Source organism: Mesorhizobium sp. BH1-1-5 (assembly GCF_020165615.1).
Taxonomy (GTDB): Bacteria; Pseudomonadota; Alphaproteobacteria; order Rhizobiales; family Rhizobiaceae; genus Mesorhizobium.
The window spans coordinates 223,862-277,691 of the sequence record NZ_JAIUIM010000001.1 but is presented as its reverse complement, the minus strand read 5'-3'; the positions used below and the strand labels follow the sequence as shown (position 1 = coordinate 277,691).

Here is a 53,830-nt window from a genome sequence, read left to right as displayed (position 1 = left end):
TTGCCGCGCATGAGGATTTCTTCAACGCCGCGACGGTCCGCTTCTGCAAGCGCCACATCCGCCACGTTCAGGCACTTGCCGGCAACCTTCCTGTCCATTCGCGCAGCTGGCTGGACAGGCCCGATGTCGCGAAATGGTTCCAGGTGATCGGCTATGTCGACTTGGGCCGAGAGAACGGCGCCACCTTGTTCGAGCTGCCGCCGGCCGCCAACGGCTGAAGGCGGCGCAGGCCGCCTTCGGATTGTCGGTGAGCGATCTCTTCTCGACGGCCGGCCCGGTCACGCCCGTCGCTCCGTTTATCGGCTGCTCACGAGCCGAACCAACGCAACCGGCGACTCGAGCCGAACTTTTCCTTGTCGGCGCGCAGCGCCACCGAAGGCTCATAGTAATTGCCGGTCGGCGCCGGGCCTGAAAAGAAATCGACCTCGACCTTGCCGATGCGGCCGCCGCCGAATTCGATGTAGCAGGTGCCGAAGCCGTCGGGGCCGACTGGCGACGCGACCGCGCCGCCGCGCTGGTCAAGCTGCTGGCGCTGAAGCCAGCGCATCGCATGCACCGCGAGCAGGCGATGGAGACCTTCTGGCCGGACGCCGACCCGGAGGCGGCAGGAGCCAGCCTGCGCAAAGCCGTGCATTTCGCGCGCCGCGCGCTCGGTGCCCACGACCTCATCGCGATCAGCAACGACATCATCGCGCTTGCACCCAATGCCGAGCTCGAGATCGATATCGAAGGCTTCGAGGCCGCCGCCAAGACAGCGCTGCGGGGCAGCGAAAAGAGCGCTTTCGAACACGCCGCGGATCTTTATGGCGGCAGGCTTTTGCCAGACGACATTTTTGTTGAATGGCTCGACGCTCCGCGCGCAGATCCAGCAGCGCTACAGCGACCTGTTGCGCGCCGGCGGCCTGTGGCAGCGGCTGATCGCGCTCGACCCGGCGGACGAGCAGGCGCAATGCGCACTGATGCAGATGGCACTCGACGCCCGCAACCGGGTCGAAGCGATCCGCCAGTTCAACCAGCTGCGCGACAATCTGCATGCCGAGATCGGTGTCGGGCCGAGCGCGGCGACCATCGCGCTTTACGAGAAGGCGCTGGCGCTTTCCAGCGCGGAGACAGTCAACCCCTCAGAACGCATCCGCACCTCGCTGGCCTGGGGCTTGGTGCACCTGCAGAGCGGCGAGTTCGACAAGGCAAGCGAGATCGCACGGCAGACGCGCGATCTGGCGCTGGGCGCCGACCTGCCGCGCGAGGTCGGCGAGGCGAGCGCGCTGCTGGGGCTTGCCTCGATGATGCAGGCGCGATGGCCACAATTATTCCGGTCCGAATTCATCGAATGGGTGCGCGCCAAGCCGGCCTTCGTGCAACATGTCTTCGATGGGCATCTGTGCCTGTCCGAGTTCTGTCTGTGCAGCGCCAAGGGTCATGCCGAAGTCGCGGGACTGGCCGAGGAGCTGCTCGCTGTCGCTGAGCAAGCGGAATCGAACGCCGGGCGAGGTCTCGCCTGCCTGCTTCTCGGCGAGGCGGCGCTTTTTTCGGGTGAGCTCGACAGGGCCGAGCAATTCCTCACCGAAGCAGAGCGGCTGCTGCTCGCGGCGGATGCGGTCGCCGGCCGCGTGCTGGCCATCGAGCGGCTGGCCGAGATCGCCCTGGAGCGCGGCCAGAAATGGCGCGCCAGCCGGCTGATCCAGCGCGGCCTCAGCGATGCCGAACGTTCATGGCTTTCGCCGCACCTCATCATGCGCATGCAGGCGTTGGCCGTGCGAGCGGCATCGACGCCGAAGATGGTGGCCGAAGAAATCCTCGCAGGCGACCGGCTGTTAACACCGGGCGCCTGCCAGCCCTGCTCGATGGCGCTGCGCACCGCCTCGGCGATCGCGCTTGCCGAAGCAGGCGAGTTGGAACAGGTCGACCGCCGCCTGAACGACGCCGAACGCATCGCCGGCATGTGGCAAGGCGGTCCTTGGGCGGCAGCCCTTTGGGAAGCGCGCGGCGTGCAGCGGCGGGCACAGGACAAGGAAGTGCGCGCGCTCGCCGCCTTCGAAGAGGCGGCCGGCCGCTACGAAGAGCTTGGGCGGCCCCGCGACCAGGCCCGATGCCTGGCGCGGATGGGAAGCCACGGCTGATCTTGCGCCGGAGGCCAATCGGCGAGATGGTAAGGCAGGCAGCCGGGGGCGCTGGCACGCCCGGATATGCATGGCTGCTGGAAATCGAGATGTCGCGCGCTTGCCTGGCCTTTGTCGCCCTGGTTGCCCTGATGGGGCCGACAGAGGCAGACACGCGCATGTCCCATCTATTCGACCGCTCCGACCTGGCGACGACTTATTCAGGTGAGTCCGATCTCGTGACCGCCTACACGACCGGAATGGCGCGCTACCGTCTGTTGCTCGCCGGTGCCATTGGCACAGCCGATCTCGCCGCCCCGCTCGAACCGCTGGCATTGCGGCCAGAATTCCAGCAACGGACATGGCGCTCGGCGGACGGCAGCCTGCTGCAGGGCTTTGCCGGCAAAGGCGGCTTCCGGCTGACCATGGGGAACTGCGTGGCCCGCATCTGCGTGGCCAGCGAATGCAGCGAAGCCGGCTGGCCACTTTATGCCTGCAGCGACGGGCGCAAGCGCAAGATGTCGGTCAAGAGCTTCGTGACGGCAACATTCGACGGCGTCTCGTACCGGCGGCTGAGCGCGCCACAGGAATGACATTGGCGGCCCGGACCGGGCGACGGAACCGCTTGCGCCCATCTCGCCAAGCATGGCATCGGTTGCGGCGTTTTGAGACGTTCGAAGACAAAGACAGTGGCACGCCAACCGGACCGACGATCCGCAATCCCAAAGGTCAGCCTCGCCCGAGCGCTGTCCAAGCTTGGCTTCTGCTCACGCACGCAGGCCGAGAACCTGGTCGCCGAGGGGCGAGTGCAAGTCGGCGGCAAGACGGTGCGCGATGCCTTGCTGCGCATCGATCCCGACCACGACCGCATCACCGTCGACGGCGAGCGCGTGGTTGCCGAGCGCAAGGTCTATCTGATGCTCAACAAGCCGCGCGGGCTGGTCACGACCCGCGACGATCCTGAAGGCCGCGGCACGGTCTATGACTGCCTGGAAGGGCTCGACCTGCCGTTCGTGTCGCCCGTCGGCCGCCTCGACAAAGCGAGCGAAGGGCTGCTTTTGATGAGCAACGACACGCGCTGGGCGAACGGCCTGCTCGACCCCGCCTCGCATGTCGCCAAGACCTATCATGTGCAGATCGCTCCCGCGCCCGACGAGGAAATGCTCGAGCGCGTTCGCCAAGGGACCATTGTCGACGGCGAGTTGCTCACCGCAAGCTCGATCACGCCGTTGCGCAGCGGCGGGCGGACGGCCTGGCTGGAGATCGTGCTCGACGAAGGCCGCAACCGACAGATCCGCAGGCTGCTCGGCGCTTTCGATATCGAGGTGCTGAGGTTGATCAGGGTGGCGATCGGGGATCTGAAGTTGGGCGAGCTTGCCAAAGGCACGGCGCGGCATTTAACGGCCGAGGAACTGGCGATGCCTTCAGCTTAAGCCGCGAGGCATTCCCCCTCACCCGGACTGCCAACCGAATTGCAAGAGCAACTCGGGGCAATCCGACCTCTCCCCGAGGGGAGAGGAGTTGATCAGCGCCGGCGCCGACCTCTTCTCCCCTCGACCGCGAAACGGCCGGATGAGGGGGAGTCGCGCTCGCTACTTCTGGTTCCACCTGCGGAAGACCGGCTCGGTCAGGTCGTGCTCGTAGCCGAGGACGCTGAGGCTGGCGGTATCGAGCACGAAGTGCTCGCCGCCTTCGGGCGGCAGGCCGACCCAGCGCGCGGCGAAGACGCGCAGGAAATGCGAGCTGGAGAAGATGAGCACATTGCCGGCAACCGCGCGCAGCCCGGCGATGACAGCATCGGCGCGGGCGCCGACATCGGCCGCCGTCTCGCCTTCCGGGCAACCGTCGCGAAACAACTGCCAGCCTGGGCGCTTGGACAGGATCTCCTTGGTCGTCACGCCTTCATAGGCGCCGTAGTCCCATTCCTGCAGGTCGGATTTCCTGACCGCACGCTCGCCGAAGCCGGCAAGCCGGCAGGTGTCGAAAGCGCGCTGCGAGGGGCTCGACCAGACCGCTTGGAATGTCAGGCCCTTGAGCCTCTCGGCGATGCCGCGCGCGGCCTCTTCGCCCTTGGCGGTCAAGGGGATGTCGGTGCGGCCGGTGTGCCTGCCTGAGGCGCTCCACTCCGTCTCGCCATGGCGAACGACGTAGATCTCGGGATACGCGCTGCTCATCGACCGCCCTCTCGGCTGAATGTCTTGCCGAGAATCCGGCTCGTGCAGCCTATGCGGCGGCTGACAAAAAGAACAGGCCGCGGCGGAGCCACGGCCTGTCCGGCATCGGGAGGATGCCGTTTGTCTTCCGCAATTCCAGACGGTGATCAGGCGGGCTGCAGCCCGCCCGACAGCGCGAGGTCGGCCTCCTCAGGCAACTGACCGGCCATGGCGGCGGCGAATTGCTTCTGGTCGAGCTCGCCTTCCCAGCGCGCCACGACGATGGTCGCCACCGCGTTGCCGACGAAGTTGGTGAGCGCGCGGCATTCCGACATGAAGCGGTCGACGCCGAGGATCAGCGCCATGCCGGCGACCGGCACCGAAGGCACGACCGAGAGCGTGGCGGCCAAGGTGATGAAGCCGGCGCCGGTGATGCCGGCCGCACCTTTCGAGCTCAGCATGGCGACGAGCAGGAGCAGGATCTGGTCGCCGAAGGTGAGCGGCGTGTCGGTCGCCTGGGCGATGAACAGGGCGGCAAGCGTCATATAGATGTTGGTGCCGTCCAGGTTGAAGGAATAGCCGGTCGGGATCACCAGGCCGACGACCGAGCGGTTGCAGCCGGCGCGCTCCATCTTGGCCATCAGGCCTGGAAGTGCTGCTTCCGACGATGAGGTGCCGAGCACCAGGAGCAGTTCTTCCTTGATGTAGCGGATCAGCGCCAGGATGGAGAAGCCGTTATACCATGCGACAGTGCCGAGAACGACGAGCACGAAGAGCAGCGACGTCAGATAGAAGGTGCCGATCAGCATGGCGAGGTTGGCGATCGAGCCGATGCCGTATTTGCCGACGGTGAAGGCCATGGCGCCGAAGGCCCCGATGGGCGCCGCCTTCATCAGGATGGCGACGAGGCGGAACACCGGCGAGGTCAGTGCCTGCAGGAAATCGACCACCGGACGGCCACGCTCGCCGACCAGCGCCAGCGCGATGCCGAACAGCACCGAGAAGAACAGCACCTGAAGGATGTCGCCCTGCGCGAACGCGCCGGTGATGGTGTCGGGGATGATGTTCATCAGGAAGCCGACAATGGAAGTGTCATGCGCCTTCTCGGTGAAGGTCGCCACCTTTGAGGGATCGAGGGTCGCTGGATTGATGTGCATGCCGGCGCCGGGCTGGATGACGTTCGACACGATGAGGCCGACGACGAGTGCCAATGTCGAGAAGACGAGGAAATAGATCATCGCCTTGCCGGCGACGCGGCCGACCTTGTGCAGGTCGGAAACACCGGCAATGCCGGTCGCCACGGTGAGGAAGATCACCGGCGCGATGACCATCTTGACCAGCTTGATGAAGGCATCGCCAAGCGGTTTCAGCGAGGCGCCCAGGTCGGGATAGAAATGGCCAAGCAGGATGCCGGCGGCGATCGCCACCAGGACCTGCACATAGAGATGCCGGTAAAAGGGAACCTTGCCGCGCGGTTCGGCGGCAGCGATTGCTGTCTGCATGATGTCCTCCGTTCGACCCCCGATCGAGACGCTCGACCTCCCTGGGGGCTGTTGACCTCCACAGCCTCGCGGCTGCTGCCGATGTGTTTGCAATGCGCGTGCCAGATTGCGCGCAGCGTTTCGCTTCATTGATTTTACTAGCGTTTTAACCTTTCGGCATGCCTCTTCGGCGACACCAGTGCGGTTATCCGCATAGGTTGAATTGCGCTTTGTGCGAAAACATGCACAGATGCGACATGCTGCAACGCCCTGCCGCTGCCCTCGCCCCGACGCCGGAACTGCTTGCCGGGCGGGCGCGGCGCGCCTGGCTGCTGTTCGCGGCGGTGGCGCTGGCGATCATCGCGGCAGCGCTCTACGGGGCCGGCCTCTATGGCCGCTCGACCGAGATCGAGGCTTTGGCCTCGCAAGGGCGCACGGACGCCAACCTCAAGGTCGCGCTGCTGCGCGCGGTGCTGGAGAACCCGCGCGCGCTGCCGCTGCTTTTGTCGGAGGACCAGCAGGTGCATGACGCGCTGAGCGAGCGCAGCCCTGCCTCTATCGACGTGCTCAACCGCAAGCTCGAAGGACTGGTCTCGGGCACCAAGGCCTCGGTGCTCTATGTCACCGGCACGGATGGCCTGGCGATCGCTTCCAGCAACTGGCGCGAGCCGGTGAGCTTCGTCGGCAACGACTATGGCTTTCGCGCCTATTTCTCGGGCGCGATGGAAACCGGCACGGCCGAATATTTCGCGCTCGGCAATGTCAGCAAACGTCCCGGTCTCTACATCTCGCGCCGGGTCGACGGCGCTTCGGGGCCGCTCGGCGTCGTCGTGGTCAAGATGGAGTTCGACCAGCTCGAGTCCGACTGGCGCGAGGCGAACCGGCCGGCCTATGTCAGCGATGCGCATGGCGTGGTGCTGATCACCAGCGTCCCCTCCTGGCGTTTCATGGCGATTGCGCCGCTGGCCGCTCCGGTCACGGCCGAGATCCGGGCCAGCCAGCAGTTCGGCGAGGCGCCGCTGGTGCCGTTGCCGATCACGAGGCCACGACCGCTCAGCTCCGACGTCGCGCTGGTCCATGCCATCACGCCCGGCGGCAGCGATGCGGAGTATCTGCGGCTCTCGACCGCTGTGCCGTCGACACCCTGGCGCCTCGACTATCTCGTTCCCGCTGAAGCACCGGTCGCTGCGGCGCAGCGCGAAATGCGGCTCCTGGCGCTCGGTGTCCTTGTCCCGCTTGTCGCCTTTGCCGCCTATCTTTTGTGGCGGCGGCAATCCGGCCAGATGCGGATTGCCGCCGAACAGGCCGCGCGCGCCGAGCTCGAGCGCCGGGTCGTCGAGCGCACGCAGGATCTCAGCCTGGCGCGCGACCGGCTGCAGGCCGAGATCGCCGACCATCGCAGCACCGAGGCGAAGCTGCAGGTGATGCAGCAGGAGCTGGTGCAGGCCAACCGGCTTGCCACGCTCGGCCAGGTCGCCGCCGGCGTCGCGCATGAGATCAACCAGCCGGTGGCGACGATCCGCGCCTATGCCGACAATGCGCGCGTCTTCCTCGAACGCAAGCAAAGCGCCTCGGCCGAGGAGAACCTTGGCGCCATCTCGGCGCTGACCGAGCGTATCGGCTCCATCACCGAAGAGCTGAAAGCCTTCGCCCGCAAGGGCCGCACGGCGGCCGAGCCGGTCGAATTGCGCGGCGTGATCGAGGGTGCCGTCGTGCTGCTCAGGAGCCGCTTTGCCGGCCGGCTGGATGCGCTGGCGATCACACTGCCGCCGCCAGCGCTGAAGGTTATGGGCAACCGGCTGCGGCTGGAGCAGGTGCTGATCAACCTGTTCCAGAACGCGCTGGAGGCGCTTGAAGGCCGTGACGACGCGAAGGTCGAGGTTTCGGCGGCCGAGACCGGCGATGACGTCACGCTCACAGTCTCGGACAACGGCCCGGGCATCCCGCCCGCGATCCTGAAATCGCTGTTCACGCCCTTCAACACTTCGAAGGAGAAAGGCCTGGGCCTCGGCCTCGTCATCTCCAAGGACATCGTTGCCGACTATGGCGGGCGCATCGAGGTGGCGAACAGCAGCCAGGGCACACGCTTCACCATCCATCTGTCGAAAGCCGGCGCAGCATGACCAAGGACGACCCGGCACCAGTCATCCTGATCGATGACGACAGCGATCTGCTCAAGGCGACACGGCAGACGCTGGAGCTCGCGGGCTTCGCCGTGTCGGCCCACCCGGTGGCGAGCGAAGCGCTGGCGACGCTCGGCCGGAATTTCGCCGGCGTCGTGGTGTCGGACATCCGCATGCCGGAGATCGACGGGCTGCAGCTCTTCGACCGCGTGTTGCGGCTCGATCCGGACATTCCCGTCATCCTGGTCACCGGTCACGGCGATATCGCCATGGCGGTCAAGGCGATCAAGGACGGCGCCTATGATTTCATCACCAAGCCTTTCGCCGCTGAGCGGTTGGCGCAGAGCGTTGCCCGCGCCGCCGAAAAACGCCGGCTGGTGATGGAAAACCGCGCCCTGCGCGAGGCGGCCGAACAGGCGCAGGAAGGGCTGCCGCTGATCGGCCAGACGCCGGCCATGGAGCGGCTGCGCAGGACGCTGCGGCAGATCGCCGACACCGATGTCGACGTTCTGGTGACCGGCGAGACCGGTTCGGGCAAGGAGGTGGTGGCGGGCCTGCTGCACCGCTGGAGCCGCCGCGCCAAGGGCAATTTCGTCGCACTCAACTGCGGCACGTTGCCGGAGACGGTGATCGAAAGCGAATTGTTCGGCCACGAGGCCGGCGCCTTCACTGGGGCGCAGAAGAAGCGGGTCGGCCGTATCGAGCATTCGAGCGGCGGCACGCTGTTCCTCGACGAGATCGAGAGCATGCCGGCCTCGACGCAAGTGCAGATGCTGCGCGTGCTCGAAATGCGCGAGGTTACGCCGCTCGGCACCAATGAGGTGCGGCCGGTCGACCTGCGCGTCGTCGCCGCCGCCAAGGTCGATCTCGGCGACGCCGGCCAGCGCGGCAATTTCCGCGAGGATCTCTATTACCGGCTCAATGTGGTGACGCTTTCGATCCCGCCTCTGCGCGAACGGCGGGACGACGTGCCTTTATTGTTCGGCTACTTCGCCGAGCGCGCCGCATCCCGTTTCCGGCGCGCCGTGCCGGCAATCTCCGCCTCGGTCCAGCGCCATCTCGGCGACCATGACTGGCCGGGCAATGTGCGCGAGCTCGCCCATTTCGCCGAACGCTTCGTGCTCGGGCTGGACGACATTGCCGCTGCGTCTTCTCCTGCGGCAACGGAGATCGACACCTCAATGCCCTTGCCGGAACGGCTCGATCGTTACGAAGCCGAAATCATCCGCGAGACACTTGGTCGCAATGACGGCGACGTCCGCCGCACCATCGAGGCGCTCGGCATTCCGCGCAAGACCTTCTACGACAAACTGCAACGGCACGGCATCGTGCGCAGCGATTTTTCCCGGTAGATCAAGGCTTGAGATGGTGCATGATGCAGCCCGAAAACCGCTTCACACTTTTCGGCATCATGCTCTGGAACCGCAACGCCGCTACCTCGTTGAAACCAACCGGGAAACCGTGGCACGTTGGCACCAGCCGGGCGGCGAACGCATCGCCGCGACGGCGTTGCCGGGTTGCGCTCGGCAAGCGTTGATGGTTTGTTGCCGCCCAGCGGAGAACGAATAATGCGCGAATCCCTCGGTCAAGACGAATACGGCTCGACCAGCCCTTTCGACCCGGACGACCTGCCCAATCTCAATGCGATGGGGCCGGCGATGGGCGGCGGCAATGATTTCGAGAAATACGCCGTCGCCGTCATCATCGTGTTCGGCGCGCTGATCATCGGCGGCCTGATGGCCGCCTCCATGTCCTTCGGCCACCGCAACGGCTTCCTATTCGCGCTCGGCGGCGCCACGGCGGCCTGGATTTCCGGCAATGCGCTGTTGCTCGACCGGCCGCGCATCTATGCGCTGTTCGTCGCCATCGCCGCCGTGATGCTGATCGCTTCGACGATCACGCTGGTTGTGTAATCCATCAATATCCGAGTGCTTCGCCGGCCGCCGCGCGGCTGTCGATGGCGCCGTTGTAGCGCGCGCCGCCGCCCTTCTCGATTTCGCTCAGGCTCTTGCCGCCGACCAGAATGCCGGCCGCCTGGCCCCAGGTCTCGTCGCTGAGGTCGAGATGGTAGCCCATGCCGGCAAGTAGCTTCTCTGTGTCCGGCGAAAGGCCGAACGGCTCGACATAGACCGTGTCCGGCAGCCATTGATGATGGATGCGCGGTGTGTCGATCGCCTGCTGAATGTTCATGCCATGATCGATGACGTTGACGATCGCCTCCAGCGTGATGGTGATGATGCGCGAACCGCCCGGGCTGCCGATGACCATGAACGGCTTGCCATCCTTCGTCACGATCGTCGGGCTCATCGAGGATAAAGGTGTCTTCTTCGGCTGGATGGCGTTCGCCTCGCCCTGCACCAGCCCGTAGAGGTTCGGCACGCCGGGTTTCTGGGTGAAATCGTCCATCTCGTTGTTGAGCAGGATGCCGGTGCCGTCGGCGACGACCCCGGCGCCGAAGGAGCCGTTCAGCGTGTAGGTGACCGCAACCGCGTTGCCGTCATTGTCGATGATCGAATAGTGGGTGGTTTCCTTCGACTCGCCGAAGCCTTTCGGCATCAGGTCCTTCGAAACGCCGGCACGGAACGGATCTATCTTGTCGCGGATGTCTTTCGCATAGGTCTTGTCGAGCAGCTTCGAGATCGGATTGTCGACGAAATCCGGGTCGCCGAGCGCCGAGTTGCGGTCGACATAGGCATGGCGCATGGCTTCGACCATGACATGGACCGTCTCGGCGGAGCCCGAGCCGAGATAGGAGAGCGGGTAGCCTTCGAGCACGTTGAGTATCTCGCAGATGATGACGCCGCCCGAGCTTGGCGGCGGCGAGGAGATGATTTCGTAACCGCGATAGGAGCAGGTCACCGGCTTCAATTCGCGCACGGCATATTGCTCGAAATCGCCCTTGGCGAGGATGCCGCCCTTGGCGCCGCTCGCCTTGACGATTTCATCGGCGATGGCGCCCTTGTAGAAGGCGTCCGGCCCCTTTTCCGAGATCGCCGACAGCGAGGCGGCAAGGTCCGGCTGAACGAGCGTCTCGCCAATGCCATAGGGCTTGCCGTCCTTTTTCAGGAAGATGGCGGCCGCCGCCGGGTCCTTGGCCAGCCGGTCGGCGCTGCCGGCGAAAGAAGCCGCGTCGCCCTGGTTGAGCACGAAGCCATCCTTGGCGTAGGCGATTGCCGGCGCCATCAGGGCCTGCCGCGACTGCGTGCCGTATTTCTCGCGCGCCATCTCGAAACCGGCGACCGAGCCCGGCACGCCGACCGCGAGATAACCGTCGAGGCTGGCGCCCTTGACCGGATTGCCGTCCTTATCGAGATACATGGTCTTCGTCGCGGCGAGCGGCGCGCGCTCGCGGAAATCGAGGAAGGTCGTGCGGCCATCCTTCATGCGCACGGTCATGAAACCGCCGCCGCCTATATTGCCGGCGTTGGGATAGACCACGGCGAGCGCGTAGCCGACGGCAACGGCGGCATCGACGGCGTTGCCGCCTTTCTTCAGCACCTCGACGCCGACTTCGGTGGCAAGATGCTGGGCCGTCACCACCATGCCGTGCTCGCCCTTGGCGGGAGCAGGCGACGCGGCGAAGGCGACGATCGACGGCGTGAGGACAATTGCGAGCGAGAGGGTGACGCCGATCAGCGTCCGACGGGTCAAGGGCATGGCGGTGCTCCTGGCGTTGGGGACGCCTAGGAAAGACCCTCAGGGCGAATTAGTCCAATAACAATTGAAGCAGCGCGCAAGAGACCCCCCTCACCCGGATTGCCAAATCGAATTGCAAGGGCAATTCGGGCAATCCGACCTCTCCCCTGGGGGAGAGGAGCTTGCGCTGACCTCTCTTCTCCCCTCGGGGAGAAGGTGGCCGCGCAGCGGCCGGATGAGGGGGAGTGGCTCGGCTTCAGACGATGCCGCCGCCGCCACCGGCAACCGCCGGCCTCTCCGCAGCGACCTTCGCGCGGTAGCCGGCTTCGCGATAGGCCGCGACCGGATCGACGGCGCCGCCGGTCCTCAGCCGCGCCATGGCGAGGATCGGCTCGACATCGGTGCGGTAGGCGCTTTTCAGCGTCTGCGTCGCCATCAGCGCGTCATTGGCCTCCTGGAAGCCCTCGAGCGCCTTGCGGTCGACCAGCAGCGCCTGCACATAGGCGCGCTGCACCTCGACCGCCGACAGCATCAGGCTTTCGATCGGATCGGTGACGTTGTGGCTCTGGTCGAGCATATGCGCGGGATGGAAGCCCTTGGCGCCGGAAAGCTCGGCATCGACCAGCTCGTTGAAAACGAGGAACAGCCGATAGGGATCGATCGAGCCGGCATCGAGATCGTCGTCGCCATATTTGGAATCGTTGAAGTGGAAGCCGCCGAGCTTGCCGAACTGGATCAGCCGCGACACGATCATCTCGATGTTGACGTTGGGCGCATGGTGGCCGAGGTCGACCAGGCAGAAGGCTTTGTCGCCGAGTTCCCTGGCGATGATGTAGTTGGTGCCCCAGTCCTGCACGACGGTCGAATAGAAGGCCGGCTCGTACATCTTGTGCTCGGTGAACAGCCGCCAGTCGTCCGGCAGGCCGGCATAGATCTCCCGCATCGCATCGAGATAGCGCTCGAAGGCTTTTGCGAAATTGACCTGGCCGGGGAAGTTCGAGCCGTCGCCAATCCACACCGTCAGCGCCTTGGAGCCAATCGTCCTGCCGATCTCGATGCATTCGAGATTGTGCTCGACCGCCTGGCGACGCGTGCCGGCATCGGCATGGGAGAGCGAGCCGAACTTGTAGGAGCGCTGCTGGTCCTTCGCGTCGGAGAAGGTGTTCGAATTCATAGCGTCGAAGCCGAGGCCGAAGCGCGAGGCCGCCTGCTTCAACCGGTTCGGATCGGCCTTGTCCCACGGGATGTGCAGCGACACGGTGGGAGTGGCCTGCGTCAACTGGCTGATGACGGCGCAGTCCTCGATCTTGTCGAAGATGTCGCGCGGCTCGCCGGCGCCAGGGAAACGGGCGAAGCGCGTGCCGCCGGTGCCGACGCCCCAGGACGGGATCGCCACGCCGAATTTCTCGACCTTGTCGCGGATCGCGTCGATGGCGATGCCGCGGCGGTCGAGGCGCTCGCCGAGCGAGGCGTAGTCGCGCTCGAGGTCGGTTTTGCGCGCGGCGTTGTGGCTGGCGACCAGATCGGCGCGGATAATCGTTTCGGACACTGCAATTCCTCCCAGAACTCGTTTGGCTGGCGCTGCCCTCATCCGCCCTTCAGGCACCTTCTCCCCGTGAACGGGGAGAAGGGAAAGGGAGCCTAGCGCGTGAAGCTTTGCGCGTTGCCGGCGTCGACGTTGACGATGTTGCCAGTCGACTTGGCCGACATGTCGGAGGCGAAGAAGTAGATCGCCTCAGCGATGTCCTCCGGGAAGACCGAGCGCTTCAGCATCGAGCGCGAGCGGTAATGCTCCTCGAGATCGTCGGTCGACATCTTGTAGGCGGCGGCGCGCTGTTCCTTCCACTCGCCGGTCCAGATCTTGGAGCCGCGCAGCACGGCGTCCGGATTGACGACGTTGACCCTGATCTGCGCTTCCGCGCCTTCCAGCGCGAGGCAGCGTGCCAGATGGATCTCGGCGGCCTTGGCCGTGCAATAGGCGGACGCGTTCGGCGAGGCGGCTAGGCCGTTCTTGGAGGCGACGAAGACGACGTTGCCGCCGATCTTCTGGGCGCGGAACAGGCGGAAGGCTTCACGCGAGACGAGGAAATAGCCGGTGGACAGGATATCCATGTTCTTGTTCCACAAGGCTAGCGTCGTTTCCTCGATCGGCGCGGAAGACGCCAGACCGGCGTTGGAGACCAGGATGTCGATGCCGCCGAACTCGACCGACGTTTCGGCGAAGCCGGAAAGCACCTGCTCCTCGGAGGTTACATCGATGCGAACCGGACGGACGAAGTCTTTTCCGAACGCCTTCGACAACTCCTCATTGGCGCTGGCCAAAGCCGTCTCGTCGATATCGGCGAGCACCACGCAAGCGCCTTCGCGCAGCAGCCGGTTGGCGGTGGCGCGGCCGATGCCGCCGGCGCCGCCGGTGACCAGCGCGATCTGGCCGGCCAGCACCTTCGGCTTCGGCAGGCGCTGGAGCTTTGCTTCCTCGAGCTGCCAGTATTCGATGTCGAAGGCTTCCTGCGCCGGCAGGCCGACATAGGACGAGACGGTCGAGGCGCCGCGCATGACGTTGATGGCGTTGACGTAGAACTCACCCGAGATGCGGGCCGTCGCCTTGTCGCCGGCGAAGGTGAACATGCCGACGCCGGGCATCAGATAGACCACCGCATTCGGATCGCGGATGGCCGGCGAGTCCGGATGCTTGCAGCTGTCATAGTAGGCCTGATAGCCGACACGATAGGCGGCGATGTCGTCAGCGAGGCGCGCGATGACGGCGTCGACGTCCGGGTTGGCCGGGTCGAATTCGATCACCAGCGGCCGGATCTTGGTGCGCAGGAAATGGTCCGGGCATGAGGTGCCAAGCGCCGCCAGCGGCCGCAAATCCTTCGAATTGACGAATTCAAGCACGGCCGGCTGGTCGTCGAAATGGCCGAGCTTGTGGCTCTTTTCGGAAATCAGGCCCCTGATCCTCGGCATCAGCTTGGCGGCGATGGCGCGGCGCGCCGGCGCGTCGAGCGCCTGCACCACTTCGCCGCCGAAGATCGCCTTGCCCTGCGACTTACGTTCGAACCATTCGATTGCCTGGTTGATCACCGAGATCGTCGTCTCGTAGCATTCCTTGGGCGTGTCGCCCCAGGTGAACAGGCCATGGCTTTCGAGCACAACGCCCCTGGCGTCGGGGTTTTCGAGGCAGAATTTCTCCAGCCACAGGCCCAACTCGAAGCCCGGCCGTTTCCAGGGCAGCCAGCCGATGGCGTCGCCGAAAATCTCCTTGGTGATCGCCTTGGAATCCTTGGCAGCGGCGACCGCGATGATGGCGTCGGGATGCATATGGTCGACGCAAGCCTTCGGCAGGTAAGCGTGCAGCGGCGTGTCGATGGAGGCCGCGCGCGGATTGAGGTTGAAGGTGCAGTGGGGCAGGTAGCCCACCATCTCATCCTCGTGCTCGACGCCGCGATAGAGAGCTTTGATGGCGCGCAGCTTGTCCATGTAGAGGGTCGCGAAACCGTCAAGCTTGATCGAGGCGCTGTCGCCCCCCGAGCCCTTGACCCACAGCACCTCCACCTCCTCGCCGGTCAGCGGGTCCTTCTGCCGGACCTTGGACGAGGTGTTGCCACCGCCATAATTGGTGACGCGCTTGTCGGACCCCAGCGTGTTCGAGCGATAGACCAGGAGCTCGGGACCGCTCATCCCTGCGGCTTTTGCATCGTCCCAAAGATTGGCGAGGCGCGAGCCGGAGCGCTTGTCGAGCATAGGTATCCTCCCTTGGAACGCGAACGCCGCGCCCCTCATTTCTCGCCGGGGAATGTCTACGCAAGCGCTGCGCTTGTCAATCATAAACGATCAAGATCGATCATATTGCACTGAACAATGAAAATATTTGATCGGAAATGATTGACACTGCGCGTTTTCTAAGGCCTGATGCTTGGGCAGGGAGGAACCATGCACGAAAAAGAGCGCCACAGGATCATTCTGTCCGCCGTCCAGGAAAAGCCTGTGGTGACGGTGCAGGAGATGGTCGAACTGACGGACTCCTCCGAGGCGACGATCCGGCGCGACATCGCGGCCCTGCATGTGCAGAAACGCCTGCGCCGGGTGCGCGGCGGCGCCGAGGCGATCTCGCCACCGCAATTCATCGGCCTTGCCGGCCGGCCCTTCTCCGTCAACGAGACGCTGAACGCCGCGCAGAAGCGGGCGATCGCGCGGGAGGCGGTCAACCTTTGCACCGACGGCGAGCCGATCATCATCAATGGGGGCACCACCACCTTCCAGATGGTGCATTTCCTGACCGGACGCCGGATGCCGATCTTCACCAATTCCTTCCCGATCGCCGAGCATCTGCTCAAGCACTCCAAGAACACGGTGATGCTGTCGGGCGGCACGATCTACCGCGAGCAGAACATCATCCTGTCGCCCTTCGACAATGACGTGACGCGCAACTTCTATGCGCGACGCATGTTCATGGGCGCGCAAGGGCTGGGGCCGCTCGGGCTGATGGAAGGCGATCCGCTGCTGATCCAGGCGGAGCAGAAGCTGATCGACCAGGCCGACGAGTTGGTGGTGCTGGTCGATTCCTCGAAATTCCGCATGCGCTCCAGCCTGATCCTGTGCGGGCTGTCGCGCATCGCGACCGTGGTCACCGACGACGGCATCGAGGACCGCGAGGCCAAGATGCTCGAAACCGCGGGCGTGGCGCTGATCGTCGCCCGCAAACAGTCAAGCGACAAGGAAGAATCTTCACTGCAGGCCTGAGGGAAACTCACGCCCGCAGCGGCGATGGAATGCAACGCTCAAGGGAGGATATTCGATGAGCCTTTTGAAGAAACTGCTGGTTACGGCGGCGTTTTCCGCCGCCATGTTCGTGAATGCCGCCTATGCCGAGAACGTCAAGATCGCGCTGGTGGTGAAGTCGCTCGGCAACGGCTTCTTCGACGCCGCCAACAAGGGCGCCGAGGAAGCGGCCAAGGAACTGGGCGACGTCGACGTCATCTACACCGGCCCGACCAAGGCGACCGCCGAAGCGCAGATCGAGGTGATCAATTCGCTGATCGCGCAGAAGGTCAACGCGATCGCCGTTTCGGCCAATGACGCTGACGCTCTTGTTCCCGTGCTGAAGAAGGCGATGGAACGCGGCATCACCGTGATCTCGTGGGACTCGGGCGTCGCCAAGGAAGGCCGTCAGCTCCACCTCAACCCGTCCGACACCGGTCTGATCGGCGAGACGATCATCAAGCTTGCCGCCGACTACCTGCCGGAAGGCGGCGACGTCGCGATCCTCTCGGCATCCTCGACGGCGACCAACCAGAACGCCTGGATCGAAGCGGCCAAGAAGGTGCTGCCGGAGAAGTTCCCGAAGATCAAGCTGGTCGCCACCGTCTATGGCGATGACGACTCGGCCAAGAGTACCGACGAAGCCAAGGGCCTCTTGAAGTCCTATCCGAACCTCAAGGCGATCATCGCGCCGACCACCGTCGGCGTCGTTGCCGCCGCGCAGGTCGTCACCGACGAGAACCTGATCGGCAAGGTCAATGTCACCGGCCTCGCCCTGCCGTCGGAATTCAAGAAGTTCATCGACAATGGCGCATCCCAAGCGGTTGCGCTGTGGAACCCGATCGACCTCGGCTACTCGGCGATCTACCTCGCCCATGACCTGGCTGTGAAGAAGGAAGAAGCCAAGCCGGGCGCCACGCTGTCGATCGGCCGCGTCGGCAAGGTGACGCTCGACGACACCAACTCAGCCGCGATGGCTCCGCCCTTCCAGTTCGACAAGACCAACATCGAGAAGTTCTCCAAGATCTACTGATCCCCGGACTGACGGCGCTGCCCCCTCATCCGGCCGCTTCGCGGCCACCTTCTCCCCAGTGGGGAGAAGAGCCCGGAGCCAAGCTCGCAAGCCTCCTCTCCCCTCGGGGAGAGGTCGACCGAGCGAAGCGGAGGTCGGATGAGGGGGAGTCAACACTGAATATAGACGGGCTTGATACGATTATGGATACGACGGCCCATCACGGCAAAGTAGAGGCGCGGCCCCCAGCCTCGGCCCCGCGCCTGACGCTTTCAGGCATCTCGAAAAGTTTCCCAGGCGTGCGCGCCCTGTACAATGTCAGCCTGGCGCTTTATCCGGGCCAAGTCACCGCGCTGATCGGCGAGAACGGCGCCGGCAAGTCGACCCTGGTCAAGATCATGACCGGCATCTACCAGCCCGATTCAGGCGAGATCGGCATCGACGGCCAGGCGACGACGCTGCCCAGCGCGCATGCCGCCTTCGGCCACGGCATCACCGCCATCCACCAGGAAACCGTGCTGTTCGACGACCTTTCGGTCGCCGAAAACATCTTCCTCGGCCACGCGCCGCGCACCCGCTTCGGCACCATCGACTGGCGCACGATGCGCAGACAAGCCCGCGAGGTGCTGGAGACGATGCGCGCGGGCCATATCGACGCCGACGCAAGGCTGAAGGACCTCGGCATCGCCAACAAGCATCTCGTAGCCGTCGCCCGCGCGATGTCGATCGATGCGCGCATCGTCATCATGGACGAGCCGACCGCAGCACTTTCGATGAAGGAGATCGAGGAGCTTTTCCTGCTGGTCGAATTCCTGAAGAGCGAAGGCAAGGCGGTGCTCTTCATCAGCCACAAGTTCGACGAGATCTACCGCATCGCCGACCGCTACACCGTCTTCCGCGACGGCGAGATGGTGGGCGAAGGCCTGCTCAAGGACACCGGCCAGAACGAGATCGTGCGCATGATGGTGGGCCGCAACGTCGACCACATTTTTCCGCAGCGCGAGCCGAAGATCGGTGCGCCGGTGCTTTCCGTCTCCGGCCTGTCGCATCCGACCGAATTCGACGACATCGGCTTCGAATTGCGCAAGGGCGAGATCCTCGGCTTCTACGGCCTGGTCGGCGCCGGGCGCAGCGAGGTCATGCAGGCAATCGCCGGCATCACCCGCACCAGCCGGGGCGCCATCTCGCTCGACGGCCAGTCGATCGCGCCGAAATCGGCCGCCGATTCCATCGAAGCCGGCATCGTCTATGTGCCGGAAGAGCGCGGCAAGCAGGGCGTGGTGATCGGCCTGCCGATCTTTCAGAACGTGTCGCTGCCGTCGCTTTCGCGCACCTCGAAATCCGGCGTGCTGAGGCTGGCGGAAGAGTTCTCGCTCGCCCGCTCCTACACCGAGCGGCTCGACCTGCGCGCCTCCTCGCTCAGCCAGGATGTCGGCACGCTGTCCGGCGGCAACCAGCAGAAGGTGGTCATCGCCAAATGGCTGGCGACGACGCCGAAGGTGATCATCCTCGACGAGCCGACAAAAGGCATCGATATCGGCTCCAAGGCCGCTGTGCATGGCTTCATGGCCGAACTGGTCGCGCAAGGGCTTTCGGTGATCATGGTGTCATCGGAGCTGCCAGAAATCCTCGGCATGTCAGACCGGGTCGTGGTCATGCGCGAAGGACGCATCGCGGCGACATACGACAATAAGGGGCTCGACGCCGAAACGCTGGTTAGAACGGCAGCGGGGATCGCGGCATGAAGGGCTTCCTCAAATACCGTGAGATATGGCTGCTGGCCGGCATCGTTGTTTTGATCGGGCTGATCTCAACGCGCTTCCCCGGCTTCGCCGACCCCGCCAATCTGCGCCAGGTGTTCAACGACACCTCGATCCTGATGATCCTGGCGCTGGGGCAGATGGTGGTGATCCTGACGCGCTCGATCGACCTCTCGATGGCGTCCAACCTCTGCTTCACCGGCATGGTGGTGGCGATGCTCAACGCCGCGCATCCGGCCATCCCGATCCCGGTGCTGATCGTTATCGCACTGGCCGTCGGGTTGGTGCTGGGGGCGATCAACGGTTTCCTGGTGTGGCGGCTGAACATCCCCTCGATCGTCGTGACGCTCGGCACGCTCACCATCTATCGTGGCGCCACCTTCGTCGTCTCCGGCGGCGCCTGGGTCAACGCCGACCAGATGAGCCCCGCCTTCATCAACTTCCAGCGCACGGCATTCCTCGGCCTGCCGGTGCTGTCCTGGATCGCGATCATCGTGATCGCGCTGTTCTTTCTGGTGATGACGCGGACCGCGATCGGCCGCTCCATCTACGCCATCGGCGTCAACCCGACCGCCTCGGTCTATGCCGGCATCGATGTCGGCCGCACCAAATTCATCGTCTTCTGCATTTCCGGCATGATCGGCGGGCTCGCCGGCTATCTCTGGATCTCGCGCTACGTGATCGCCTCGGTCGAGGTCGCCAACGGCTATGAACTGAACATCATCGCCGCCTGCGTCATCGGCGGCATCTCGATCGCCGGCGGCATCGGCTCGGTCGGCGGCGCGGTTTTGGGCGCGCTGTTCCTCGGCATCATCTCCAACGCGCTGCCGGTCATCAACATCTCGCCATTCTGGCAGATGGCGATCTCGGGCAGCGCCATCATCCTGGCCGTGGTGCTCAACGCGCGCGGCGAGCGCCGGCAGGGCCGCATCATCCTGAGAAAGGCGGAAGCGGCATGACCGACGCCCCTGCCCCGCGCCATATCCCCGACCGGCTCGACAAGCCGCTTTCCTCGGCGATCTTCTCCTGGGAGGCGCTGCTGGTCGTCATCGCGGTCGCCATCTTCGTAATCAACAGTTTCGCTTCGCCCTATTTCCTCGATCCGTGGTCGCTGTCGGACCTGACCTTCAACTTCACCGAAAAGGGGCTGATCGCGCTCGCCATGGCGCTGCTGATCATCTCGGGCGAGATCGACCTGTCGGTCGCCGCGATCGTGGCTTTGGCCTCGACCATGATGGGCATGGCCGTGCAGGCCGGCGCCGGCACCCCGGTGCTGGTGGCGATCGGCATCGTCGTCGGCCTGGCCTGCGGCGCCTTCAACGGGCTGCTCGTCACCCGGCTCGGCCTGCCGTCCATCGTCGTCACCATCGGCACGATGAGCCTGTTCCGCGGCATCGCCTTCATCATCCTCGGCGACCAGGCCTACAAAGGCTATCCGGAAAGCTTCGCCTTCTTCGGCCAGGGCTATGTCTGGTGGGTCTTCTCGTTCGAGCTGGCGTTGTTCCTCGTCGCGGCTTTGATCTACTGGTTCGTGCTGCACCGCACGAGCTTCGGCCGCCGGGTCTTCGCCATCGGCTACAATCCGGTCGCCTGCCAGTTCTCCGGCGTGCGCGTTGCCCGCATCAAATTCATCCTGTTCTGCCTGACCGGGCTGATGTCGGGCATCGCCTCCGTGCTGATCACCTCACGGCTCGGTTCGACAAGGCCGTCGATCGCGCAGGGCTATGAGCTCGAGGCCATCACCATGGTGGTGCTCGGCGGCGTCTCGATCCTCGGCGGCGCCGGCAGCATCCTCGGTGTCGTCCTCGCCGCCTTCATAATGGGGCTGGTGACGTTTGGGCTCGGCCTGCTCAACGTGCCGGGCATCGTCATGTCGATCTTCATCGGCCTGTTGCTGATCATCGTCATCGCGCTGCCGATCGTCTGGCGGCGGCTACGCGAAGGGCGCTTCGCCTGATGGAAAAATATGCCTTCAAGATGAAGCTCAACCCCGGCATGAAGGCCGAGTACAAGCGCCGCCATGACGAGATCTGGCCCGAGCTGGTGGCGCTGTTGAAAGAGGCCGGCATCTCCGACTATTCGATCCATCTCGACGAGGAGAGCAACATCCTGTTCGGGGTGCTGTGGCGGCGTGACGATCACGGCATGGCCGACCTGCCCAACCACCCCGTGATGCAGCGCTGGTGGGCGCATATGGCCGATGTGATGGAGACCAGGGCCGACAACGAGCCGGTGGCGGTGCCGCTGGAAACAATGTTCCATATGGCATGATCGTTGCCGTCATCGATATCGGCAAGACCAACGCCAAGGTAGCGCTGGTCGATCTCGCGACATTAAGCGAGATCGCGTTGCGCCGTATCGCCAACGCGCCGGTACGCCAAGCGCCCTACCCGCATCACGATGTCGAGGCGCTGTGGACCTTCATCCTCGACAGCCTGTCCGATCTCAACCGCGAGCGGCGGATCGATGCGATATCGATCACCACGCATGGCGCGACCGGCGCGCTGGTCGACGCCGCTGGTGAGTTGGCGCTGCCGGTGCTCGACTACGAATTCGACGGCCCGGACGAGCTTGCGGCCGGCTATGACGCCGTGCGTCCGCCCTTCGCCGAAACAGGCACGCCGCGGCTGCCGATCGGCCTCAATCTCGGCGCGCAGTTCTTCTGGCTTGAGAAGCGTTTCCCGGCGCAATTCGCCAAGGCCGCCGCGATGCTGACGTACCCGCAATACTGGGCACTGCGGCTGACCGGGGTTGCCGCCAATGAGGTGACGTCGCTCGGCTGCCATACCGATCTGTGGAACCCCTGGACATCCGATTACTCGTCGCTGGTCGACAGGATGGGCTGGCGCCTTCTGATGGCGCCGGTGCGGCCGGCGAAGGACAGGCTCGGCTCGATCCTGCCGGCGATTGCGCGACAGACGGGTCTCGATCCCGCGACTCCCATGTTCTGCGGCCTGCACGACTCCAACGCCTCGCTGCTGCCGCATCTGTTGGCCGATCGGCCACCCTTCTCGGTCGTTTCGACCGGCACATGGGTGGTGTCGATGGCGGTCGGCGGCCGGAAGGTCGAGCTCGATGCGGCGCGCGACACGCTGGTCAATGTCAACGCGCTCGGCGACCCGGTGCCTTCGGCCCGCTTCATGGGCGGGCGCGAGTTCTCGCTGCTGACCGACGGCCAGCCGCAGGAATGGAGCGAAGCCGATGTCGCCGCTGTGCTAGCGCGCCAGGTCTTGCTGCTGCCTTCCACCCAACAGGGCTCCGGGCCATTCCCGCATCGTGACGCACAGTGGGTCAATGCCGAGAACTTGAGCCCTGGCCGGCGCTTCGCCGCCATCTCGTTCTATCTGGCGCTGATGACCGCGACCTGCCTGGAGCTGATCGGCGGTAACGGGGCGACGACGGTCGAAGGGCCTTTCGCGCAGAACCAGCTTTTCAACCGCATGCTGGCGGCAGCGACGGGGCGGCCCGTCGTTGCGTCGGAGACGTCGACCGGGACCAGCATTGGCGCCGCGCTGTTGGCGTCGGACGGTGTGCCCGCGATGAGTAAGGGCAAGCGGACCGAACCCCCGGCCGATCCGGCCTGGCAAGCCTACGGGCAAGCGTGGCGGAAGATCGCCGCCGCGTAAGCCAGCCGGCTCAGCGCGCCGCCCCGTACAGCAATCCTTTGGGATCGATCTGCGGCTTGCGGCCGGCGACGACGTCGGCCAGGAATTGGCCTGAGCCGCAGGCCATGGTCCAGCCGACATGGCCATGGCCGGTGTCGAGATAGAGGTTGCGGTATTTCGCCTGGCCAATGACCGGCACCGAATTCGGCATCATCGGCCGCAGACCTGCCCATAGCACGGCCTTCTTCTCGTCGAAGGCGCCCGGGAAAAGGTCCTTGCCGGTTTCCAGGATGGTCCTGAAATCGCCGGGCTTGAAGTTGCGGTCGAAGCCGGTGAATTCGGCCGTCGAGGACATGCGCAGTCGATTGCCCAACCTGGAATAGCCGATCAGCCGGTCCTCGTCGGCGCCGCCCATGGTCGGGCCCTTGCTTTCGTCCTCCAGGGGAATCGTCGCGGTATAGCCCTTCACCGGGTAGACCGGCAGGTCGACGCCGTAGCGGCGGCCGAGCAGACCGCTTTCCGGCCCCATGGAGATGACGACGGCGTCACCCGTCACAGGCCCTGCCGAAGTCATGACAGCGCGCACCCGGTCGCCCTCGATGTCGAGGCCCTGGATCGTCGTGCCGAACAGGAATTTGACGCCGAGCTTCTCGGCCGCATAGGCGGCAAGGTTATCCGTGAACTGCTTGGAATCGCCGGTCTGGTCGATCGGCGAATAGATGCCGCCGGCGATCTTTTCCTTCACGCCGGCAAGGCCAGGCTCCAGCTCGACCAGCCGCTCGCGGCCGACGATCTCGATCGGCAGGCCGTGCTCGCCGAGATAGCGGTAATTGTCGGTGCCGGTGTCGAGGCTCTTCTGCGTGCGGAAAAAGTAGAGAATGCCCTTCTTGCGCTCGTCGTAATGGATGCCGGTTTCCTCCGACAGTTGATTGATGCACGCGCGCGAATGGAGCGCGAGTCTCAGCTTGATGTCGGTGTTGGCGCGCAACCGCTTGACGGTGCATTCGCGCAGGAAACGCAGGCTCCAGGCATAGAAATAGGGATCGAGGCGGAGTCTCACCTTGATGCCGAGGTCGTGGTTCCAGAGCGCGCGCAGAAAGGTCTTCAGCGCGGCGGGCGAGGCCCAGGCGGTGGCGTCGCCCGGCGACACCAGGCCGGCATTCGACTGGCTAGTGCCGCGCGCCGCCGTTTCATGGCGCTCGATCACCGTCACCTCGTGACCGTCTTTTGCCAGATAATAGGCGGCCGCCGTGCCAACCACGCCGGCGCCGAGAACCAAGACCTTCATGCCGTCCCCTCAAGATCGAACCGGGCAGCGCGCCTCCGTGCGCTGCCCGAACGAGCCTCAATACCGCGTCTAAACGCGCCGGACGAGCCCTTGGCCCAACAGCTCAGTCTCATTACGCAATTCCGGACGGAAAGCTCCGGCGAAGTCGCCGAACCCAACCGCTACACAGTTTTCCTGGAATCGTTCAGTTTCGTTACGCAATTCCGGACGGAAAACCGCTGCACACTTTTGCTGGAATTGCTTAGTTTCGCGCCGAGTTCTTGGTCGTCAGGATGCGCTCCCAGGCCAAGGCATCGTTGACGATCAGGTCGAGATCGTCGCGCTTCGGCGTCCAGCCGAGTTCCTTGCGCGCAAGCTCCGAATTGGCGACCACGGCGGCGGCGTCGCCCGGCCGGCGATCCCCCATGCGGACATCGAAGTCATGGCCGAAGGCGCGGCGCACACTGTCGATCACCTCGAGCACCGAATAGCCATGGCTGTAGCCGCAATTGGCGACGAGGCTATTTCCCCCCTCGCGCAGCCGCTGCAGCGCCAGCCGGTGCGCTGCGGCGAGGTCGCTGACATGGATGTAGTCGCGCATGCAGGTGCCGTCCGGCGTCGGATAATCATTGCCGAAGACCTGCATGAAGGGGCGCTTGCCGAGCGCGGTCTCGCAGGCGACCTTGATGAGATGCGTGGCGCCCGGCGTCGACTGTCCGGTGCGGCCCTTGGGATCGGCGCCGGCGACATTGAAATAGCGCAGCGCTGTGTAGCGGATGTCGTGCGCGAGCGCCGCGTCGCGCAGCATCCATTCGCTCATCAGCTTGGAAAGGCCATAGGGCGATTCCGGCGCAAGGCGGGCGTCCTCGCGCACCGGCTCCAGCCCGGCGCCGCCATAGACGGCGGCGGTGGAGGAGAAGATGAAATGCGGCACGCCTTCACGCACCGCGGTTTCGATCAGCGTGCGGGTCTTGCAGGTGTTGTTCTCGTAGTAACCGAGCGGGTCGGCAACCGATTCCGGCACCACGATCGAGCCGGCGAAGTGGATGATGGCGTCGACCTTGTTCTCACGGATGATCCGGCCGACCAGGTCGCGGTCGGCGACGGCGCCGACGACCAGCTTTGCTTCCGGAGCCACCGCCCATTCGAAGCCGGTGGAAAGCCGGTCGAGCACCACGACGCTCTCGCCGGCGTCCAGCAGCTCCCAGACCATATGGCTGCCGATATAGCCGGCACCGCCCGTCACCAAAACCGTCATCATCTACCTCGCTGATCAAGATTTATCGGAAACTGTCTCAACAGCCACCGTGCTGGAAACCCCGCCGCAAGCCCGTTAAAGCCTATGTCGTTCTCCAAAATCGCTGTGCACTTTTGGGCGATATGCATACGCCTCCCTATAATGTTAAGTCCGTAACAGTTCCTCCCGTCCGAGGCATCGTACTGAAACAAAGTTGCTTCAAACAGCCGGGAATAGGCCACGATCCGGCATCGTTAGGAACAGGGCCGGGGCGTGGCATTTTGACCGGTTGGGCGCGGTGGACGCAACATAGGCCAATGACTATGATCCGCCGCAAAATTGGGAAGCCGACATGAATTACCAGCGGTTCTTCGAAGATGCGATCGACCAGCTCCACGCCGAGCGTCGCTACCGCGTTTTCGCCGACCTCGAGCGCATGGTGGGCAAATTCCCGCGCGCCATCTGGCGTTCCAATGGCCGCGCCCAGGAAATCACCGTCTGGTGCTCCAACGACTATCTCGGCATGGGCCAGAACGAGGATGTGATCACCGCCTTCCAGGCCGCGGCCGGCAAGATGGGCTCGGGCGCCGGCGGCACCCGCAACATATCCGGAACGTCCAACCCGCTGGTCGAGCTGGAGCATGAGCTCGCCGACCTGCATGACAAGGAAGCAGCACTCGTCTTCACCTCCGGCTTCGTCTCCAACGAGGCTTCGATCTCGACCATCGCCCGGCTTCTGCCCAACTGCCTGATCATCTCGGACGAGCTGAACCATGCCTCGATGATCGAGGGCGTGCGCCGCTCGGGCGCGGAAAAGAAGATCTTCCGCCACAACGACGTCGCGCATCTGGAAAGCCTGCTGCAGGCGGCTGGCCGCGAACGCGCCAAGCTGATCGTCTTCGAAAGCGTCTATTCGATGGACGGCGACATCGCACCGATCAAGCAGATCGTGGAGCTCGCCGAGCGCTACAACGCCATGACCTATATCGACGAAGTCCATGCCGTCGGCATGTACGGACCGCGCGGCGGCGGCATCACCGAGCGCGAAGGCCTGGCCGACCGCGTCGACATCATCCAGGGCACACTGGCCAAGGCCTTCGGCACGCTGGGCGGCTACATCACCGGCACCAGCGCTGTGATCGACGCCGTGCGTTCCTATGCGCCGGGCTTCATCTTCACCACCGCGCTGCCGCCGGCCATCGCCGCCGCCACCACCGCCTCGATTCGCCACCTCAAACGCTCGCAGGCCGAGCGCGACGCGCAGCAGCGCCAGGCAGCCAGGACCAAGCAGGTCCTTTCCGCGGCGGGCTTGCCGGTGATGGAATCGGCCACTCACATCGTGCCGGTGCTGGTCGGCGATCCCGAGCTTTGCAAGATGGCCAGCGACCGCCTGCTCGGCGTGCACGGCATCTACATCCAGCCGATCAACTATCCGACGGTGCCGCGCGGCACCGAGCGGCTGCGCATCACGCCGACGCCGTTTCATTCGGACGCGCTGATCGCCGAGCTGCAGGACGCGCTGGTCGAGACCTGGGATGCGCTGGGCATTCCCTATGCCAACTCCGGTCGTCCCGCCGTCGCCAAGACCGACCGGATCATTCCGCTCCTGGTGCCGAAGTCAGGCGGCTGAAGCCGCCTGTCTCAAACGGTCTTCATCCATTTCGCCAGGCGATGCGCGGCTTCCTCGAGCTGATCGAGGCGGCGGTGGAAGCATAGCCTGAGGAAGGCTTCGCCGCCGGGACCGAAGGCGGTGCCGGGTGCCAGACCGACATTGGCGTTGTCGACGATGTCGAAGGCGGCTTTTCGGGCATCGGTGAGGCCGTCGACCTTGAAAAACAGGTAGAAGGCGCCCTGCGGCACGGTGAACCGCGCTTTGCCGGTTTCGCCGAGGATGCCGCAGACGAGGTCGCGCGCGGCATGCGCGCGCTCCACCTGTTCGGCGATGAAGCCGTCGCCCTCGTCGAGGGCCACGACCGCGCCGCGCTGCATGAACTGGGCGACGCCCGAGGTCGAGTACTGGATCAGGTTTTCGAACACCTGCTGCAAGGCGGGATGGGTCTTGATCCAGCCGACGCGCCAGCCAGTCATCGCCCAGTTCTTGGAGAAGCTGTTGACGAACAGAATGCGGTCTTCGGGCGTGGCGACGTCGAGGAAGGAGGGCGCGCGGCCACGGCCGTAGTGGAACAGCGAATAGATTTCGTCGGCGATGATCCACAGGCCCTTTTGCCGGGCGAGATCGAGGATCGCCTGGAGGGTCTCCTTGTCGGCCGTCCAGCCGGTCGGATTGGACGGCGTGTTGATGAACAACAGCTTCGTGCGCGGCGTGATCGCGGAGGCGATCTTGTCGACGTCGCAGGACCAGCCATTGCCGGACTGGTCGAGGGTGACCGGCACCGGCACGGCGCCCGCCACGCCGGCGGCCGCGGCGAAGTTCGGCCAGGCAGGCGAGAGGTAGATCACCTCGTCGCCGCTGCCGGCGATCGCGTCGATGGCCAGTTGGATGGCATGCATGCCGGATCCGGTGACGATGAACTCTTCCTCGGCGAAGGTTTTGCCGAAATGCCTGGCGTAGTAGCGGGCGAGCGCCTGCCTGAGCGCGGGGATGCCCTTCTGCCAGGTGTAGAACGTCTCGCCGTCGGCCAGTCCTTTGGCGGCGGCATCGCTGATGAAGGCCGGCGTCGGCAGATCGCCCTCACCGGCCCAGAGTGGGATCAGGCCTTCGCGCAGGCGGCCGTGATTGATGACGGCGACGATGCCGCTTTCCGGTGCGGCGCGCGCTTCGGCGCGCAGCGTCTCGATAATGGTCATGGGCAGATCCGCGTTCGTGTCGGCACGGCTATTATCAGATCGATGAAAAGAAAACCCCGGCCGCCAAGGGCCGGGGTTTTGGTCCAGAACGCTCGCCGAAGATTATCTCTTGGCGAGCAGGTCGCGGATTTCGGTCAGAAGCTGCACATCGGCCGGCGGCGGAGCAGCGGCAGCGGCGGGCTTCTCGCGCTCCAGGCGCTTGCGCAGGTTGTTCACCGCCTTGACCATCAGGAAGATGATGAAGGCCAGGATCAGGAAGTTCAGCACGACGGTGATGAAGGAGCCGTAGGCGAAAACGGCGCCCTCCTTCTTGGCGTCGGCCAGCGCGGTCGCGTGGACGTTCGAGGACAGTCCGAAGAAGTAGTTGTTGAAGTCCAATCCGCCGAAAATCGCGCCGACGATCGGCATGATGATGTCGCCGACCAGCGAATCGACGATCTTGGAGAAGGCCGCGCCGATGATGACACCGACGGCCAAGTCCATCACATTGCCCTTGGAGATGAATTCCTGGAACTCTTTCAGCATTTGTCCCTCCTTGATGGGCCGCGCTGCCGCCTCACCAGTGTCCTTCGGCGCCGGCCCGCGCCCACCATAACAAAAACCCCCGGTTGCAAAACCGGAAAAAAGGCGAAAGCACCGGTTTGTGTTTACGCAGCGTCATCAACAGGATATGCGCCAAAAGCCGCGATGGACTTGGGCCCCAAGCTGTGATTGCGTTTGGCTAGGCTGGGGTGGAGACCGGGTTTGAATTAAGAATAGAGCATGATGTCGCCCGAAAACCGCTTCCCACTTTTCGGCATCATGCTCTAGGAGGAAGTGCGGACCGTGCAGGGCTGGTTCGTCGTCATCATCGCGATCGCCTATGTGACGCTGCTCTTCGCCATCGCCAGCGTCGGCGACCGGCGTTCGGCTACGATCGGCCTGGGCCGGGCACGGCCTTTCATCTATGCGCTCAGCCTCGCCATCTACTGCACCTCCTGGACCTTTTTCGGCTCGGTCGGCCTGTCCTCCGAGCGCGGCCTCGAATTCCTCGGCATCTATACCGGCCCGGTGCTGGTCTTCGTGTTCGGCTTCCCGCTGCTCAACCGCATGATCCGGCTGGCAAAAAGCGAGAAGATCACCTCGATCGCCGACTTCCTCGGCGCCCGCTACGGCAAGAGCTTCACCGTCGCGGCGATCGCGACGCTGATCGCCACCATCGGCGCGGTGCCCTATATCGCGCTGCAGCTCAAGGCGATCTCGGGCTCCGTCAGCCTGATGGTCGAGCACTATACCGGTTCGCCGCCCTCCTTCGACCCGTTCGTCAGCGATATCTCGCTCGTGGTGGCGATGTTGCTGGCGCTGTTCGCGGTGCTGTTCGGCACCCGCCATGCCGACGCGACGGAACATCAGGACGGGCTGGTTCTGGCGGTGGCTGTCGAGACCGTGGTCAAGCTCGCCGCCTTCATCGCCATCGGCCTGATGGTGACGTTCCTGATCTTCGGCGGGCCCGGCGACATGTTCGCCAGGCTTGCCGGAAATGGCCAGGTGCGCCAAGCGATGAGCTACAGCACTTCTTTGGCCACCTGGCTGGTGCTGACCGGCCTGAGCGGCTTTGCCGTGCTGATGCTGCCGCGGCAGTTCTACGTCACCATCGTCGAGAACCGCAGCGAGGCGGAGCTGCGCACCGCGACCTGGGTGTTCCCGCTCTATCTCGTGGCGATCAACCTCTTCGTGCTGCCGATCGCCTTTGCCGGCCTGTCGCTGGTCGGCACGAAAACCAGCAGCGACCTTTACGTGCTGTCGCTGCCGCTGCTCAGTGGGCATGATCTGCTCGCGATGGCCGCCTTCGTCGGCGGCCTTTCGGCGGCAACCGCCATGGTGATCGTCGAGAGCGTCGCGCTGTCGATCATGATCTCCAACGATCTCGTCATCCCGTTGTTCGTTCGCCGGGTGCTCAAGACCAGTTCCTCGGAGAACGAGGACTGGTCGACGCTGATCCTCAACGTGCGCCGCGCCTCGATCTTCATCTTGCTGTTCATCGCCTTCCTCTACTACCGCGAGAGCACCAACAGCGCGCGGCTATCCTCGATCGGCCTGATGTCGTTTGCCGCGATTGCGCAATTTTCGCCGGCGCTGATCGGCGGGCTGATCTGGCGGCGCGCCAATGGCCGGGGCGCCGCGCTCGGCATGGTCGCCGGCATCGCCGTCTGGGGCTACACGCTGCTGCTTCCTTCGCTCGTCGGTCCCTCTACCGACATCGTGGTCCATGGCCTGTTCGGCTTCGAGGCGCTGAGGCCGCAGGCGCTGTTCGGCACCGTGGGCGAGCCGCTGAACCACGGCGTGCTGTGGAGCCTCTCGGTCAACGCGCTGTTTTTTGTCCTCGGCTCCCTCTCCCGCGCATCCGTGCCGCTGGAGCGCATCCAGGCGGCGATCTTCGTGCCGCGCGAGGCTGGCCCGATGCCCAGCCTCAGGCGCTTCCGCACCGCCGTCACCGTCAACGACCTGAAGGATACGATCTCGCGCTATCTCGGCGTCGAGCGCACGGAGCGCTCGTTCCAATCCTTCGAAAGGGACGCGAAAGTCTCCCTGCACGGCACCGAACAGGCCAGCATGGATGTCATCCGCTTCTCGGAGCAGTTGCTGGCGAGCGCCGTCGGCTCTTCCTCGGCGCGGCTCATCCTGTCGCTGCTGTTCCGCCGCAACGACCGCGACTCCAAGGATGCCTTCAAGCTGCTCGACGACGCCACCGAGGCGCTGCAGCACAATCGCGACCTCTTGCAGATCGCGCTCGACCAGATGGAGCAAGGCATCACCGTCTTCGATCGCGATTTCCGGCTGATCTGCTGGAACCGGCAATACCGGCTGCTGTTCGACCTGCCGGACGAGATGGGCCAGGTCGGCGTGTCGCTCGACCGGATCCTGCGCCATCTCGCCGAGCGCGGCGATATTCCCGCCGACCAGCGCGTGACGACGCTCAACCGGCTGACCAGCTTCGCCGGCCCGTGGCAGATGGAGCTGAAGACCAGCGGCCGCATCCTGGAGCTGCGTTCCAACCCGATGCCGGACGGTGGCATCGTCGCCACCTATGCCGACATTTCCGGCCGCGTCGAACAGGACCTGGCGCTGAAGCGAGCCAATGAATCGCTGGAGCAGCGAGTCAAGACCCGCACCATCGAGCTCACCCGCGTCAACGAGGAGCTGGCGCAGGCGCAGATGCTGGCCGAGGAAGCCAATCTCGGCAAGACGCGCTTTCTCGCCGCCGCGGGCCACGACATCCTGCAGCCGCTCAACGCGGCGCGCCTCTATTGCTCGTCGCTGATCGAGAAGGCGGGCAAGGGACCGGCCGGGAAGGCCGCCGTCAACATCGAATCCTCGCTGGAATCGGTCGAGACCATCCTCGGCGCGGTGCTCGACATCTCGCGGCTCGACGCCGGCGCGATGAAGCCCGAGAACGCCGCCTTCAATCTCGGCGGACTGCTCGGCCAGATCGGCAACGATTTTCGCCCGCTTGCCGCTGAAAAGAAGCTCGAACTCACGATCATGCCATCCTCGCTCGGCGTCATGACCGACCGCAATCTGCTGCGTCGGCTGATCCAGAACCTGGTCTCGAATGCCATCAAATACACGCGCGAGGGCCGCATCCTGGTTGGAGTGCGCCGGTGCGGCGAACTGGCCGAGATCCAGGTGATCGACACCGGCATCGGTATTGCCGGCGACAAGCTCAACACGGTCTTCCACGAGTTCACACGTCTCGATGAGGGCGTGCGCGAGGCCGAAGGCCTTGGCCTGGGACTCTCCATCGTCGACCGCATCGCCAGGGTGCTGAGGCTCGAGATCCGCATCTACTCCAACCCCGGCAAGGGCACGCGCTTTTCCGTCATCCTGCCGGTCGCGGCGGTCGCCACGCCGCCACGCGAGGCCGGTAAGCCCCCGGCCCGCTTCGCCTCGACGCTTGCCGGGCTCAATGTGCTTTGCATCGACAACGACGCGCGCATCCTCGACGGCATGCGGCTGCTGCTCGAAGGCTGGGGATGCCATGTGGAGACGGCTTCGGGATCAGGCGATCTCGTGAAGCCCGGCGCGCCGAAGCCGGACCTGGTGCTGGCCGACTATCATCTCGACGGCAGCACCGGGCTCGATGCGGTCGCCACGCTACGCGCCGCCTACGGACAGGACCTTGCCTGCGTGCTGGTCACCGCCGACCGCTCCAGCGAGGTGCGCGCGGCTGCCGGCCGGCTCGACATTCCGGTCGTCAACAAGCCGCTGAAGCCGGCCGTGCTGCGCTCGATGATGGCGCGCGTCAGGCCGCTGGCGCCGGCGGCGGAGTGATCGACTGCTCTCAGCCGCGATGGCCGAGACTTCGGAGATAGGCGCAGAACATGTCGGCGAGCGCGTCGGAATAGGCTTCGATCTCAGCCGATGTCCGCTCCTTTTCCGAGAAATCGGCTCCCACGGCGCCCAGGGTTTTCATGACCAATTCGCTGGTCATGGCGCGGACGGCAGCGGAGGCGTCAGGCAGGGTCTCTCGCATGAAGGCCTCGACGGTGCGATTGGCCATCGCCTTCACCTCCTCAGCCTCGGGCGCATCGCGATAGAGCGGCGCGGCATCGTTCAGCGCGCCGCGCACCGCCGCCTCCTCGCATTCCGAGCGGATGAAGGCATGCACCAACGTTCTTATCCGTTCGAGCGGCGATAGCTCGACGTCCTCAAGAATGCCGCACAAGAGCTCGGTCGTCTGGCGCCATTCGTCGCGCTGCAGACGAAACAGCAACGCCGCCTTGTTCGGGAAATACTGGTAGAGCGAGCCGACGCTGACGCCGGCTTTTTCGGCGACGCGTGTCGTGGTGAATCTCTGCGCCCCCTCGCTCGCCAAAACCTGAGTAGCCGCCTGCAGAATCGCCGCGACGAGGTCCGTGGCGCGTGCCTGCTTTGGCTGTTTTCGGGTGGAAATTGAAGGGCTTGGGCGTTGGATCATGGCCGCGCTCGGAAATGCGAATTGGAAACCTGAAGGATTATTCGTATTTTTCGAGGCAAGACAAGAACCCGCCCGGAGACAGCCATGACCACCTTGACCGGAACCCCGCTCGCGCCCTTGCTCAACCGCCTGTTCAAGGAAGCCGATGCGGCGACCAGCCCGGCGATCGCCCGCTACTCTCGCGAGGAACGGACGCGCCTCATCCACAGCAAGACCGAATATCGCCAGTTCTACGGCAGCCTGAAGGACCTGTGGCTTGCGGTCTCGCCGGAGACCGGCACGCTGCTCTACATGCTGGCGCGCAGCACCGGCGCGCGCATCATCGTCGAATTCGGCACTTCGTTCGGCATCTCGACGCTCTATCTCGCCGCGGCGCTGCGCGACAATGGCGGCGGCCGCCTGATCACCACGGAATTCGAGCCGTCCAAGGTGGTGCGGGCCAAGTCCAACCTGATGGAAGGCGGCCTCGTCGACCTGGTGGAGATCCGCGAGGGCGACGCGCTGGAAACGCTGAGCAAGGACCTGCCCAACCGGATAGACCTCCTGCTGCTTGACGGCGCCAAGGCGCTCTATCCGGAGATACTGAGCCTGGTCGAGAGCCGGCTCAGGCCGGGCGCGCTGGTCATCGCCGACAATGCCGACTTCTCGCCCGACTATCTTGAGCGGGTGCGCGCGCCGGCCGGCGGTTACATGTCGACGCCGTTCGGCGACGACGTGGAGCTGTCGATGCGGCTCAACTGAACGCGCTTCAACAATAAACCCATGCTGTCCGTCGGACAGCCGTAGGCGTTTACGTCAACCAACGCGCAATCCCGGCTTTCGGGCCCCTCGGCCTCCGAGCCTTTGACGCGTAGGTGACATCATGACCATTCTGCCATCGTCCTGGCGCGGGCTGCCGCGCCCGGCCCTGCTCGGGCTCTTCCTGTTCTTCTGCGCCGGTTTCGCCGACGGCGCGCTGGTGCCCTTCTTTCCGCTCTGGGCGAGCGGCGAGGCGAACATCCCGATCGGGGCGATCGGCCTTTTGTTCGCCTGCTACGCCGGCGGCGAGTTGATCGCCGCGCCGCTGATCGGCGGCATCGCCGACCGGATCGGCCGGCGGCCGGTGCTGATCCTGTCCTCGCTCGGCGTCGGCTGCGGCTTCGTCGCGCTGTTCTTCGTTCACGGTGTCGCCGCCACCGCGATCGTGCTGCTTTTGACCGGCATGTGCGAGTCGGTGCTGCACCCGACGATCTTCACGGCAATCGCTGATGTGACCGAGCCCTCAGCGCATCCGCGCTGGTTCGGCATGGCGAGGGTGAGCTCGAGCGCCGGGCAGATCCTCGGCCCGGCTTGCGGCGCGCTGCTGGCGCTTGTTTCGCTCGGCAGCGTGTTCCTGGCCGGCGCCGGCATGCTCATCCTTGGCGGCATCGTCATGCTCATCGCATTCGCCGAGACACGTGGCAGCGGGCGTGCCGAAAGAGAACCTGCGGAAGCGGAGGACGAGGAAGGCCTGTCGGCGCTGCTGCCGGCTTTCCGCGACGGCCGCCTGGCGAAGCTGCTCGCCTGGGTCGTGCTGTTCGAAGTTTCCGGCAACTGGATCGAGGCCGTCATTCCGCTCTATGCGCAGGATGCCGGCACGCTCAGCCCGTCCGGTGTCGGCGCGCTGTTTGCCTATGCGGCCGCCCTGACAGTCGGGTTGCAGATGCTGGTCAGCCGCTTTGCCGAGGCGCGATCGGCGCTTTGGCTGGCAGCCGGCGCCGGCATCTCGACCATCGCCGCCTTTGCGCTGCTGGCGACCTCGCCGACGATACTGTCGCTGATCGCCGCCGTCAGCCTTTACGCGGTGGCGCAGATGCTGGTCGGGCCGCTGGTGCCGACGGCCGTCAACGCGCTGGCGCCACCGGCGCGGCGCGCCTCCTACATGGCCGCTTCGTCTGTAGCTGTCGACCTCAAGGACTCGCTCGGGCCGTCGATCGGCACGGCACTCTATGCGCTGGCGCCGCGCCTGCCCTGGATCGCCGGCATTCCGCTGGTGGCCATCGCCTCGCTTGGCCTCGGCGCTGCGATCGGGCTAGCGCGGAACTCCGCGGACATCGCCGAGGATGAGGCGATGCCGGGCTCGGCTGTCGAAAACTACCGCTGAGGCATCACGGCCAGGACCGCACAGGCCGGCAGCCTCAGATGGAGCCGTCGGCCAATTGCGATTGGCGGAAGCGGGGCTTCGCGCCATTGGCAGTTGGACGATGCTCGCGAAACGCCATGGCAAGTGTGCGCAGCGCCTCGCGCGATTGCGGATCGGAGAGCGTGGAAAGCAGGAGGATTTCGGTCGCCGGCAGCGGCGGCAGGCCGAATTTGCGGCTGACCTCGATGGTGCCTGGCGGGGCGAGCCGGCAGGAGAAGACCGCCGCGGCAAGGCCTGCCGAAACGGCTTCCGCGACGGCGAAGGAACCGCAGCCCAGGAAAACTTGCGTCCACGGTATGCCGACCGCGTCGAGCGCGCCGGTAACGATGTCGCGGATGCTGCAGGAGGGCGCGGAAGCGGCCAGCCGCAGCGGCTCTCCGGCGCGATAGACGAAATCCGGCGTGGCGTACCAGCCGAAATGCTCTGGCGCCAACACCTCGCCGTCGCGGCGGTCGTCCTCGCGCCGCACGATCGCGGCGTCGAGCTCGCCGCGATCGAAGGCAGCGAGCAGGTCGCGTGAATCGTCCAGACGCACCTCGATGGTCAAGGCCGGATCATGCGCGCTGAGCCGCGCCAGCAAGGTCGGCACCTCGGCGCCGCCGACATGGGTGGCGATGCCCAGCCGGAAATGGCGGCGAACAGCCGTGAGGCTGGCGACCGCGCGGTCATGCGCGGCAAGCAGCTCGCGCGCCGGCTCCAGGAACACCGCGCCGCGTGCCGAAAGGCGCACCAGCCTCGGCGTCCGCTCGATCAGTCTTTCGCCGATCCGATCCTCCAGCCGCTTAAGCTTGACGCTGATCGCGCCCTGGGTGCTGCCGAGAGCCTCGGCGGCGCGCGTGAAGCTGCGCAAGTCGGCGACGGTGACGAAGGCTTTTACCGCATCTACGTCCAGCGTCATGTCAGCTATCCTGTTTTGCTGTCTCGGAAATAGCCAACCATGCAATTCTAAAATGATCAAGCCTGCCCTAACGTGGGTTGGGCGCAACGGCAAACGGCCATCCGGTTTCGCCCTGCCCCAAGCAATTCAAGACCAAGGAATTCGAGAGGTTTGACCATGGCACCTGCCCTCACGAGCCGAGGCATCGTCGTTCTGTTCGCCGCATGTCTTGCCTGCCTGATGTTCGGGCTGGAGATATCGAGCGTCCCGACCGTCCTGCCGACCCTGGAACAGGTGCTCAAAGCGGACTTCAAGCAACTGCAATGGGTAATGAACGCCTATACCATCGCCGTGACGACCGTGCTGATGGCGGTCGGCACCATTGCTGATCGTTATGGGCGCAAGCGCGTCTTCCTGGTCTCGATCGCCGCCTTCGGGCTCGCCTCGCTGATCTGCGGCCTGGCGGACAACATCTCGACCCTGATCGTCGCCCGATTCCTGCAGGGCCTGAGCGGCGGCGCGATGCTGATCTGCCAGCTCGCCGTGCTGTCGCACGAATTCCAGGAAGGCCGAGAACGCGCGGTCGCCTGGGGCTGGTGGGGCGTCATCTTCGGCGTCGGCCTCGGTTTCGGCCCGATCATCGGCGGCGGCATCGTCGCCGTATCGAGCTGGCAGTGGGTGTTCCTCATCCATGTGGCGCTTGCGATCGTCGCCTTCGTGCTTGCGTTGGGCGGCGTCCGTGAATCGAAGGATCCGCAAGCAGGCAGGCTGGACCTCGCCGGCATCCTGACGCTGTCGCCTTCGGTCTTCTGCCTCGTCTTCTACATCACGCAGGGACCGGAGCTTGGCTTCGCCAGCCCGGCCGCCCTGGCGATCCTTGGCCTGTCGATCGCGAGTTTCGTGGCCTTCCTCGTCGCCGAAAGGGTCAGCAAGCGGCCGATGTTCGACTTTTCGGTTTTCCGCATCCGTCCGTTTTCCGGCGCGATCGTCGGCTCGGCGGCGATGAACCTGAGCTATTGGCCGTTCATGATCTATCTGCCGATCTGGTTCCATGCAGGTCTCGGCCTGGACAGCTTCGCCACCGGCCTTGCCTTGCTCGCCTACACGCTGCCGACGCTGGTCATGCCGCCTTTGGCCGAGCGGCTATCGCTTCGCTACCGGCCCGGCGTCATCATCCCGGCGGGGCTTGCAACCATCGGCATCGGCTTCTTCCTGATGAAGTGGGGCAGTGCGGCGGCTCATGCCAGCTGGCTGACCATGCTGCCGGGATGCCTGATCGCGGGCGCCGGCCTCGGCATCACCAACACGCCGGTCACCAATACCACCACCGGCTCGGTTTCGCGCAACCGCGCCGGGATGGCGTCCGGCATCGACATGAGCGCGCGCATGGTCTCGCTTGCCGTGAACATCGCGGTGATGGGCTTCATCCTGGCGAGCGGTGTGCTCTCGCATCTGATAGTCATGCTGCCCGATCGCGACAGCGCAAGGCTTTATCAATTCGCCCAGGCCATCGCGGCCGGCAATCCGGTACCGGGGCTGCCGGACAAGGTCGCGCAGAACGCGCTGGCAAACGGCTTTGGCTGGGTGATGCTCTATGGCGGCATCGGCGTATGGATCATGGCGGCGATCGGCTTTGCCATCTTCAAGGCACGACCGCTACGGCATGAGGCGGTTCAGCGCCCGGACTGAACCGGATGGTCAGCCGACCGGCCGCAGCGGGTCGCCGCCGATCCTCGACAGCTGGATGACCGCCTGGGTGCGGCTGTCGACGCCGAGCTTCTGCAGGACGGCAGAGACATGCGCCTTGATGGTCGCCTCGGAGACGCCGAGCTCATAGGCGATCTGCTTGTTGAGCAGGCCTTCGGCCAGCATGCCGAGCACGCGCGTCTGCTGCGGCGTCAGCGCCTGCAAGCGCTTGATCAGGTCGGAGATTTCCGGATCGCGCTCGACGCCGAGCTCGATGCCGGAAGGTGCTGCGATATCGCCGGCAAGCACCGCCTGCACGGCACCACGGATCTCTTCCATGCTCGCCGATTTGGAGATGAAGCCGGAGGCGCCGAGATCGAGCGCGCGGCGGATGGTGACGGGATCGTCATGCGCCGACACCACCACCAGCGGCACCGCCGGATGAATGCCGCGCAGCGAGATCAGGCCGGAGAGGCCGCTGGCGCCGGGCATCGACAGGTCGAGCAGCACCATGTCGATCTCTTCATTGGCCAGGACCAGCGCCTTGGCGCTTTCGAAATCGCCGGCCTCGTGGATGGCGGCAACGTCGCCGATGCCGGCCAGCGCCTCCTTCAGCGCGCCGCGAAAAAGCGGATGGTCGTCGGCAATGACGAAGGTGTGGCCCGACGGCAAATATTCCTCCCCCGATCCCATCATCATTGTGTGCTTCTTGCGGGGACCGGAATGATTATGCGGCGGCGTGGCGCGTTTTCAAGCGGCAAAGGCCGCGCGAAAGGTTTTCCCCAACGGTTCGGCTCTTGTTTTGCGCAATTCCAGACGGAAAACCGCCGCGCACTTTTTCTGAAATCGCGCGCCGGTTCAGGTCTTCTGGTTCAACTTGGCGCCGCCGTCGCCGTCTTCCTTGTCCATGTCCTTGACGATGTCCTTGAAGGTCCGGAAGAACTGCTCCATGTAGCCCATCGTCTTGTTGAAATCCTCTTGGCTGGGCAGTTGCGATTCCAGCCGGGCCGAGAGCGAATTCTCGAGCTTGGCGACGCGCGCGTCGAGCGCCTTGACCGAACTGTCCAGCCGGTCGATCTCGTCCTGGTAGGCGGCCCGCTCGTCGGCGGCTATCTTGCAGACGAGCTGGCCGGAGCGTTCCTCGCAGATCGACATGGCGCCGGTCTGGGTGTCCATGCGGACATAGCCGTCGGCCGACTTTTCCAGCCGGTAGCGGTCGGTCTCTTCGGAATAGGCGGAAGCGGCAACCAGCGAGCAAAGCGCCGCGGGGATCAGGATGTGCTGCAGACGCATATTGTCCTCCATGAGCCAGTGAAGGCGGGCTATCACAGGTTTGCGCCGGAAATGGGGAAGAGTCGAGCTTCACGCCTTCCCCGCACCTTCGGTTCGGACTATAGCGCGACAATGTCTCAGATTATCTACAAGATCGCCCCCGAGGCGCTTTGGCGCGAAGCCGAGACGAGCGGGCGCTTCACCGGCGCGCCGATCGACATCGCCGACGGCTTCATCCATTTCTCCACCGCCGCGCAAGCGCGCGAGACGGCGGCCAAGCATTTCGCCGGGCAGACGGACCTGCTGCTGATCGCGATCGACGGGGCGAAGCTGGGCGATGCGCTGAAATACGAGGTGTCGCGCGGCGGCGCCCTGTTCCCGCATCTCTACGCCCCGCTCGCTCTCGATGCGGTCCTGTGGGCGAAGCCGCTGCCGCTCGGCGCCAACGGTCACGAATTCCCGGCGTTGGAGGGCGAATGAGCGTGCTCGACCGGATCGGCCAAAAGCTGCTTTTCTCCTTCGATCCGGAAACCGCGCATGGCCTATCGATCGCGGCCTTGCGCTGCGGGCTGCCGGTCGGCGCGACGGCGCCGCGCGACGCGCGGCTGCCGACGCATGACGCGCGGCTGAAGCTCAACCTTTGCGGCCTCGAATTCCCCAATCCGCTCGGCATGGCCGCCGGCTACGACAAAAACGCGGAGGTGCCGGACGCGCTGCTCGGGCTTGGCTTCGGCTTTGCCGAGGTCGGCACCATCACGCCGCTGCCGCAATCCGGCAATTCGAAGCCGCGCATCTTCCGGCTGACGGCGGACGAAGCGGTGATCAACCGGCTGGGCTTCAACAATGAGGGCCACGCGGCCGCGGAAAAGCGGCTTGCCGCGCGCAAGGGGCGACCGGGCATCGTCGGCGTCAACATCGGCGCCAACAAGGACAGCGCCGACCGCATCGCCGACTATGAGCGCGGCGTCGCCCGCTTTGCGCCTTATGCGAGCTATCTGACCGTCAACATATCCTCGCCCAACACGCCGGGTCTGCGCAACATGCAGGCGCGCGACCAGCTCGGCGAATTGCTGTCGCGGGTGATGGCCGCGCGCACGGCCGCTTCGGCGCAGCCGCCGGTCTTCCTCAAGATCGCGCCGGACCTCGTCGAGGCGGAGCTGGAAGATATCGCGGCCGAGGTCATCGAGAAAAAGATCGACGGCGTCATCGTCTCCAACACGACGCTTGCGCGGACCGGATTGCGAAGCGCGACCGTGGCCAGCGAGGCTGGCGGCCTTTCGGGCAAGCCGCTGTTCGAGCGCTCGACGGCAGTGCTCGCCAGGATGCGCAAGCTGCTCGGCCCGAACATAGCCATCATTGGCGTCGGCGGCATTGACTCCACCGAGGCGGCGCTGGAGAAAATCCGCGCCGGCGCCGACCTCGTCCAGCTCTACACCGGCATGATCTATGCCGGACCGGCGCTGCCCGGGCGCATCGTTGCCGGCATGGCGCGCTTCGCGGAGAGAGAGCGCCTCAAATCCATCGGAGAGCTGCGCGACACCGGCTGCGCAAGCTGGTCCGAACGGCTCTGACGCGTTCCCACCGAATCAGGAGGACAGACGATGGCCGAGATTCTGAGCTCCGTCGTGGACTCGATCGGCGGAACGCCGTTGGTCCGGCTCGACAGGCTGACGGCGCAGGCAGGCGTCGACGGAGCAATCCTCGCCAAGCTGGAATATCTCAATCCGGGCTTTTCCAAGAAGGACCGTGCGGCGCTTGGAATAATCGAGGAAGCCGAACGATCCGGCGCCATCAAACCGGGGCAAACGGTGGTCGAACTTACCTCCGGAAACATGGGCACGGGACTCGCGATCATCTGCGCGGTCAGGGGTTACCCTTTCGTCGCGGTGATGTCGAAAGGCAACTCCGAGGAGCGCGCCCGCATGATGACGGCGCTCGGCGCGGAAGTGATCCTCGTGGACCAGTTGCCTGGGTCGGTGCCGGGGCAGGTCTCGGGTGGCGATCTGGCGCTCGTCGAGCAGGCCGCCAAAGCGGTGGCGGCGGAACGAGGCGCCTACCGCGCCGACCAGTTCCATCGCGACGGGAACTGGCTCGCGCATTATCACGGGACCGGACCGGAAATCTGGGACGCCAGCCGTGGCGCGGTCGACGCATTCGTCGACTTCATCGGCTCGGGCGGCACATATGCCGGGGTGGCGAAGGCGCTCAAGGAACGCAATCCCCTGGTCAAGTGCTTCATCGTCGAGCCTCAGGGCGCCGCGGCCGCCGCGGGAGAGACGGTCACCCGCCCCGAACATCCGATTCAAGGCGGCGGCTACGCCATGCCGGACCTGGCGTTCCTGAACAACGCGCCCGTCGATGGCTATCTTCAGGTTTCCGGCGACGAGGCACGGGAGGCCACGCGGTTGCTCGCGCGCAGCGAAGGTATCTTCGGCGGCTTCTCCTCCGGGGCGAATGTGGGCGCCGCGCTGCGTCTGCTAAAGGGCGATCAATCAGGCAAGACGATCGCTGTCGTGATTTGCGACTCCGGGCTGAAATACCTCTCGACCGACCTCTGGAGTTGAGAAACGCCTCAGACGCACGTATCCAGCGCTAAAATGCCGTGCGTAGCCTGAGCCTCAGCACCGCAAGCAAGCTCACTCCGCGCACCAGCAGGAAGACGTGCAGCGATGCCCACAGGCCGTTGTTGCCGAAGGCGGGCGCCAGGGTGATGAGCGCGGCGCTGAAGGCGAGGAACGACAACAGCATCATGTTGCGCATGTCGCGCGACCAGGTGGCGCCGATGAAGACGCCATCCATCTGGAAGGCGAGCACGCCGCTCAGCGCCGTGAAGGCCGCCCAGGGCAGGTAGGTGTCGGCGACCGCGCGAACATCCATCGAGGTCGTCACAAGCGCAACCAGTTTCGCACCGGCGGTCAGCAGGATGAGCGTGGCGATACCGGCGAGGCCAAAGCCCCAGATCAGCGTCAGCCGCACGGCCTGCCGGAACGGGGCCGGCGCATGCGCGCCGATGGCGCGGCCGGCCAGCTGCTCGGCGGCGGTGGCGAAACCGTCGAGGAAATAGCCGGCGATGAGGAAGAAATTCATCAACACGGCGTTGGCGGCGAGCGTCACCGTGCCGAACTGCGCGCCCTGGCGGGTGAACAGCGCGAAGGCGGCAAGCAGCGAGAAGGAACGGATCATGATGTCGCGGTTGAGCGACAGCATGCGCCGGTAGGCCGGCAGGTCGAGGACGCGACGGCGCGACGGCCGTTCCAGCTTGCGGAAGCGGTTGAGCACTATTGCCAAGCCGAGCAGCATGGCGAGGAACTCGCCGGTGACGGTCGCCCAGGCGACGCCCGCAACGCCCCAGCCGAGCTCGAGGCCGAGCAGGAAGCAGAGCACGATGTTGATGCCGTTGAGCACGGCCTGCAGCATCAGCCCGAGCCCACCCTCGCCGCGGCCCAGCACGTAGCCCAATATGGCGTAGTTGATCAGCGAGAAGGGCGCGGCGAGCAGTCTGATGCGGATATAGACCGACATCGCCGCACTGACGCGCGGCTCGGCGCCCATGAACCACTGGCCGGCGACGGCGAAGAGCGGCGAAAGGGCGGCAAGCACGACGCCCGCGACGACCGCGATCAGCACGGCGCGCCACAGCACAGCCTGTTCCTCCAACGGATCGCCCCGACCGAACGCCTGGGCGACGAGGCCGGTGGTGCCGGAGCGCAGGAAGTTGAACGTGGTGAAGACGACGTCGAAGACCAGCGATCCCGCCGCCAGGCCGCCAAGCAAGGCCGCGTCGCCGAACTGGCCGACCACCGCCGTGTCGACGATGCCGAGCAGCGGCGTCGTCAGATAGGCAAGCGTCATCGGCACGGCAATCGCCAGCACCGAGCGGTTGGTGACGGCGAAGGACCTGGCGTTGGCTTGGGTTGCGTCCATTGCTGCCTGGCTGATTGCGGCTTGATCGAGGACACGATGTGCCCCAGTTTGCAGGCCTCACGCAACCACCATCCGCCGGACTGCCAACCGAATTTTCTGCTGGTCCTACGCAATTCCGGGCGGAAGCCGTTTCCACACTTTTCCTGGAATTGCTCCAGGCTGGCGCAGGCCTTCCGATCCATGCCGCTGCAGATCGTCCATCACCCCGACTATGACGCCGGCTTCGCCGTCAACCATCGCTTTCCGATGAGCAAATATCCGCTGTTGATGGAGGCTTTGCATACGCGCGGGCTGGCCATGCCCGGAGCGCTCTCTATGCCCGAACCAGGACCTGCCGCACGGCTGAAGCTTGCGCATGCGGCCGACTATGTCGACCAGGTGATCGCCTGCCGGGTGCCGGAGAAGATAGAGCGCGAGATCGGCTTTCCGGTCGGTCCGCGCGTGTCGCTCAGGGCGCAACTCGCCACCGCCGGCACGGTGCTGGCCACCAGGCTGGCGCTGAAGCATGGCATTGCCTGCAACGCGGCCGGCGGCAGCCATCATGCACGGCGCGCGCAAGGCGCCGGCTTCTGCACCTTCAACGATGTCGCCGTCGCCGCGCTGACGCTGCTGGCTGAAGGCGCCGTCGAGAATGTTTTGGTCGTCGATCTCGACGTGCATCAGGGCGACGGCACCGCCGACATTCTGAAGGACGAGCCCCGCGTCTTCACCTTTTCCATGCATGGCGAGCGCAACTATCCGGTGCGCAAGATCGCCTCCGACCTCGACGTCGCCTTGCCGGACGGCGCCGGCGACGGCGCCTATCTCGAGCGGCTCGCCGCCATCCTGCCGGAATTGTCCGGGCAAAGGCGCTGGGACACCGTCTTCTACAATGCGGGCGTGGATGTCCATGCCGAGGACAGGCTGGGCCGGCTGGCGCTGAGCGACGACGGCCTCCGCGCCCGCGAAGACATGGTCATCGGCCATTTCCGCAAGCGCGGCGTGCCGCTGTGCGGCGTCATCGGCGGCGGCTATTCGACCGACGTGCCGGCACTGGCCGCACGCCACGCCATATTGTTCGAGATCGCGTCCCGATATGCGTGATGCCAGGCTGAGCTATTTCCTATAGTTGGCGATCCTGAGCAGGATGAACACCGGCACCACGATCGCCGCGCCGAGCAGGATATAACCCAGGAAGCGGTCGATGGCATGGAAGCCGAGATTCCACAAATCGACGAAGAACTGGCGGATGCCATAGAAGACATCCATCGGCGACCAGCCGAAGGCATGCATGACGAGGCCGACGAGGAAAGAGACCACGAGCAGCTTCAGGAGCACCCTGAGCGGCGTGTCGCCAAGAAAGCGCGTCAGTGCGGACAAGGCCATTCTCCGGTTCGAGCCGCCCGATTCGGCAGCGCGATACCAGAGATACGCATTCCGCGGAAAGGCATCAAGCAATGGAGCCGCCGGCTTCGCTTTGCCGATTGCTTGAGGCGGCGCCATCATGGTAACGAGGGCTCGCGCGGGTATGATGTAATGGTAGCCTGTCAGCTTCCCAAGCTGAACGCGCGGGTTCGATTCCCGCTACCCGCTCCAGCTTGCAGCGCAAGGGTTTGGGCCTGATTGGCATTTCTTCTTTTTTGGGCGGTTTTACAGGCAGTTTTACAGCCTATGTTCGCGGTGGGTTCCGGGCTCGCGTGCCTGATGCGCAGAAAAATTACGGAACTTTAACCTTCTTTGATCATTGACTGTTCATACGTACCTATCATATTGATAGGTGTATGCAGAAGGACGATCCGCCGAATTCGCTTATCGCGTTCGCCCCAAGGGCCAAGGATTTCGAGAAGCGAATCCGAACCTTGGCGGCGGTCACGAAAAACGTTCGCTGGTCTCAACATGCGCTCGATCGAATGGCCGAGCGCGACATAACGATACGGGTGGCGCTGAATGTACTACGAGAGGGGATGGTCGTGGGTAATGTTGAACCGGGGAAAGGCGTTGGTGAATGGAAGGCCAAGATCGTCCACAATGTGAAAGGACGTCGAGACGTCGGTGTGATTGCAGTTCTCGTGAAAAGTAATCGCATCAACGTCAGCACTGTGGAATGGGAAGATCTCAAATGAACCAACATTTTTACCGTAAAGGAGAAGACCTCTGCAAAGAGCCCTTGCACTACACCATGTCAGGGCTGGACAACATCTATCTGAAGAACGGCTTTGAGTGGGAATGGGAGGATGGTGAGAAATATCTGTCTGTAAAGGATATGGACGGACTTCACCGGGCCATTGGCTTGCACATTGTGCTTGCCAGAAAGGCACCTACGGGGAAGGAACTGAGGTTCTTGCGGAACGAACTCAATATGTCTCAGGCCGACTTGGCGAAAGTGCTAAGCGTTTCTGATCAGAGCGTAGCGCGTTGGGAGAAGGGCCATTGCGAAGCAAACGGTGGTGCCGTTTTTGCTCTCCGGACGATTTACCTACTCTCGCTTGTTCCCGTGGAAGAGCGAGCCGCTCTGCTGGATGGACTGGTCGAACGTCTCAAGAGGTTGGCTGATGCCGACGAAACTTCCGATTCAATCGTTCTTCAGTTCAAGGACAACAAGTGGCGGGATCCCGCCCTTTTGGCCGCGTGAGATGTGAAACAAAAGGGCGGAGCAATAGCCCCGCCCTAACTGGATCGGCAAGGTGATTGGCGCACCCTTGTCCGGATTGCCAAAGCCCACCGAAACCGTAGCAGGGGCCATTAAGGCCGTCGGATCGGGGAAAGGCAAGCTAAAAGTTGCGCCGCAACAAAGGCGTCAAAATGAGCGATCCTTTGAAACCCGGCCAGAATGCTCCCAGATCTGGCCAATATGAGCAGGTGGGGCCCCGTGGGGGCCGAACTGGCGACGAGCGCACGGTGGTGCGCGGCGAGCCTCTTCCACCGACCCCGAAGCCGGGCATGGGCTACATCCTTGTAGACCCGTCCAAGAACGGCTCCGGCCGCAAGTAAGCAAGGGCCGTCGCGTCGAGTTCGTCGCGGCGGCCTTCTTTTGTCAGCCGCCGGCAGGCATGAGCCGCGCCTCGTTCAGCTTCCGAATTCTCTCCTTCATCGCTGCCGAGCGGCTGACATAGCGGCGGATGATGCGGGACACGGTTTCTTCCTCCCAAGCCATCATCTCGGCGATCTCGCGCTCGGTCAGGCTAGCGATATAGAATTTGGTGCAAGCGGTGCCGCGCAGGTCGTGGAAATGCAAGTTCTCGCCTTCTGGCCACGCCTCTTTCTTCGCCTCACGGAATGAGCTGCCTAGCCCTTCCTTGGTCCACGGCCGGCCTTTGCTCGAGGTGAGGATCACCGGCGAGCGGCGCGGGATCCTGGCCAGCACGTCGCGCAGCGCGTCATAAAGCGGGATTACCGCCTCGCGCCGATGCTTGCTCTTGCCGGTCGTGATGGTGATCGCGTCCTCGCCGACATGCGACCAGGACAGGCGGATCAAATCGCCGACGCGCAGGCCCGTGTGGGCGGCCAGGTCAACCGCGAAGGCGACCTCCTTCGAGCATACGGCCTTCAGCCGCGCGATGTCGGCGTCAGTCCAGATGATCTCCGATCGCGAACCGGAATAGAGTTGCTTGATGCCCTCGCACGGGTTCGAGGCGATCGCGCCGCGGTCGACCTCGAAGGACAGCACGCGCGACAGCACCTGCATGCCATAGTCGGCGGCGCGCGGCGTCTCGGCATATTTGGCGCGCCATGACCGGATCCTCGGCCTGATCTTCTCCGGCCGGTCGAACTGGCGCACCGACAGCGCACCGAAATGGTCGGCGATGCGATCGAGCCACGGACCCCAATTGCGCCGGGTCGATTCGGCGAGCTTCTTGTAGTCGGCGCTGGCGCGATAGCGGATGATCGAGGCGCTGAACTTGCTGCCGTCCGGCGCCGCGCGACTTGCGATCGCCTCGTTGTAGGAGTCCTGGAAGGCCGGCGTTCCCGGCTCGCCCTTGATGGCCGGCCCGCCGCGCCAGGCGTAATAGTAGACCTTGCCTTTGGCCTTAACGGTGTGCAGGCCCATCAGCTCAACCATGACCATGCTTCAGATCGAACTCCGCCAGCTCGCGATCAAGGTCATCTTCATCAGCATTGGCGGGTTTCGTAAAGTGCCAGCGGTGCGTGCCGTCTGGCAGCACGTCGAGGGTGCATGGCTCGACGCCGGCCTGCCGCAAGGCGGACAGCGCTTTCACCAGGTCGTTCGGGCGGAGAGCCGGCCGGCGCGACATCAGCCCTTCCCTTCCCGCCTCCGGATGGCGTTGCCGCTGGTGACCATCACGTAGCCGTCGGCGAACTCGACGCGGATCGAGTTGAAGCGCGGCGATGCCGGCCGGCCGAAGCCAGGCAGCGCGAATGTTCCCGGCGCCGCCTTGCTGCGCGCGGTTACGGTGCATGCCTGGCCTTTGCGGCCATGCCGGTCCCAACGGAAGATGTACGGATAGGCAAGCTGAAGCATCTGCGACGGCGTCATAGAAGCGAGCCCTGCGCGATCGTGACCGGCGTGCCTGGCGGCAGCATCCAGCGCGCTGGCTTCGGCACGTCAGTTGCATTCATCGGCTTCCACTCGAAGAAGCCGAGCGCGCCGCTCGACGGCACGAAATCGACCGTCCGCGCATCCGCCAGCACCAGCCCACGCGGGCCAGAGAACCAGGGGCTATCGTGCTCCTTGACGATATCGACAACCTTGGCGGTGCCGACGATGCCGCCGCGGAGGAGTTCGGCCGGCGCAGGGCACACATAGCCGAGCGCGGCGAATAGAGACGCGGCGTCCTCATATTCGTAGCGCGTCATGCCTTGGGAGGCGTGCACGGCGAACTCGCCCCGAAATTTCAGCGCGGGATTGGGCGAACGCCAACTGCGGTTTTCGACCGGTTTCCAGCCCATGACGATGGCATAGGCCCAAGGCTGGCGAACGGAGAGGGCGAGGCGCGGAATCAAAGCAGGCTCCTCTGCCTCGGGTCGTCCGGCTTCGAGGCGTCGCCAAAGCCCTTGGCGCGCAGCTCGGCGATCTGCTTCAGCTTGTCCTCGTCGCCCTTGCGGCGGGCCTCGAACTCGACCGGGCCATATTTGTCGGTCTCGATCGCGCCGGCAGCGACGGCCAGCGCGCGCTTGGACTGCGCGATGTCGAAATGCTCCCAGGACGCATCCATGCCGGGCAGGCCGGTGCCGGGCGGGCGCTGGAACCATTTGCGCTGGACGCCGATGCGGTCGGCCATGGCGAACAGCTCGGCGCGCGTGTCGGCCCACATATGGCACATCACCATCTTGCCGAAGGGCGCGCGCATGTTGTCGACGTAGACGCTCATAGCGGCGCCTCCGGAAAATCCGGATGGGGCGTCCAATGCGTGTGGTAGCCGGGCCAGTCGGAACAATTCGGCGAGCCGACATAGGATGGCTCGCCGAGCCATTCGCCGTCTCGCCATGTCCACCACGTCACGAAGCCGTAGTCCTCATGATACCCGTCCAACGGTCGGGCGACGCCGAGCGAGATGGCTGCCTCGATCTTTGCGCGCACGCCGGCCACGTAATCATCGTCGCTGCGGCAACCGGTCAGGCTTGCGGCGAGTTTCGCAAGCCCGAGCGCTTCTTGAAGCGCCGCGGCTATCGTCGCGCGCTCAGCCACGGTTCACATCCTTCGCCAGCTTGATCTTGGTGATGATGCCGATGTAGCCGGTCTGTGCCGCCTTGGTGGTAGCGTCCTTCGGCGTCTCGGCATCGACGATGATGCGCTTGCCGTCGGCATAGTGGATGCGAAAGCTGGTCATCAGCGCAGCCCCACATAGAGCAGGCCAACGCCGAGAGCGGCGGTGGCGATCATCAGGGCGATCAGGATGCGGCGCGCGGCCGGCGATTCCGCCGGACGGTCGATGCAATCCTCGCCGCACATGCATTCAGGGAAGTTGCTGCAGCGGATGATGATTCGCCCGTCGGCCGGCGCGAGGCTGAGCCCGGCCGGAAGATCGATGTGCCGCTTGCGAAGCGGTTCCAGCGGCCGAACTTTTGCAGATCGCGCCTTCATGGCAGCAACCAGCCGAGCGCGAGGAAGGGCGTGGCGAAGGCGATCAGGCAGGCCGTGACGAGGCCTGCGGGGCCGTCGCCGCCGACGGCGGCGATGACCTTGGCGGGATCGGTGGCCGCCCCATGAAGGTCGGCCAGGATCTCGGACGGGCGGCGCTGCGCCATGAGCTGGCGCGAAATCCACGCCTCGTGCTCGGGCGACTTCGCGGCCTCGGCGATCAGGTCTTCGGCGATGCTCCTGTGCTGGATAACGGTCATTGCCGCTTCTCCAGTTTGGCAAGAAGGGCCGTGCGCTCGGCGCTGTGCTCCGCAACAATCGGGCCGATCACGCTTGCGCGGATCTGGAGGCGCGCCAAAGCAGAACGCCCTTCAGGGGAACGGCTGCGCTCAAGCGCGATGATCGCGGCCTGGATGTCTTCAAAGGCGAAATCGAGATGCGCGATCAAAACGCCAGTGCGATGGGGATAGTAATCCGGCGATCCTTTTTCCGGGGCGTCTGCAACAACACGATCGCCAGCCTGAAGGATCGTGCGGATATCGTCAGGGCTCGTCATCATTGCGGTTAGGCCACGCGGCGGACGGCGCGCGACTTGGCGCGGTCGGCCGCGTCCAGCCCGTGCTTGCTGATCTGCGCACGGGTGAAACTGGAATGCTCGGCCAGGCTGTCGGCCGTCACGGCAATGCCGTTCATGCCCATTTCGAGCATCTTGTCGGCCATGCTCTCGACAATCGTCTTCTTGGCGAGCGTCGGCTTGGCCGGCTTCGGCATGGTTTCGTGCAGGGCGTAGGTAAGCATTTTTTCTCTCCTCAAGACCTGATCGGCTCGACCAGGTGAGGCAGAAAATTAAGTCACACTGAAATTACAATCAAGAGGAAAATTCAGCCATACTGAAATTTCCATTAAGTCCGGGCCGGACGCTCAATTCTCGCCCTCACGTCAAGTTCAACCGCGCTTAAAATCGCTGTCGCAGCAACGCTCCTGAAGGTACTTGTCAGGAGCCTCAGCGGGCGGATACCGCCTCACCAGATTGACTCCACGTCATAGGACGCCTTTCCTACTCGCCCAACCATAAGCCAAGGAGGCGAAATTGAGTGCTATGTACGTCGTCCAATCCTTCATCGCCGGAAAGCGCGGTCAGCTGGTCGCTGACAGTCCTATTCAAGCGCAGAACACTTCACACGCCAGGTCGGTCGCTCAGCGTCTGGCGGTGCGGAAAGCCCTTGTCGTCGCTTTCCAGCGCGAAGGTGATCCGAAGACTGGTGAATGGGAGGAAGCGAAGCTAATCGAGGCGTTCGGCGCCGTACCGGAAGAAGTCCGCGAAATGGAAAGGATCTGATGGGAGGGCACGATGGCCATCAGGCATCAGATCAGGCCGCGCTACAAGACGCGAAACGAGCAGATTGTCGCGGAACTGCGCAATTCGGCGGGCGCTGGTCCGCCGATCGATCCGGAGATGTCGATCAAGAGGAAGACCGCTGAAATCGCGATTGCGATGGCTGTTCTTCACGGGGGCGATTGGCGGATTCAGATCGACCACGAAGACTGTCTGATTGTGATTGCCCGGCGTCTTCCAAAAGGCCCGAGATCATCTTCCACGCGGGATTGATTGCGTCCTCGGGCAGCCCAGCGATGCGACGAAGAAGAACTTTGACGGCAGCCTCGCCCACCGCGGGGCTGCCGTCTGCCTTCGGATCGGTAAGAAGCTCGACCGGGCTGCATTCGAGCACCCTGGCGATAGCCGCCAATGACTTGTCTGTGAAGCCGTTTTTCCCTGCTTCCAGATTATGGATCGCGGCAGTGCTGAGACCTGCGTTATGGGCGAGTTCAGCTTGTGTCAGTTTCTTCAGCTTGCGCCTCTCTCGCACGAATGTCGGGACGGCAAGCGGTGTGGCTTCTTCAGTCATGCTTCATATTCTCATTTGCGGGTGTAACAGTGCGACCGAGCCGGACTGAAAAATCAGCTTGACTGAAATTTCAGTCGGACTTAAATCTCGGTGCCATGGAAAAGCTCATTGAGTACTTCGATGCAGAGCGTGGGCGCCGTCAGGCGCTGGCCGCTGCGCTTGGCTGCTCTCCCTCGACCATCTCGATGTGGCGGCGGGTGCCCGCCGAGCGAATCGGTGACGTATCGCGCGCCACGGGCATTCCTCCGGAGCAGCTCCGGCCGGATATCTTTGGGCCTGCTCTCAAATCCGGCGAGGCCGCATGACGCTCATCGCCTCCACCGATTTCAACGACCGACTGGTTCCGCGTTCCGCGCCGGCTTCCCAAGAGCCTGACCGCGTGGCAGCCGCCGGGGTGAGCGTTCGCACCTCGGCGGCTTTCGATCATTTCACCGAAACCTGTGGCGATGCCCCATCCTCGCAGCAGGCAACCGCGCCGGAGCACGCCGGATCCGACGCGGTCACTATTTCCGAAGCCTCGCGCTTCATCCTGTCGCTGATCGCCGCCCATGAGGGCCGGAGCGAACGCGACGTCCTGGCCAGGATCATTGCCGAGGCGGGCGACGCCATCGGCATTCCGGCGCTGCTGTCGCGCGGCGCCGAGGACATTGGCGATATCGCCGACCTGCCGGGCTACGCCCGCAAGGCGGCAAACCGATTCCGGAGCGGCGGACCATGAGCACATCCTGTTGCGGGCCTCCATTGAACTGACGCCTGCACACTGACTCCAGAAAACCTTTCCCGCCACGGGAAACGACGCCGGGATTTCCCGGCGCGGGAAACCTTTTGCGCCTGATGAGGAGGCCCACGATGGTACCGAACGCGAATGCCCGCCACTTCCTTCTCAAGGCCAAGCAGCGCGACCTGATCGCCGCCGCGGGCGGTATCGAGCGCGCCGCGCTGGTCTGCTCCTATTCGAAGAGCGTCGTCGGCCGTTGGTACAATCCCGACAGCCCCGAGATCATGGAACTGCCGGCGATCTTCTCGCTGGAGGAAGAGACCGGCCGCAACGACATGAGCGAGGCGATTGCGTCGGCGCGCGGCCGGCGCTTCGCCGATGTCGAGGTCACCGCCGCGAACGGCTCGGTGATGGCGGCGCACGCCGAAGCCGTGGTGCGCATGGGCGAGCTGATGACCGAGGGCGCGCTTGCCTTCGCCGATGGCGAGCTGACGCCGGCCGAAAGCGCCCGCATCGACCGCGCCCTGGTGAAGGTCGAGAACCAGATCGCCGATTACCGCAGGATCCTCGCCGGGGCGAAAGCCTCGGGCGGGCTGAAGGTCGTGGGCGAATAGATGTCCACGCGTTACTTCCCCGGCGGCCGGATCCAGCATGGCGACCGCACCGTCGCCACGCTGGTGATCGAGTGCAAATGCGGGGTCGTGGCGCATTTCAAGCAGACCGGCGCGACGCGCAAGCCGCCGGAAGCCGCCGAACACTATTTCCGGGCGCATGGCTGGACGGTCGGCGCGCGCGCCACCGCAGACCGCTGCCCGGACTGCACGACCCGTCTCTCCAAACCAGTCCTGAAAGTGGTTCCCATGGAAGCGAAGCCGGAAGCGCCGCGCGACATGTCGCGCGAGGATCGCCGCATCATCTTTGCCAAGGTCGACGAACTCTATCTCGACGACAAGACCGGCTACACGCCGCCCTGGACGGATTCCGCTGTAGCCCGCGACCTCGGCGTGCCGCGCGCCTGGGTAGCGCAGGTTCGCGAGGAGCTGTTCGGCCCGGAAGGCTCGAACGCCGAGTTCGACGATTTCCTCGCCAAGGCCGCGCCCATCATCGCCGACATGAAGAACCTTTGCCGCTCGGCCACGGCGCAGCTCGAAGAGGCACGCCGGTTGATGGCTGCCGCCGAAGAGCTTGAGCGCAGCGCCAAGCGCATCGAGCGCGAGATCGGCAAGGCTTCGTAACCCCAACCCTCGGAGAGGAAAACCATGAGTGTCCTTCGTTCATTCCGGCAGATGATCGGCCTGCTTTCGCGGGGCGATTTCTCGCGCCACTGCGACAAGCTTCTCACCGAAGCGATCGAGGCGCTGGAAGCCTCGCCGTCCGACAAGTGCAAGGCCGAGATCACCGTGAAGGTGACCTTCGAATACGAGCTCGGCCGCATCGACGTGAAGGCCGAGGCCAAGTCGAAACTGCCCGACACCGTCAAGTTCATGAAGACGCCATTCTGGTCGATCGACGGCGCGCTGTCGGTCGAGCACCCGAACCAGATCGACATGTTCCCACCTCGCAGCGTCAAGCCGTCCGAAGAGGACGAAGACGACGAAGAGCGGGAAACCGCCTGACCTTCCAAGCCTGCAACCCAGCCAACCCTGAAAGGAATTTCGCATGTCCAAGAATGATGACGCTCCGCTCGATGCCCACGGCATCGAACTGGTCAAGGCCCTGGCCACCGAGGCGGCCTCTGCTTCCACCGTATCGATCACCACTGGCGGCCTCGGCGACGGCCTGCCGTCCAACCTGCCGCTGGCCTTCGACCGCAAGGGGCAGACGTTCAAGTCGCTGAAAGGCCTGATCGAGGAATTCCGCCAGGCGCCTGACCGGCGCAAGGGCACCGCCACGGTCGAGACGCTGGCGAGCTTCATCGAACTGACCAAGCGGCACCAGGATGAGCATTCCGCCCTGTTCGGCAAGACGATGTGGCCGGATCCGAAGATTACGGCGGTGCTCGATTATGACATGGAAGGCGTGCCGGCGCGCAACCGCTCGCATCGCATCGTCTATGCCTTCCCGCTGACCGAAGAGTTCAAGTCGTGGGTCGGCGCCAATGCCAAGCCGATGGACCAGGAAATCTTCGCCGCCTTCCTCGAGGAGCATGCGGCGGAACTGGCCGCGCCGACCGACGGCGAGGTTTCCGAATATGAGCGGCTGTTCAAGGAGAAGATGGCGACGCCGTCCGAAGTCATTGCGCTGTCGCGGCATCTGGAGGTGTTCGTCGCGGCCCGCGCCAAACAGGGCGTCCGCCTGCAAAGCGGCGAGCGCACGGTGGAGTTCGCCGAAGAGCATATGAACGCCAAGGGCGAGGCTATCGTGGTT

62 protein-coding genes and 1 tRNA gene (2 of these 63 cut by a window edge) are annotated in these 53,830 nt (G+C 64.6%); 35 read left to right on the top strand and 28 right to left on the bottom strand.

Features of this window, described 5'->3' with window-relative positions; translation table 11 throughout:
* A protein-coding gene (locus LB572_RS01450; RefSeq protein WP_224666411.1) for a hypothetical protein crosses the window boundary here: on the top strand, window positions 1–218 show its end. Its footprint begins 223 nt before the window's first position; 218 of the gene's 441 nt are visible here — the last part of the coding sequence; the start codon falls outside the window, past its left edge; its stop codon occupies window positions 216–218.
* A gap of 89 nt (window positions 219–307) precedes the next feature.
* On the opposite strand, the gene LB572_RS01445 is transcribed toward LB572_RS01450, so the two are convergent.
* A complete protein-coding gene (locus LB572_RS01445) occupies window positions 308–790 on the bottom strand; it encodes a hypothetical protein (protein WP_224666410.1) in 483 nt (160 codons plus the stop codon).
* Window positions 791–836: 46 nt separating this feature from the next.
* On the opposite strand from LB572_RS01445, the gene LB572_RS01440 reads away from it, so the two are divergent.
* The 3 genes from LB572_RS01440 to LB572_RS01430 all read left to right on the top strand — a co-directional run bounded on the left by LB572_RS01440 (window position 837) and on the right by LB572_RS01430 (window position 3,532).
* On the top strand, window positions 837–2,120 hold the full coding sequence (locus tag LB572_RS01440) for a BTAD domain-containing putative transcriptional regulator (RefSeq protein WP_224666409.1): 1,284 nt from the start codon (window positions 837–839) through the stop codon (window positions 2,118–2,120).
* A gap of 89 nt (window positions 2,121–2,209) precedes the next feature.
* Window positions 2,210–2,692, top strand: coding sequence for a hypothetical protein (locus LB572_RS01435; protein ID WP_224666408.1), 483 nt, complete (start codon window positions 2,210–2,212; stop codon window positions 2,690–2,692).
* Between the two features lie 96 nt (window positions 2,693–2,788).
* Window positions 2,789–3,532 carry a pseudouridine synthase gene (locus tag LB572_RS01430; protein ID WP_224666407.1) on the top strand — a complete coding sequence of 248 codons (744 nt, stop codon included), beginning with the start codon at window positions 2,789–2,791 and terminating at the stop codon, window positions 3,530–3,532.
* Between the two features lie 159 nt (window positions 3,533–3,691).
* Here LB572_RS01430 and LB572_RS01425 read toward each other — a convergent pair whose 3' ends face one another.
* Complete coding sequence (locus LB572_RS01425) at window positions 3,692–4,273, bottom strand: histidine phosphatase family protein (RefSeq protein WP_224666406.1); 582 nt, start codon at window positions 4,271–4,273, stop codon at window positions 3,692–3,694.
* Between the two features lie 146 nt (window positions 4,274–4,419).
* On the bottom strand, window positions 4,420–5,754 hold the full coding sequence (locus tag LB572_RS01420) for a dicarboxylate/amino acid:cation symporter (RefSeq protein ID WP_140807025.1): 1,335 nt from the start codon (window positions 5,752–5,754) through the stop codon (window positions 4,420–4,422).
* Between the two features lie 236 nt (window positions 5,755–5,990).
* On the opposite strand from LB572_RS01420, the gene LB572_RS01415 reads away from it, so the two are divergent.
* The 4 genes from LB572_RS01415 to LB572_RS01400 are packed head-to-tail and all read left to right on the top strand — an operon-like array spanning window position 5,991 to window position 9,769.
* Window positions 5,991–7,856, top strand: a complete 1,866-nt coding sequence (locus tag LB572_RS01415) for a sensor histidine kinase (RefSeq protein WP_224666405.1) — start codon at window positions 5,991–5,993, stop codon at window positions 7,854–7,856.
* Entirely contained in the window at window positions 7,853–9,208 is a 1,356-nt protein-coding gene (locus LB572_RS01410) for a sigma-54-dependent transcriptional regulator (protein WP_224666404.1), read from the top strand. The genes LB572_RS01415 and LB572_RS01410 overlap by 4 nt, the downstream gene beginning before the upstream one ends.
* 20 nt (window positions 9,209–9,228) lie before the next feature.
* Window positions 9,229–9,393 (top strand): hypothetical protein, encoded by a 165-nt coding sequence (locus LB572_RS01405; protein WP_181179666.1) that lies wholly within the window; start codon window positions 9,229–9,231, stop codon window positions 9,391–9,393.
* A gap of 31 nt (window positions 9,394–9,424) precedes the next feature.
* Window positions 9,425–9,769, top strand: coding sequence for a hypothetical protein (locus LB572_RS01400; RefSeq protein ID WP_140807022.1), 345 nt, complete (start codon window positions 9,425–9,427; stop codon window positions 9,767–9,769).
* 4 nt (window positions 9,770–9,773) lie between these two features.
* Here LB572_RS01400 and ggt read toward each other — a convergent pair whose 3' ends face one another.
* From ggt to LB572_RS01385, 3 genes are all read right to left on the bottom strand, one after another.
* Complete coding sequence (gene ggt / locus LB572_RS01395; protein ID WP_224666403.1) at window positions 9,774–11,513, bottom strand: gamma-glutamyltransferase; 1,740 nt, start codon at window positions 11,511–11,513, stop codon at window positions 9,774–9,776.
* Window positions 11,514–11,748: 235 nt separating this feature from the next.
* Window positions 11,749–13,041 (bottom strand): L-rhamnose catabolism isomerase, encoded by a 1,293-nt coding sequence (gene rhaI / locus LB572_RS01390; protein ID WP_224666402.1) that lies wholly within the window; start codon window positions 13,039–13,041, stop codon window positions 11,749–11,751.
* 92 nt (window positions 13,042–13,133) lie between these two features.
* A complete protein-coding gene (locus LB572_RS01385) occupies window positions 13,134–15,236 on the bottom strand; it encodes a bifunctional rhamnulose-1-phosphate aldolase/short-chain dehydrogenase (RefSeq protein ID WP_224666401.1) in 2,103 nt (700 codons plus the stop codon).
* 189 nt (window positions 15,237–15,425) lie between these two features.
* Between LB572_RS01385 and LB572_RS01380 the strand changes: the two genes are divergently transcribed.
* The 7 genes from LB572_RS01380 to LB572_RS01350 all read left to right on the top strand — a co-directional run bounded on the left by LB572_RS01380 (window position 15,426) and on the right by LB572_RS01350 (window position 22,651).
* The gene (locus tag LB572_RS01380) at window positions 15,426–16,235 is read left to right on the top strand and encodes a DeoR/GlpR family DNA-binding transcription regulator (protein ID WP_140807018.1); all 810 of its coding nucleotides are present in this window, start codon (window positions 15,426–15,428) and stop codon (window positions 16,233–16,235) included.
* Window positions 16,236–16,290: 55 nt separating this feature from the next.
* Entirely contained in the window at window positions 16,291–17,286 is a 996-nt protein-coding gene (gene rhaS / locus LB572_RS01375) for a rhamnose ABC transporter substrate-binding protein (protein WP_140814717.1), read from the top strand.
* Between the two features lie 182 nt (window positions 17,287–17,468).
* Window positions 17,469–19,010: a sugar ABC transporter ATP-binding protein gene (locus tag LB572_RS01370; protein ID WP_224666400.1), complete on the top strand. Its 1,542-nt coding sequence runs from the start codon at window positions 17,469–17,471 to the stop codon at window positions 19,008–19,010.
* Window positions 19,007–19,984: an ABC transporter permease gene (locus tag LB572_RS01365; RefSeq protein WP_224666399.1), complete on the top strand. Its 978-nt coding sequence runs from the start codon at window positions 19,007–19,009 to the stop codon at window positions 19,982–19,984. Before LB572_RS01370 ends, LB572_RS01365 begins: the two co-directional genes overlap by 4 nt.
* Window positions 19,981–20,982 (top strand): ABC transporter permease, encoded by a 1,002-nt coding sequence (locus LB572_RS01360; RefSeq protein ID WP_140807014.1) that lies wholly within the window; start codon window positions 19,981–19,983, stop codon window positions 20,980–20,982. Before LB572_RS01365 ends, LB572_RS01360 begins: the two co-directional genes overlap by 4 nt.
* On the top strand, window positions 20,982–21,296 hold the full coding sequence (rhaM, locus tag LB572_RS01355; protein ID WP_224666398.1) for an L-rhamnose mutarotase: 315 nt from the start codon (window positions 20,982–20,984) through the stop codon (window positions 21,294–21,296). The genes LB572_RS01360 and rhaM overlap by 1 nt, the downstream gene beginning before the upstream one ends.
* A complete protein-coding gene (locus LB572_RS01350) occupies window positions 21,293–22,651 on the top strand; it encodes an FGGY-family carbohydrate kinase (protein WP_224666397.1) in 1,359 nt (452 codons plus the stop codon). The genes rhaM and LB572_RS01350 overlap by 4 nt, the downstream gene beginning before the upstream one ends.
* Before the next feature lie 10 nt (window positions 22,652–22,661).
* On the opposite strand, the gene LB572_RS01345 is transcribed toward LB572_RS01350, so the two are convergent.
* Both LB572_RS01345 and galE read right to left on the bottom strand, forming a co-directional pair.
* Window positions 22,662–23,918 carry a D-amino acid dehydrogenase gene (locus tag LB572_RS01345; protein ID WP_224666396.1) on the bottom strand — a complete coding sequence of 419 codons (1,257 nt, stop codon included), beginning with the start codon at window positions 23,916–23,918 and terminating at the stop codon, window positions 22,662–22,664.
* A gap of 241 nt (window positions 23,919–24,159) precedes the next feature.
* Window positions 24,160–25,155, bottom strand: coding sequence for a UDP-glucose 4-epimerase GalE (gene galE / locus LB572_RS01340; protein ID WP_224666395.1), 996 nt, complete (start codon window positions 25,153–25,155; stop codon window positions 24,160–24,162).
* 331 nt (window positions 25,156–25,486) lie between these two features.
* On the opposite strand from galE, the gene hemA reads away from it, so the two are divergent.
* Window positions 25,487–26,764, top strand: coding sequence for a 5-aminolevulinate synthase (hemA, locus tag LB572_RS01335; RefSeq protein ID WP_224666394.1), 1,278 nt, complete (start codon window positions 25,487–25,489; stop codon window positions 26,762–26,764).
* 11 nt (window positions 26,765–26,775) lie between these two features.
* On the opposite strand, the gene LB572_RS01330 is transcribed toward hemA, so the two are convergent.
* Window positions 26,776–27,942: a pyridoxal phosphate-dependent aminotransferase gene (locus LB572_RS01330; protein ID WP_224666393.1), complete on the bottom strand. Its 1,167-nt coding sequence runs from the start codon at window positions 27,940–27,942 to the stop codon at window positions 26,776–26,778.
* Between the two features lie 102 nt (window positions 27,943–28,044).
* Window positions 28,045–28,467: a large conductance mechanosensitive channel protein MscL gene (gene mscL, locus LB572_RS01325; protein WP_140807008.1), complete on the bottom strand. Its 423-nt coding sequence runs from the start codon at window positions 28,465–28,467 to the stop codon at window positions 28,045–28,047.
* A 300-nt stretch (window positions 28,468–28,767) separates the two neighbouring features.
* Here mscL and LB572_RS01320 point away from each other — a divergent pair, with 300 nt between their 5' ends.
* The gene (locus LB572_RS01320; RefSeq protein ID WP_224666583.1) at window positions 28,768–32,253 is read left to right on the top strand and encodes a PAS-domain containing protein; all 3,486 of its coding nucleotides are present in this window, start codon (window positions 28,768–28,770) and stop codon (window positions 32,251–32,253) included.
* 10 nt (window positions 32,254–32,263) lie between these two features.
* On the opposite strand, the gene LB572_RS01315 is transcribed toward LB572_RS01320, so the two are convergent.
* Entirely contained in the window at window positions 32,264–32,899 is a 636-nt protein-coding gene (locus LB572_RS01315; RefSeq protein WP_224666392.1) for a TetR family transcriptional regulator, read from the bottom strand.
* 84 nt (window positions 32,900–32,983) lie between these two features.
* Between LB572_RS01315 and LB572_RS01310 the strand changes: the two genes are divergently transcribed.
* Together LB572_RS01310 and LB572_RS01305 are read left to right on the top strand one after the other, a co-directional pair.
* A complete protein-coding gene (locus tag LB572_RS01310; protein WP_224666391.1) occupies window positions 32,984–33,640 on the top strand; it encodes an O-methyltransferase in 657 nt (218 codons plus the stop codon).
* A 121-nt stretch (window positions 33,641–33,761) separates the two neighbouring features.
* Complete coding sequence (locus tag LB572_RS01305; protein ID WP_224666390.1) at window positions 33,762–35,021, top strand: MDR family MFS transporter; 1,260 nt, start codon at window positions 33,762–33,764, stop codon at window positions 35,019–35,021.
* A 34-nt stretch (window positions 35,022–35,055) separates the two neighbouring features.
* Here LB572_RS01305 and LB572_RS01300 read toward each other — a convergent pair whose 3' ends face one another.
* Window positions 35,056–35,958, bottom strand: coding sequence for a LysR family transcriptional regulator (locus LB572_RS01300; RefSeq protein WP_224666389.1), 903 nt, complete (start codon window positions 35,956–35,958; stop codon window positions 35,056–35,058).
* Window positions 35,959–36,114: 156 nt separating this feature from the next.
* On the opposite strand from LB572_RS01300, the gene LB572_RS01295 reads away from it, so the two are divergent.
* Entirely contained in the window at window positions 36,115–37,626 is a 1,512-nt protein-coding gene (locus tag LB572_RS01295; RefSeq protein ID WP_224666388.1) for an MFS transporter, read from the top strand.
* Window positions 37,627–37,635: 9 nt separating this feature from the next.
* Here LB572_RS01295 and LB572_RS01290 read toward each other — a convergent pair whose 3' ends face one another.
* Together LB572_RS01290 and LB572_RS01285 are read right to left on the bottom strand one after the other, a co-directional pair.
* On the bottom strand, window positions 37,636–38,295 hold the full coding sequence (locus LB572_RS01290) for a response regulator transcription factor (RefSeq protein ID WP_224666582.1): 660 nt from the start codon (window positions 38,293–38,295) through the stop codon (window positions 37,636–37,638).
* A gap of 186 nt (window positions 38,296–38,481) precedes the next feature.
* Window positions 38,482–38,916, bottom strand: coding sequence for a hypothetical protein (locus LB572_RS01285; protein WP_224666387.1), 435 nt, complete (start codon window positions 38,914–38,916; stop codon window positions 38,482–38,484).
* 111 nt (window positions 38,917–39,027) lie between these two features.
* Here LB572_RS01285 and LB572_RS01280 point away from each other — a divergent pair, with 111 nt between their 5' ends.
* Genes LB572_RS01280 through LB572_RS01270 form a run of 3 tightly spaced genes read left to right on the top strand, consistent with a single transcriptional unit; the run spans window position 39,028 to window position 41,459 of the window.
* A complete protein-coding gene (locus tag LB572_RS01280; protein ID WP_181179260.1) occupies window positions 39,028–39,375 on the top strand; it encodes a DUF952 domain-containing protein in 348 nt (115 codons plus the stop codon).
* Window positions 39,372–40,466 (top strand): quinone-dependent dihydroorotate dehydrogenase, encoded by a 1,095-nt coding sequence (locus LB572_RS01275; protein WP_224666386.1) that lies wholly within the window; start codon window positions 39,372–39,374, stop codon window positions 40,464–40,466. The genes LB572_RS01280 and LB572_RS01275 overlap by 4 nt, the downstream gene beginning before the upstream one ends.
* 30 nt (window positions 40,467–40,496) lie before the next feature.
* Window positions 40,497–41,459 carry a PLP-dependent cysteine synthase family protein gene (locus LB572_RS01270; protein WP_224666385.1) on the top strand — a complete coding sequence of 321 codons (963 nt, stop codon included), beginning with the start codon at window positions 40,497–40,499 and terminating at the stop codon, window positions 41,457–41,459.
* 28 nt (window positions 41,460–41,487) lie between these two features.
* On the opposite strand, the gene LB572_RS01265 is transcribed toward LB572_RS01270, so the two are convergent.
* Complete coding sequence (locus LB572_RS01265; protein WP_224666384.1) at window positions 41,488–42,819, bottom strand: MATE family efflux transporter; 1,332 nt, start codon at window positions 42,817–42,819, stop codon at window positions 41,488–41,490.
* Window positions 42,820–42,999: 180 nt separating this feature from the next.
* Between LB572_RS01265 and LB572_RS01260 the strand changes: the two genes are divergently transcribed.
* Complete coding sequence (locus LB572_RS01260) at window positions 43,000–43,902, top strand: histone deacetylase (RefSeq protein WP_224666383.1); 903 nt, start codon at window positions 43,000–43,002, stop codon at window positions 43,900–43,902.
* A 12-nt stretch (window positions 43,903–43,914) separates the two neighbouring features.
* On the opposite strand, the gene LB572_RS01255 is transcribed toward LB572_RS01260, so the two are convergent.
* Window positions 43,915–44,178, bottom strand: coding sequence for a DUF6460 domain-containing protein (locus tag LB572_RS01255; RefSeq protein WP_140802805.1), 264 nt, complete (start codon window positions 44,176–44,178; stop codon window positions 43,915–43,917).
* Window positions 44,179–44,320: 142 nt separating this feature from the next.
* Between LB572_RS01255 and LB572_RS01250 the strand changes: the two genes are divergently transcribed.
* The 4 genes from LB572_RS01250 to LB572_RS34680 all read left to right on the top strand — a co-directional run bounded on the left by LB572_RS01250 (window position 44,321) and on the right by LB572_RS34680 (window position 45,789).
* Window positions 44,321–44,394, top strand: a tRNA-Gly gene (locus tag LB572_RS01250).
* 185 nt (window positions 44,395–44,579) lie between these two features.
* Window positions 44,580–44,921: a DUF4258 domain-containing protein gene (locus LB572_RS01245; RefSeq protein ID WP_224666382.1), complete on the top strand. Its 342-nt coding sequence runs from the start codon at window positions 44,580–44,582 to the stop codon at window positions 44,919–44,921.
* A complete protein-coding gene (locus LB572_RS01240; protein ID WP_224666381.1) occupies window positions 44,918–45,430 on the top strand; it encodes a helix-turn-helix domain-containing protein in 513 nt (170 codons plus the stop codon). Before LB572_RS01245 ends, LB572_RS01240 begins: the two co-directional genes overlap by 4 nt.
* 170 nt (window positions 45,431–45,600) lie before the next feature.
* Window positions 45,601–45,789 (top strand): YjzC family protein, encoded by a 189-nt coding sequence (locus LB572_RS34680; protein ID WP_412033527.1) that lies wholly within the window; start codon window positions 45,601–45,603, stop codon window positions 45,787–45,789.
* A 43-nt stretch (window positions 45,790–45,832) separates the two neighbouring features.
* On the opposite strand, the gene LB572_RS01235 is transcribed toward LB572_RS34680, so the two are convergent.
* The 11 genes from LB572_RS01235 to LB572_RS01185 are packed head-to-tail and all read right to left on the bottom strand — an operon-like array spanning window position 45,833 to window position 49,636.
* The gene (locus tag LB572_RS01235) at window positions 45,833–46,864 is read right to left on the bottom strand and encodes a tyrosine-type recombinase/integrase (RefSeq protein WP_224666380.1); all 1,032 of its coding nucleotides are present in this window, start codon (window positions 46,862–46,864) and stop codon (window positions 45,833–45,835) included.
* Window positions 46,851–47,051 (bottom strand): hypothetical protein, encoded by a 201-nt coding sequence (locus LB572_RS01230; RefSeq protein WP_224666379.1) that lies wholly within the window; start codon window positions 47,049–47,051, stop codon window positions 46,851–46,853. The genes LB572_RS01235 and LB572_RS01230 overlap by 14 nt, the downstream gene beginning before the upstream one ends.
* A complete protein-coding gene (locus tag LB572_RS01225) occupies window positions 47,051–47,293 on the bottom strand; it encodes a hypothetical protein (RefSeq protein WP_224666378.1) in 243 nt (80 codons plus the stop codon). The genes LB572_RS01230 and LB572_RS01225 overlap by 1 nt, the downstream gene beginning before the upstream one ends.
* Window positions 47,290–47,760: a hypothetical protein gene (locus LB572_RS01220; RefSeq protein WP_224666377.1), complete on the bottom strand. Its 471-nt coding sequence runs from the start codon at window positions 47,758–47,760 to the stop codon at window positions 47,290–47,292. The genes LB572_RS01225 and LB572_RS01220 overlap by 4 nt, the downstream gene beginning before the upstream one ends.
* A complete protein-coding gene (locus LB572_RS01215; protein ID WP_224666376.1) occupies window positions 47,757–48,128 on the bottom strand; it encodes a DUF4031 domain-containing protein in 372 nt (123 codons plus the stop codon). The genes LB572_RS01220 and LB572_RS01215 overlap by 4 nt, the downstream gene beginning before the upstream one ends.
* Window positions 48,125–48,445 (bottom strand): hypothetical protein, encoded by a 321-nt coding sequence (locus LB572_RS01210; protein WP_224666375.1) that lies wholly within the window; start codon window positions 48,443–48,445, stop codon window positions 48,125–48,127. The genes LB572_RS01215 and LB572_RS01210 overlap by 4 nt, the downstream gene beginning before the upstream one ends.
* Window positions 48,438–48,587 carry a hypothetical protein gene (locus tag LB572_RS01205; protein ID WP_224666374.1) on the bottom strand — a complete coding sequence of 50 codons (150 nt, stop codon included), beginning with the start codon at window positions 48,585–48,587 and terminating at the stop codon, window positions 48,438–48,440. Before LB572_RS01205 ends, LB572_RS01210 begins: the two co-directional genes overlap by 8 nt.
* Window positions 48,587–48,841 (bottom strand): hypothetical protein, encoded by a 255-nt coding sequence (locus LB572_RS01200; protein WP_224666373.1) that lies wholly within the window; start codon window positions 48,839–48,841, stop codon window positions 48,587–48,589. The genes LB572_RS01205 and LB572_RS01200 overlap by 1 nt, the downstream gene beginning before the upstream one ends.
* Window positions 48,838–49,098, bottom strand: coding sequence for a hypothetical protein (locus LB572_RS01195; protein WP_224666372.1), 261 nt, complete (start codon window positions 49,096–49,098; stop codon window positions 48,838–48,840). Before LB572_RS01195 ends, LB572_RS01200 begins: the two co-directional genes overlap by 4 nt.
* Window positions 49,095–49,397, bottom strand: a complete 303-nt coding sequence (locus LB572_RS01190; protein WP_224666371.1) for a hypothetical protein — start codon at window positions 49,395–49,397, stop codon at window positions 49,095–49,097. The genes LB572_RS01195 and LB572_RS01190 overlap by 4 nt, the downstream gene beginning before the upstream one ends.
* Before the next feature lie 5 nt (window positions 49,398–49,402).
* Window positions 49,403–49,636 carry a hypothetical protein gene (locus LB572_RS01185; protein WP_224666370.1) on the bottom strand — a complete coding sequence of 78 codons (234 nt, stop codon included), beginning with the start codon at window positions 49,634–49,636 and terminating at the stop codon, window positions 49,403–49,405.
* A 301-nt stretch (window positions 49,637–49,937) separates the two neighbouring features.
* Here LB572_RS01185 and LB572_RS01180 point away from each other — a divergent pair, with 301 nt between their 5' ends.
* Window positions 49,938–50,177: a hypothetical protein gene (locus LB572_RS01180; RefSeq protein WP_224666581.1), complete on the top strand. Its 240-nt coding sequence runs from the start codon at window positions 49,938–49,940 to the stop codon at window positions 50,175–50,177.
* Between the two features lie 124 nt (window positions 50,178–50,301).
* Here the strand turns inward: LB572_RS01180 and LB572_RS01175 are convergent, their stop codons facing one another.
* Window positions 50,302–50,745, bottom strand: a complete 444-nt coding sequence (locus tag LB572_RS01175; RefSeq protein WP_224666369.1) for a helix-turn-helix domain-containing protein — start codon at window positions 50,743–50,745, stop codon at window positions 50,302–50,304.
* A gap of 95 nt (window positions 50,746–50,840) precedes the next feature.
* Here LB572_RS01175 and LB572_RS01170 point away from each other — a divergent pair, with 95 nt between their 5' ends.
* From LB572_RS01170 to LB572_RS01145, 6 genes are all read left to right on the top strand, one after another.
* Window positions 50,841–51,050, top strand: a complete 210-nt coding sequence (locus LB572_RS01170; protein WP_224666368.1) for a transcriptional regulator — start codon at window positions 50,841–50,843, stop codon at window positions 51,048–51,050.
* Window positions 51,047–51,463: a hypothetical protein gene (locus tag LB572_RS01165; protein WP_224666367.1), complete on the top strand. Its 417-nt coding sequence runs from the start codon at window positions 51,047–51,049 to the stop codon at window positions 51,461–51,463. The genes LB572_RS01170 and LB572_RS01165 overlap by 4 nt, the downstream gene beginning before the upstream one ends.
* A 131-nt stretch (window positions 51,464–51,594) precedes the next feature.
* On the top strand, window positions 51,595–52,077 hold the full coding sequence (locus tag LB572_RS01160; RefSeq protein ID WP_224666366.1) for a hypothetical protein: 483 nt from the start codon (window positions 51,595–51,597) through the stop codon (window positions 52,075–52,077).
* On the top strand, window positions 52,078–52,698 hold the full coding sequence (locus LB572_RS01155; RefSeq protein ID WP_224666365.1) for a hypothetical protein: 621 nt from the start codon (window positions 52,078–52,080) through the stop codon (window positions 52,696–52,698). It abuts the gene before it with no gap.
* A gap of 24 nt (window positions 52,699–52,722) precedes the next feature.
* Window positions 52,723–53,079, top strand: coding sequence for a hypothetical protein (locus tag LB572_RS01150; RefSeq protein WP_224666364.1), 357 nt, complete (start codon window positions 52,723–52,725; stop codon window positions 53,077–53,079).
* A gap of 43 nt (window positions 53,080–53,122) precedes the next feature.
* On the top strand, window positions 53,123–53,830 hold the 5' portion of the coding sequence (locus LB572_RS01145) for a DUF2303 family protein (protein ID WP_224666363.1). It continues 228 nt past the right edge of the window; the window shows 708 of its 936 coding nt (coding positions 1–708); it begins with the start codon at window positions 53,123–53,125; its stop codon lies off the right edge, out of view.

Coding starts and splice junctions, on each gene's coding strand:
- LB572_RS01435 (WP_224666408.1), top strand. CDS start 2,210: ATGTCGCGCGCTTGCCTGGCCTTTGTCGCCCTGGTTGCCCTGATGGGG.
- LB572_RS01425 (WP_224666406.1), bottom strand. CDS start 4,273: ATGAGCAGCGCGTATCCCGAGATCTACGTCGTTCGCCATGGCGAGACG.
- LB572_RS01420 (WP_140807025.1), bottom strand. CDS start 5,754: ATGCAGACAGCAATCGCTGCCGCCGAACCGCGCGGCAAGGTTCCCTTT.
- LB572_RS01415 (WP_224666405.1), top strand. CDS start 5,991: ATGCTGCAACGCCCTGCCGCTGCCCTCGCCCCGACGCCGGAACTGCTT.
- LB572_RS01410 (WP_224666404.1), top strand. CDS start 7,853: ATGACCAAGGACGACCCGGCACCAGTCATCCTGATCGATGACGACAGC.
- LB572_RS01405 (WP_181179666.1), top strand. CDS start 9,229: ATGATGCAGCCCGAAAACCGCTTCACACTTTTCGGCATCATGCTCTGG.
- LB572_RS01400 (WP_140807022.1), top strand. CDS start 9,425: ATGCGCGAATCCCTCGGTCAAGACGAATACGGCTCGACCAGCCCTTTC.
- ggt (WP_224666403.1), bottom strand. CDS start 11,513: ATGCCCTTGACCCGTCGGACGCTGATCGGCGTCACCCTCTCGCTCGCA.
- LB572_RS01385 (WP_224666401.1), bottom strand. CDS start 15,236: ATGCTCGACAAGCGCTCCGGCTCGCGCCTCGCCAATCTTTGGGACGAT.
- LB572_RS01380 (WP_140807018.1), top strand. CDS start 15,426: ATGCACGAAAAAGAGCGCCACAGGATCATTCTGTCCGCCGTCCAGGAA.
- rhaS (WP_140814717.1), top strand. CDS start 16,291: ATGAGCCTTTTGAAGAAACTGCTGGTTACGGCGGCGTTTTCCGCCGCC.
- LB572_RS01370 (WP_224666400.1), top strand. CDS start 17,469: ATGGATACGACGGCCCATCACGGCAAAGTAGAGGCGCGGCCCCCAGCC.
- LB572_RS01365 (WP_224666399.1), top strand. CDS start 19,007: ATGAAGGGCTTCCTCAAATACCGTGAGATATGGCTGCTGGCCGGCATC.
- LB572_RS01360 (WP_140807014.1), top strand. CDS start 19,981: ATGACCGACGCCCCTGCCCCGCGCCATATCCCCGACCGGCTCGACAAG.
- rhaM (WP_224666398.1), top strand. CDS start 20,982: ATGGAAAAATATGCCTTCAAGATGAAGCTCAACCCCGGCATGAAGGCC.
- LB572_RS01350 (WP_224666397.1), top strand. CDS start 21,293: ATGATCGTTGCCGTCATCGATATCGGCAAGACCAACGCCAAGGTAGCG.
- LB572_RS01345 (WP_224666396.1), bottom strand. CDS start 23,918: ATGAAGGTCTTGGTTCTCGGCGCCGGCGTGGTTGGCACGGCGGCCGCC.
- galE (WP_224666395.1), bottom strand. CDS start 25,155: ATGACGGTTTTGGTGACGGGCGGTGCCGGCTATATCGGCAGCCATATG.
- hemA (WP_224666394.1), top strand. CDS start 25,487: ATGAATTACCAGCGGTTCTTCGAAGATGCGATCGACCAGCTCCACGCC.
- LB572_RS01330 (WP_224666393.1), bottom strand. CDS start 27,942: ATGACCATTATCGAGACGCTGCGCGCCGAAGCGCGCGCCGCACCGGAA.
- mscL (WP_140807008.1), bottom strand. CDS start 28,467: ATGCTGAAAGAGTTCCAGGAATTCATCTCCAAGGGCAATGTGATGGAC.
- LB572_RS01315 (WP_224666392.1), bottom strand. CDS start 32,899: ATGATCCAACGCCCAAGCCCTTCAATTTCCACCCGAAAACAGCCAAAG.
- LB572_RS01310 (WP_224666391.1), top strand. CDS start 32,984: ATGACCACCTTGACCGGAACCCCGCTCGCGCCCTTGCTCAACCGCCTG.
- LB572_RS01305 (WP_224666390.1), top strand. CDS start 33,762: ATGACCATTCTGCCATCGTCCTGGCGCGGGCTGCCGCGCCCGGCCCTG.
- LB572_RS01300 (WP_224666389.1), bottom strand. CDS start 35,958: ATGACGCTGGACGTAGATGCGGTAAAAGCCTTCGTCACCGTCGCCGAC.
- LB572_RS01295 (WP_224666388.1), top strand. CDS start 36,115: ATGGCACCTGCCCTCACGAGCCGAGGCATCGTCGTTCTGTTCGCCGCA.
- LB572_RS01285 (WP_224666387.1), bottom strand. CDS start 38,916: ATGCGTCTGCAGCACATCCTGATCCCCGCGGCGCTTTGCTCGCTGGTT.
- LB572_RS01280 (WP_181179260.1), top strand. CDS start 39,028: ATGTCTCAGATTATCTACAAGATCGCCCCCGAGGCGCTTTGGCGCGAA.
- LB572_RS01275 (WP_224666386.1), top strand. CDS start 39,372: ATGAGCGTGCTCGACCGGATCGGCCAAAAGCTGCTTTTCTCCTTCGAT.
- LB572_RS01270 (WP_224666385.1), top strand. CDS start 40,497: ATGGCCGAGATTCTGAGCTCCGTCGTGGACTCGATCGGCGGAACGCCG.
- LB572_RS01265 (WP_224666384.1), bottom strand. CDS start 42,819: ATGGACGCAACCCAAGCCAACGCCAGGTCCTTCGCCGTCACCAACCGC.
- LB572_RS01260 (WP_224666383.1), top strand. CDS start 43,000: ATGCCGCTGCAGATCGTCCATCACCCCGACTATGACGCCGGCTTCGCC.
- LB572_RS01245 (WP_224666382.1), top strand. CDS start 44,580: ATGCAGAAGGACGATCCGCCGAATTCGCTTATCGCGTTCGCCCCAAGG.
- LB572_RS01240 (WP_224666381.1), top strand. CDS start 44,918: ATGAACCAACATTTTTACCGTAAAGGAGAAGACCTCTGCAAAGAGCCC.
- LB572_RS34680 (WP_412033527.1), top strand. CDS start 45,601: ATGAGCGATCCTTTGAAACCCGGCCAGAATGCTCCCAGATCTGGCCAA.
- LB572_RS01235 (WP_224666380.1), bottom strand. CDS start 46,864: ATGGTCATGGTTGAGCTGATGGGCCTGCACACCGTTAAGGCCAAAGGC.
- LB572_RS01230 (WP_224666379.1), bottom strand. CDS start 47,051: ATGTCGCGCCGGCCGGCTCTCCGCCCGAACGACCTGGTGAAAGCGCTG.
- LB572_RS01225 (WP_224666378.1), bottom strand. CDS start 47,293: ATGACGCCGTCGCAGATGCTTCAGCTTGCCTATCCGTACATCTTCCGT.
- LB572_RS01215 (WP_224666376.1), bottom strand. CDS start 48,128: ATGAGCGTCTACGTCGACAACATGCGCGCGCCCTTCGGCAAGATGGTG.
- LB572_RS01205 (WP_224666374.1), bottom strand. CDS start 48,587: ATGACCAGCTTTCGCATCCACTATGCCGACGGCAAGCGCATCATCGTC.
- LB572_RS01200 (WP_224666373.1), bottom strand. CDS start 48,841: ATGAAGGCGCGATCTGCAAAAGTTCGGCCGCTGGAACCGCTTCGCAAG.
- LB572_RS01195 (WP_224666372.1), bottom strand. CDS start 49,098: ATGACCGTTATCCAGCACAGGAGCATCGCCGAAGACCTGATCGCCGAG.
- LB572_RS01190 (WP_224666371.1), bottom strand. CDS start 49,397: ATGATGACGAGCCCTGACGATATCCGCACGATCCTTCAGGCTGGCGAT.
- LB572_RS01185 (WP_224666370.1), bottom strand. CDS start 49,636: ATGCTTACCTACGCCCTGCACGAAACCATGCCGAAGCCGGCCAAGCCG.
- LB572_RS01180 (WP_224666581.1), top strand. CDS start 49,938: ATGTACGTCGTCCAATCCTTCATCGCCGGAAAGCGCGGTCAGCTGGTC.
- LB572_RS01175 (WP_224666369.1), bottom strand. CDS start 50,745: ATGACTGAAGAAGCCACACCGCTTGCCGTCCCGACATTCGTGCGAGAG.
- LB572_RS01170 (WP_224666368.1), top strand. CDS start 50,841: ATGGAAAAGCTCATTGAGTACTTCGATGCAGAGCGTGGGCGCCGTCAG.
- LB572_RS01165 (WP_224666367.1), top strand. CDS start 51,047: ATGACGCTCATCGCCTCCACCGATTTCAACGACCGACTGGTTCCGCGT.
- LB572_RS01160 (WP_224666366.1), top strand. CDS start 51,595: ATGGTACCGAACGCGAATGCCCGCCACTTCCTTCTCAAGGCCAAGCAG.
- LB572_RS01155 (WP_224666365.1), top strand. CDS start 52,078: ATGTCCACGCGTTACTTCCCCGGCGGCCGGATCCAGCATGGCGACCGC.
- LB572_RS01150 (WP_224666364.1), top strand. CDS start 52,723: ATGAGTGTCCTTCGTTCATTCCGGCAGATGATCGGCCTGCTTTCGCGG.